Raw genomic sequence first — 57,671 nt, forward strand, 5'->3', positions numbered from 1 at the left:
AGCATATTTGTTCTTGGCATTTCTGAGCCTCCAATTTACAATTATATAATTATCATAATATATGTGCTTTTTTCAACCACCTTTATTAACATGGTGAAAATGGATTGAGAAATAACATGTGTGGCGGCACGCACCTGTAAGCGCTGCCACACCATAAGAGAAGATTCCGAATTCGACACAGCCCGCGACCTTGAACTGATCCGCTGCGACAGGCCGGTAAAGTAGATACGATTCTGTGAAAGAGTCCAATTAACACCTCAACTCATTACCGTCCTTAAAATATGGGCCGGCAAAAAAAACATCTGTGTTTGTGACTTTAGGCACTCACTATTAAATAGCGTTGGTTTATCTTTAAAATCATAACACTGAAATATAAATGATGTTAAGGATTTACTAAGAAGGATTAGACCAATGAAAAGAGATGAGATGCTAAAAAATCAGAATACATTGTGCAGTAAGGACTCCGGGAATCTTGATGTTATTCACTGTCCTAATTGTTGTTTCGAACATATCTGCAGCCGTCCACATGCTTTAATGTGTGACAGGCCTCAGCATATCTTTGAAGATACAAAAGAACTGATTGAGTTTCCCTTTGTAGCTCTGCATCAAACATTATAAAGCGATTCCACAACAGCCTCGCCAGCACTAGGAAAACAAATCATTTTTTACCAACGGATTTCAGGATTATATATTTTTGTGAAGTGAAAATTCGTTCGAATTTATTATCTGATAGGCTGTTGATAGTATTTTCAGGATTGACTCCTGTCCATTTTGAAAGCACACCTCCCGGCTCATATATAACATAGTCCGGATGTTCTTCATTAAAATATTTTTTTATCCCTTCTTCTCTTTTTTTGTAAGTTTTCCTGGATGTAAGTATTACGTTATAAGGCTCTGCATAAACTCTGGCAAGCAGATCAGTGTCAATTTCAGCGAGAATTGCAATGTTTGAGTTCCACCAGTTGAATGAGTCAATAAAGACTTTCTCCTGATTGGTTTTCATTGACTTAAACTGAGTGCTGATTTCAGTTACATAGGATGGTGTGGTCGGAAAAAACTCATCTTTTGCAGAAAGGTAAAAGTAGGAATATGTTGCAAACATTGAAACTACGAAAATACAGATTGTTGCTATAGATGCTGAGCGCGGTATTTTTTTCAGGAAAGCTCTAATGCTTTGGATACAGAATGGGATTAAAAGTATTGCAACCAAAAGACAATATCTTGGTTTTGGGAATGCATTTGTCCCGACTATCACAGTGGATATTAGAAACAGCAGTTCAACTGATATAAGCAAGATAAGTTTGCGGTTTACGTTTTTTGCAAATGACATTACTAAGCCAATAAAAGCGAATACGGCTGCCAAAGGGGTTATAGTTTTTACGATCATGTAGGGATATATGAGGAGCTTTCCCAGTATAGTAAATCCTTCCTGTGCGTGAACATTGATGTTTATGTTTGCCAGAGGGATAAAGACTCCGGTTCCAATGTAATTCCCTGTAATCCAGAAAACAGGGAAGGATAACGAAATCACAGTAAAGAGAAAAGTATTAAGAGATATTTTTTTTGAAGCAATGAAGAATATCAAAAATGGTATTAGAATCCATGCTTCGAATCTTGTCATCTCCGCTGCAAGCAGAAAGGTTGAACTTAGAATTACTGGTTTTGTTTCCCCATGGGCAAGATTTAAGTTCTTAAAAAAATAGAAAATTGATGAAATTACAAGAAAGAGAAAAGTCGCATCATTCATAGTCTGTGTGCTGTAGAGAATGTGATGGTAGAGGAATGATAGAAAAATTGAACTGTAAATTGCAGTTTTTTTATCAAAGAGAATGCAAACAAGTGAGTAGAATGGGAATATTGTTAAGGAACCAATAACAAGACTTAAAATCCTTGTTGAAATCATTGGAGAATCAAAAAGATAAATTATAAGCGATATAAGGTAATGGAAGAATGGGAATGAAAAACCATAGGTAATAAATGAAGGATGTTTTAGCCATTCAAGTGAAACTATTATCTTGCCAGCCGGATCTCCGCATGTATTGTCTGTTAATAAAAGAAAAATTGCCCTTATAAAAAAAGAAATTAAAAATATAAGATAAACTTTTCTGTCAATTTTCATTGAACATTCTGTATTATTAACACTTAGCAATATTAATTCCCTGAAAAATGGTCTGCTCTGTTTTACCTGCTAATGGAGCAGACCCTACAGTTTATGGCTCTATTTTGTCTTCATCACGAATACGCCGTCCCAGTCGTCGGGAGGAGGGGATTGCATGTAAGCTGTACAGCGCTCTATATAAACCGATGACGGACCATCATCACTGAATTGTTTTTTTATTTCTTTGAATTTATTTGCTGCTTCCTGCCACTGCCTGTTTCTGTATAAATTGATTCCTTCCTCAAACATCTTGGCCTTAGTAATAAGTTTTGAATCGTCGTCGCTTTCTCCCATAAGTTCGTAGATTTTTACAGGTTTCAATTTTCCTTTTACTCTCACAAGGTCTATTTCCCTTGTGATGAGCTTATCTGGAAGCTCGCTCTTTGTAAACTCACTTATTATAATGTTTGTCCCGTATGTTTTGTTAAGTCCTTCAAGGCGCGATGCAAGATTTACCGCGTCACCCATGACCGTATAGTCGAATCGCCTGTCTGAGCCCATGTTGCCGACAACGACATCCCCTGTGTTTATCCCTATGCCGATGTTGACAGGAGGCTTTCCTTCGGCGTCCCATTTTACCCTGAGCTTATGGAGTTTCTCAATCATTCCAAGCGCTGAAAGGCTGGATTTAAGGGCATGGTCTTTCATTTCAACAGGCGCCCCCCAGAAAGCCATAATTGCGTCTCCTATGAATTTATCCAGTGTCCCGCTGTTCACCTCTGTTATTACATCCGTCATTTCACTGAAGTATTCATTGAGAAGCTGGACAAGTTGTGCAGGAGTAAGAGATTCTGAGAGAGTGGTAAATCCTCTTATGTCTGAAAATAATATGGAGAGCGTTTTTTCTTCGCCCCCCAGTTTAAGCTTAGAGGGGTCTTTTGTGATGGCATTTACAACAGACGGGCTTAAATACTGCTGGAAAGCTCCCTTGATTTTTCTCTTCTCACGTTCTTCTGTGAGAAAGCGGTAAGAGGTGATGGAGATATAAAGAACGAATACGGTGAGCATTGGGAACACCATATTTACCCAGAGGCTTTGTGAAATAAAAAGAATTATCCCTGTTGCAATCACAAGCGCCAGCATTGCCGCCGCAAAAAAAGTGCTTTTCATTGGCGCCATCTTTGGAAGGACAAAAGAAAGCATTGTCCCTATTATCAATACTGCAAAGATATCGTAGATGAAAGAAAGCTTCGGATGATAAAGGAACCTCTGGTCTATGAAATTTTTTACAAGCGTTGCCTGTTTTTCAACACCGAACATAATACCGTAGGGAGTGACCCACTTGTCTCCTAATCCGGTTGCTGCGTAACCAATCAGAACTGCCCTGCCTTTAAGAAGGGAAGGGGATATCTTTCCTTCAAGGATATCTGAGCATGAGTAATAGCGGAATGTATTCTGTGGTCCGTAATAATTTATAAGATAACTTCCCCTCTCATCTGTTGGGATTAAAAATTTCCCGGTTTCAATGCCGTTGCCAAAATTTATTTTTATATTTTCAAAAGGAATATTCATATAGAGCCGGGCAACTTCAAATGAAAGAGGCGGATAATATGAATCGCCATATTTTTCAATCATCCACTCTTTCCTTACCACACCATCTATGTCAGTGCTCACAGCTTCTGCATTACCTGCTGATGCCGTTGCGTCTAAAAATATATTGAGCGGAATTAAAGCCTGCCCGGCAGTTATGGGTTTTAGTTCTTCTTTTAGCCCTGCCAAATCGCTTTCAAGGAAATAGGCAAATCTTTTTAGGTTCTCCAAAAGGTCATCAGAGGGTTTGCGTTGGTTTTCGCTACGTTGCGAATCTTGCGCACTCATTGACAATGCTATCACGGTGTTTCCCGCATTTCTGAAACTCTCTGCGAGAATCACGTCACTGTCAAAAGCTTTTATGGCGTTTTCAATTTCACCTTTCAGTGCCGTGAGGTTATCTCCGTTTTTGTCTTTCTCAATTTTATTTAGAACATCACTTAGGACTGCTTTTTCAGAGGAAACCTGAGACTCGCTGAAGATTATATCAAGTCCTATTGTCTTTGCCCCTCCCTTGCTCAATATATCTACGACCTTTGCAACTTGCTTTCTGTCCCAGGGCCATCGTCCCACTTGTTCAATCGATCTGTCATCTATAGCTACTATTACTACATTGTCTCCGGGATTTTGTATACCGCTTAAGAGAAAGCGATAGTCAAGGCTCATAAGTTCCAGTTTTTCGAGAACTGAAATCTCTCCCTTGGGACCATGGAAGGCAAGAAGGATGATAAATATAAGGGCAGTGCTTATAATGCCTATTTTTTTTGCTGACATGACTCAATCATATTTCGACTTGCACTGCATTGTCAAACAGGACGTGAGAGAGGTGCTATTTCACGGTGACCCTTTTAGATGTCACTGCGATGTTATTTCCTTCGTTATACTCGTTCACTGAATTGTCTGCGTCCCAGAAAACCTTCAGATAATATTTCCCTTTTGCTAAAGATTTTGGGACTTTCCAGTTATAAGTAACAGTTTTTTGTGTATCAGTTGCGAGGCCTGATAATACTTTTTCTTTAATCAATATGTCTCCGTCAAAAGAGCCGCTGTTATTGGACGAATAATAAAGCCTCACTGTAAAAGCAGAGGCATCCTGACCACCGATGTTCTTTCCCTGTGTTGATAACTTGAATGTTTTCCCTTTTTTTAAGGCAAGAGGATATCTTATGTTTTTTACACGGATGTCCGGAGCCGAGCTGTCGAGTTTGACGTATGATCCGCTGAAGGTTATGTTTCCTTCAGGTTCAAGTGTCTTCCCCTCGGAAGGGGGCTTTTTATATCCTTCGACCTGTCCGTAGGTAATGGTGTAATTACCTGAAGGGGCATCCTGCTGCGACCATAGCTCACCGGAGCCTTCATAATCAGCGGGGCCTGTAATGCTGAAAGTAGATGTTATGATATTCGTTGTAACTGTAATGACTCCTATAGTGTCTTTCTCAATAAATGTTGCTGTACAGGTTGTATCAGAGTCCATTGTCACTGATATGATTTCGTCTTCGCCAGTTACATCTCCGCTCCAGCCTGCAAACTTTGAGTCTGCTTCAGGCGTTGCCGTAAGAGTAATAACGACCGTCTGCGTGTAAACATGCGAACAGGTTTCACCGCAGGTTATCACTGAATCAGAGCTTGTGACGGTTCCGCTTCCTGCACCTTCTGTAGAAATGGTAAGAGTTACCGGATCAGGATCTACGGTTGTCTGTACTGTGGCTGTGTTGTTTGAAATATCAGGATCAGATTCTGCTGAGAATGCTGTTACAGTGTTAAGGAGTTTTCCTTTTTCAGTTGTTGAAATAGTAATTGTAATTGCTGCTTCTTCACCGCTTTCAAGCGTTGCAAGGTCGCATGTCACATTTACTCCATCAGCGCTGCATGTACCTTTATCAGAGCTTACGGTTCCGAGTGTGATCGTGACCGGAAGGTTATCGGTGAAGCTTACTTCTGTTGCTGGGTCAGGGCCAATGTTGGCGACAGAGACAGTATATGTTAGTACATCATCAATCATTACTGAGCTAGCAGATGCGTCAATCTCAGTTATAAGGTCTGCAACAAGGAGACCATAAGGCACGCGCTCGAACTTCTGTATCCTGTGGTTGTATGTATCTGCTACATAAGTATTCTTGGCAGAATCAACAGTGACTCCGTAAGGATAGTAAAGCTCCCCGTCGCCAAATCCATAACTTCCAACTGTAGCTGTAGAGATAGAATTACCGTTCTTATCAAATTTCTGGATGCGGTGGTTCGAAGTGTCTGCGACATAAATATAACCCGATGCATCAACTGAGAGTCCTATAGGAGAGCTGAATTTCCCGGTGCTTGTTCCATTACTTCCCCATTTGCCAAGATAAGTTCCTGATGAATTGAATTTTTCTATCCGGTTATTGCCTGTGTCTGCTACATAGATATTACCTGATGAGTCAATTGCAATTCCCTGAGGATAAGAAAATTGGCTGTTGCCTGTTCCCGCGCTTCCAATTTTTGAAAGATAAGTACCACTGGAGTCAAATTTCTGGACTCGGTGATTGTATGTATCTGCTACATAAATATTCCCAGAGCTGTCTGCTGCAAGTGCTCCGGGATAGCTCAACTGTCCGTTCTCAGAGCCGTATGTCCCGAACTTTATAAGAAAGGTACCGGCTGAATCAAATTTTTCTATACGATGGTTGTTTGTGTCAGCCACATAAATATTGCCGCTAGAGTCGACTGCTATACCCTGTGGCTGTGTGAACTCACCGTCGCCTGACCCGGAACTGCCAAACTTTGAATCAAAGACTCCGGCTGATGTAAATTTCTCTACACGATTGTTCCGTGTATCAGCGACGTATATATTCCCGTTGCCATCGGTAGTTATTCCTTTTGGCTCCTGAAACTGCCCGTCATCTTCTCCTGTTGCTGCCCATTTTGCAGTGAGAATTCCGTTTGAATCGAATTTTTGAATTTTATGGCTCCATGTAAATGCTGAGGTTGAACCGCCGGAAGCCACATAGATGTTCCCTGTGCCTGCAACTGCCACAGCATTGGTGTTTATGAACTCGCCATCACCTGAGCCATTTGTTCCGAACTTGGAAATAAAAACTCCGCTTGAGTCAAATTTCTGAATACGGCTGTTGTCTGTGTCAGCTACATAAACATTATTGGAGGAGTCCACTGATATGGATTGAGGAGAATCAAACTGGCTGTCCCCTGTGCCACTTGTTCCCCATTGGCTTGCATAATTGCCGACTGAATCAAGTTTCTGAATCCTGTTATTGCCTGTGTCAGCTATGTAACTGTTTCCTGAGGAATCAACTGCAATTGCCTGAGGTTTGTTGAACTGTCCATCACCTGAACCTGAAGTTCCAGTCTTTCCCAAAAATGTTCCTGATGAAGTGAACTGCTGGATGCGGTTGTTGTCTGTGTCAGCCACATAAACATACCCCGATGTATCTACTGCCACCCCCTGAGGGTTGTTAAATTGCCCATCTCCTGTTCCGGCGGTTCCCCATTTCTTAATGAAGTTGCCGTTGGAATCGAATTTCTGGATACGGTTATTCCCTGTGTCTGCTATATAGACATACCCTGATGAATCAACCGCCGCTGCGGAGGGGAGCTTGAACTGTCCGTCGCTTGTGCCATAGGAACCCCATGAGGTAATGAAATTCCCGTCTGAATCAAACCTGATTATAGTGCTTCCATCCCTGTCAACGACAAAGACGTTCTCTGATGAGTCCGTAGCAATACCCTGAACATAGCTGAAATACCAGAACTGTGAAGGCCATCTTAGAACGAACTGATAATACTCGCTGGCTTCAAGAGGAGTGATGTTTAGAAGAATAAATAGAAAGAAAAATATAAAATAAAAGAACTTTTTTATAGAGCTTTGCATGTCAGTATGTCATTAAATTAAATATAATGTATTCAATGAACTTCTTTATATTACCTATAAATTTAAAAATCCAATAATTCAACAGATATTGTGTCGCAACTTACGGCAAATGCAATTTAAAATTAATAACCTATAACATCTTGACATAAAATAAAACACTCTGATAAATTGAATAAAAATAACCTAATAAAATGTATTCTTTATAATTTCCCTTTCGGAGGCATGATAATGATGTTATGGCATAAGGTGCATAAAGCAATGCGGTCTGAATTGTTTTGTTTTTGTTTGATGTTATTAACCGGAATCCTGATCCTTCCAAGCCTGTCATTCGCTGCTAATGAATCTGAAATTGAATTCTCAAAGGGTCTGCTTGCATTTGATGAGAGCGATTTTGCAAAAGCGGCAATTCATATTGAAAAGGGGCTTGAAGGGGATCCGAAGAATATGGACATGCTGGTAAAGCTTGGCGAGACTTATATTGCGCTTAAAGAATATGAAGAAGCTGCTGATGCGTTGAAAAAAGCCCTTGCCATTTCACCGGAAAAGCCTGAGATCCTTTATCATCTTGGTGTTGCTCATTTAAACCTCGGCGAGTACAAAGAAGCTTCAGAGGAACTGGAAGCGGCAGGAAAGGCACTCCCTGATAACGGGAAAATAGTTTATTATAAAGGCGTAATACAGTTCAGGCAGGAGAATTTCAAAGAAGCGATACCAACATTTGAGAAATCAATCGAGCTTGATAAATCGCTGGAAATGTCTTCGAAGTATTATATTGGAGCTTCTTATTTCAAACTTCAGAAGTATGTTGATTCAAAGCCATATTTTCAGTTTGTCATCGATAAAAGTCCGGGCACAAAGCTTGCCGAGACTTCAGCCAAATTTATCGATGCCGCAGATGAAAGAGAAAAGGCGAAGAAGCCCTGGTCTCTCTTTGGAAATGTAAGCTGGGAATATGATAACAATGTTACCCTCCAGCCATCGGATTCTATATCAGGAGTGAAGATATCTGGGAAGGGGGATTGGAGAGGTGTCTTCTACCTTGGGGGCGAATATAAGGTAGTTAATACTGATGAATTTCAGGTGTCAGGACGTTATTCATTCTATCAGTCTATTTACAGGCAGTTGCGTCATTATAACATAACCGGCAACCAGGTTGCGGCAAACTTCTCATATAAACCCGTACAACCTTTAAGGCTCAACCTTCTTTACAGCTTTAATCACTATGACCTTGAATGGACAAGATACCTTGATTCGCACTCTATTATTCCGGGATTCACTTTTACTTTTTCAAAGAATTCCATTATCCAGGGTTATTTCAGATATCAGAACAAGGATTATTTACAAGATCAGGGGAATATCTCATTCAACCGCGATGCCCAGAATTTTGCATGGGGTTTGTCTCAATATCTCTTTTTCATGGATAACAATGGTTATATAAACCTCTCGTATTCAATGGATAAGGACAATGCGCGCGGAAGCGACTGGGATTACAATGGTAACACTATCGGCGCATCATTCCTCGTACCTCTCCCATATAAAATGAAAGGTGAAGGAAGTTTTCAATACGAGAGAAAGATCTATGAACACATAAACTCGATATTTAATCAGAGAAGGCGTGACAAAGAATATGACTGGTCAGTGGGTCTTATAAAGGAATTGAATAAGAATTTCAGCGTATCAGTAAAATTCAACAAAATACGGGATGACTCTTCGCTGGAGCTCTATGACTATGACAGGGAAATAACTTCTTTTAATTTCACTGCACGCTTTTAAATTGTTTAATAGAGATTACTCCATAAATTAATTAACTGGGAGTTATATAATGAAAACGAAAATAAAAATAACAACATATCAAATTGTCATACTATTACTGATCACGGTGTTTAACGGTGTGTATTTTGCTGCCGCTGCGGATGCGCCTGCATCACCTGTTGCCCCTGTAATAGTTGGAACAGCGATTTCCGTACAGGGGACTGTCACAGTAAAGCATATTGGTAAGGAACAGCCTGATACCCTGAAAGCGAGAAGCAGGGTCTATGAGAAAGATGTTATCGAGACAAGCGCAGGCTCCAAGGCAAAGATACTCTTTCAGGATGAAAGTCTGATGAACATATCAGAGAATTCCCGCGTCGAGGTGGTAGAGCAGACAAAGGATGCACAAACTAAGACAAACAAATCCGTATATCAGCTTGTCACCGGAAAGATAAGGGTTCTTGCAGGAAAGATAAGCGGTGAGAAATCAGAATATGAGGTAAAGACTCCGACAGCACTTGCAGCTGTCCGCGGAACACAGTTTTTCGTGTGGGTTGAGACTCCGAAAATATCTAAGGTGTTTGTAGTAGAGGGGGAAGTTGAAGTTGAAAACATAGAGATCCCGGGCGTGAAAGTTTCTGTTTCAGAGAATTTCTGGACCCTTGTCGAAGCAGGTGCAGCGCCATTGCAGCCGTCTCCGGTAAGCCTTGAAGATTTAAACAAACTATTCAGAGATACAAACATTTCAGCAGACAATACGATAAGCCAGCGCGCAAGGAGTGCTTTCAGGGGAGCAGGGGGCGAAGCTGAAGGCGGCGAAACAGCAGGAACAGGAGAGCAGGGAGGGGGAGGGACAGAAGGTCAGGTTGACATAGTTGGTACAGGAACCGGAGATACTGATTCTACTTCGGGAACTGATTTGCCACCTAACGATACAACACCGCCATCAGATACAAATGGAGGAGGAACAACGGGAGACACAGGCGTTACAAATACTCCGGGTGGAGAAGGCACCGGTGGGACTGATGTTACGAATGATGTGTTGAAAAACACCCTCACGACTCCAGGTGAAGGGAGCACAGGCGGGCAATCAGGGCCGATCATACCGCCGCAGGACGATAACAAGGGAAAAATAATTATAAAATTTTAAGCCTACAATATAGCATAGCGGAGACAATTAATATGGTCAGGCATAATAAAATTTCAGATTTAATATTTACGGTATGCGCTGTTTTCTTTTTACTGGTTCTTTCAGGTTCTGCCTTTTACCATGCTGCTGCGGAGAACAGGAAGGATGGTCCACGTGTTTTAGTCACACCTGGTGATTCTTCAATCGGTGCAGGAAAAAGCAGGCATTTCTCTCTTAAATCTGCTGAGAGCAGTGTAAATGTAAATAAAATTTCGAAAAATGGAAAGTGGACTGTAAACGGCATTGAAGGGGGTAAGAAATCACTCGGGAAAATAAATAAAAAAGGTGTTTATAAAGCTCCTAAAAAAAATACAGGCGTAGAGAAAGTAACAATAGGATTTAACGGAAGTTCAGATAGCAATGTCACAGTTATTCCTGCAATCATAAAGCTTAAAGATAATAAACCAGGAAATGGAAGGCTTAACCTCAGGGTAAAGTGGAAAAAGAACGGCAGTAGTAAGGCTCAGGAGAAGGCACCTGCTGAGATAAAATCAGTAAAAGGAATAGCAACAAAAGAAGATGATCCTGACAAAGGGAAAGAATTTTCATCAAATCCAGCGATTGTAAACTTAAGCGAATCAAGAGAGCTTGCATTTAATGTACCAATTGGCTCTTACACGGTTTTTCTACAGGCTTTTGATGAAGAAAACGGTAAAGGTAACGTGATTTACGAAGGCACAAGGACCGGTGTTGAAGCAGTTGAAACAGGAGCGGGACAACCTGAGCCTAAACCTATAACGATATTCCTCATTGAAAAGGATACTACTCCTTCTATTGATATAAGTCCGGTGACAGCGACAGTGCATATTTCCGGCACGCTGCAGTTTTCTTCTCTTGTTGGCGGCGTTGTAACTGACACAGGAAATCCTGTCCGCTGGCTGATATGTCCTGACTCCTACTCAAAACTGAATGATTTTTTAGAATCCAGTGAAATGATCCAGTCAAAATACATGAAAAAATGGAAAAAACTTTATGGCTCTATAGATGACAATGGTCTTTATAGTGCATCAGGCATGTCTTCCAAGAAATTTAATGTGATTGGTCTTTTAAAGTCTTCCGTAGATGACGGGGTTTCGGGTAATATATATGATACTGCACTTGTGACAGTAATTCCCCAGATTTCAGTAAGTGTTTTACCTAATTCTGCTTATGTAAGTCTTGGTGAAACAAAACAATTCACAGCAGAAGTTAGCAATGTGATAAGCAACAGCACAGTTGCCTGGTCTGTTATTGGAGGAAACTCAAACGGAACGATAGATTCCAGCGGGCTTTATACTGCGCCGTCAGAAATGCCGGCAAACAGCAGCGTAATGGTCAGGGCAACGAGTGAAGAAGATAACAGTGTTTACGGAGAAGCAACTGTTACGCTGGAATCTCCGAGCTATACGATATCACTTGTTGCTCCTGATATACCTAATGGTTCAATCTATAATCTGCTTGCAATATCAACGACTACTGCTGTTTCAGAAGTTACGGCTGCCGTTGCAGCAGACACCTATGAAGCTGTTTTTATCCCACAGATATCAGAAGGGTGGGACCCGGTTACTGGAACAATATTAAATGTGAAAGGGAATATTTTAATCGCAGATATTCCTGACGGACTGCCTTTTGGTGAATGCAATGTAACTCTTAAAAACAAGTTGAACAGCGGAAGCTCCAACACTCTGAAGATAACAATATTGCCTCCTTTTGATCAAACGCTTGCTGTTACTGGAATCGGTGAAGATTCAGGTTATTATTCTTCTGGAATCTGCACAGATAAACTTTACGACAGCAACGGTGATTTTTATGTTTCATTAGGTGCTTATGGAGATGGCAGTACAACAATGGGAAAAATAATAAAAATAAACCCATCGGGAGAGCAGTCTCTTGTTACTGACAATGTCGGTTATGTTAGAGGGATTGACATGGACAGCAACGGAGATATTTTTGCAGGCGAAACATATTATGATTTAGATACAACTACATACTATGACAGACTCATACGTGTACCGTCAGGTTCAGATACGCCTCTCAGGGATTTTACTTCAACAGATTTCTTATATGATATGTATGGAGTTGCCGTAGGACCTGATGGTAATATTTATGCGACAAATGATGTGTCAAACGAATCTATTTACCAATATCCTCCTTCAGGCGGTGAGGGGACAATATATACCACGCCAGGAGACGAAACAATTGGACTCGCTTTTAACAGCGAAGGCTATCTGTTCATGGCTGAGGATGATGATTCCAGGATTTTCAGGGCACCTCCGGGCGGTGGAGAAAGCGAAACTTTCATAGACTCCAGTTTTTATGCAAGCAGTCTGGAAATAGATTATCAGGATAATATATTGATAGGAACCTATGGTAACTATGTTGTGATCTATGATAGGGCGGGTAATAATCTCGGCGATTGGTTTAAATTAAACTTAGATGAAATTATAGGTGTAAAGACAGACCTTAACAATAATCTTTATATCCTTGACATAAATAATAAAGCCTTCAGATTTACGGCTCCTCAGCTTCCGGATTTTAAGCCCACCATAGGAGGATTTGAAATTAAGGATGTGTACTATGACGGCAATGTTTATGCGACTATTGCAATAAATGCATACTATATACCCTGTGAATGCACATGGACTGCAAATATTGACGGGACAGAATACGAATTGTCACAAGTGGCTGACAATACACTTCAGGGCACAGTACCTTTAAGCATTCTTCTTAAATCAGGGAAGATATCTGTTTACATCTTTAGCGGTGACAACTCATCAAATACTATAAACTTCCCAATACCCAAAGAGATTTTCATACTGCCGGATAAAGTCTTTTTGAATCCCGGGGAAACTAATTCTTTTACCGCTTATTATACAGGCACAGACAGCGGGGCTGTAAACTGGAGTGTTGAGGGAGGTGCCGGCTTAGGTTCAATAGATTCAACCGGACTTTATACAGCACCATTAAGTATTCCTTCAGTTGGCAAGATAACTGTAACTGCAACATCTGTGTCAGAGCCGTCAATCTCAGGTACTGCTGAGGTTATTATGGCTAATATTTATGGCACTGTAACTGATAACCAGACGCAGGAACCGGTCGAAGGTGCAGGGGTTGTTATAAGCGGCACATTGTATAGCTTGGAGCCGTTTACATATACGACTAATACTGATATATCGGGGAATTATACAGCAGTAGTCCCTCCAGGTGAGTTTAGTGTTGAGATAAGCAAAATGGATTATCAGGATTATTTTGATTCGGCTTTTATAGGTTCCTCGACAGATTCTGTGCAGATTAATGTCGAGCTTTCATCTGATGCATCAACGGTTCCTGTCGGAAGCGTTTCAGGAAAAGTCTTAACATCTGTAGGCGAGCCAATCGATGGGGCAGTTGTGACAATAGACGGAGGAACTCAGACAAACGGTGTGTTTGCAGCCACCAGTTCAGGCTCTGATGGCTTCTATGAAATAAAGTCAATTCCAATAAATGGCACAGATGGAAATCCGATTGCAGGGTTTACTGTGTCAGCAATAAAGGATGGCTTTGACAAGTATTCATCTACAGGTATCCAGCTTATTACAAACACCAATACAGCCAATGTTGATTTATACCTTACGGTATCTTCAGGCGAAACTGTTTATTTCAGCGATGATTTTGAGACTGATAAAGGATGGAACGTCAGCAATGATGTAATTACAGATACAGTTCGGTGGCAAAGGATTCAAAACCCGGAGGTAATTACAAATACCGCCTATCCATTATATGTAACACTTCCGCCCGACGATATCTCAGGAGGGGCTTTGCCGTCACCGCACTCGAGTGAGTGGTGCCTGTGGTTTGGCGACCCGGCTTATGGCAATTTTATGGGAACACCTTCTTCTTTAAACACATCAAAGAACGGCGGGACTTCAGAGATAACTCATTTAGGTTCTATTACCTCTTCTTCAACATCACTTATAAATATTCCATCTAATGCGATATCTCCAAAGCTTAGATTCTGGGCATGGTGGGAGGTTGAAGGGGAAAATCCTAATGGATTTGATGTGATGGATATTTATATTCTTAGCAGCGAAGTTGAAACACAGATTCTCAGTCTTAACCCGCTTGTAGACCCGGTTGTTCAAGACAGAATTGACAAACCATATACTTCTGCAGGTTTTTTCAGGGTTCCAATTTGGGTGCCTTATGAGATAGATCTCTCTCCCTCCTATATAGGACAAAACATACAGATTATTTTCAGGTTCAACACAGCTGATGAATCATATAACGGCTTCAGGGGATGGCTGATTGATGATGTGAAGGTTGTTGATACAGGGATAGAATAAGCGTCTGACCATGCATGGCGTCAGCATAGGGCATTACAGCGATTTTAAAGGGATTACAGGATGCACGGTTTTTCTTTTTAAAGATGGTGCATCCTGCTCTGCAAGTATAACAGGCGGTGCCGCAGGCACAAAAGAGTTCTCGCCACTTTCACCTTCCCATATCGTAGAAAAGATAAATGCCATCTGCATTGCCGGCGGGAGCGCTTACGGGCTGGATGCCTCCTCAGGTGTTATGCGGTATCTCGAAGAGAAAAAAAAAGGATTTCCTGCCGGAAAGTCATTGGTTCCAATAGTTCCTTCAGCGATTCTTTTTGATCTCCATGTCGGAGACCAGTCTGCAAGGCCTGATGCAGAGGCAGGTTACATTGCTTGCCGGAATGCGAATGAAGGTGAAGCTCAAACTGGAAGTATCGGTGCTGGCACAGGGGCAACGGTTGGTAAGCTTTTCGGGATTTCCAGAGCAATGAAAGGTGGAGTTGGTTTTTCAAGAAAAAAAATATGCGGTGATGTTAATGTAGAGACATATGTTTTTGTAAATGCCTTTGGTGATGTTTTGGCTTCCGACCGCAGAGCAATCCTTGCCGGATGTCTTGATAAAAATAAAAAAGGTTTTGTGCGTACGTCGGATATAATGTTGAAAAAAGATATCGGGACCGGATTTACATCAAACACAACTATTGCAGTAATACTGACTGATGCGCATCTTAACAAGGTTGAATGCAGGATTGTATCGAGCCTTGCTCATAACGGGATGGCAAGGGCTATTGATCCGGTTGGAACGGTGTATGATGGTGACGTGATTTTCACTGCCTCTGTCGGAGAAAAAAAGGTTGACGTCAATGTCGCCGGCATTGCAGCGGCTGAAGTTTTAGAGGATGCCATAAGGGATGCTGTCATTAAATCTAAGAGTCTTGGAGGAGTTTCGGCGGCATGTGACATTGAGTGGAATAAGACAAATCTTAATCTTTAAAATCAAATATCTTTTTCAGTAATTCTTTCATCTCGCGCAGGGCTTTTCCGCGGTGGCTTATGCGGTTTTTAACATCCTTGTCAATCTCTGCAAAAGTTTTATCCAGTTCAGGGATGTAAAAAACAGGGTCATAGCCAAAGCCGTTATCTCCTCTGATTTCTTGAGCTATCACTCCTTCGCATGTTGCTTCAATTGTCATTGTTTTCTTACCTGGGATGGAAAGAGCAATCATGCATCTGAACTTTGCTGTGCGTTTTGCCTGCGGTATACCTTGAAGTTGCCGGAGAAGAAGTTTATTCCTGTCAGTATCTGAGATTTCTTCTCCGCCGAATCTGGCAGACAGAGGCCCGGGGCATCCGTCTAAAAAGTCCACCTCAAGGCCTGAGTCATCTGCAATGGCAGGCAGGTTAAATGCAGATGATACCGCTTCCGCTTTATGACAGGCGTTTTTAAAGTAATCATTTCCTTCTTCAGGAAGAGCAAAATCTGGCATATCCTTGAGAGATAAAACTTCAATAGAAAGGTCTTTAAGAAGGGCCTTTATCTCCCTTAACTTTCCTTCATTTTTTGTGGCTATCAGAAGTTTGTTGATTTTTTCCATAACGCCTGTAAGTTATCACATTTCACAAAGAAAGAATATTTTTCGTTTTCATTTTACTCATTTTCGCAGCTGAGCTATAATCACTCTACATTCAAATGGAGGCATGGAAATGAAAGATGATAAGGGCGGAGGACAAAAGCAGATTCAGCTTAATATCAGATGTGATGAGGAAACATCCAAGGGGCTCTATTCTAACCTTGCAAAGATATCTCACACTTTCGATGAATTCTCTCTGGATTTTATTTATGTGAATCCTGATCCTCCTTTTGGCAGACTTCAGTCAAGGATAATCCTTTCACCGTCTCATGCAAAAAGAGTTCTCGAGGCTTTGACCCAGCAGGTCGAGAAATATGAAAGGAGCTTCGGGGAGATTAAACTGCCTCCCGCCACACCGGATAATTTTGGTTATGTCCAGTGACACTGCATTATTATTTTAAATGATATGTATAATTACTCTGAAGAAGAACTTGAAAGGTACAGCCGGCAGATAATCCTTCCTGAAATAGGTGGCAAGGGACAGGAGAAACTTCTGTCATCAAAGGTGCTTATCGTCGGCACGGGGGGACTCGGTTCATCCTGCGCGCTATATCTTGCAGCGAGCGGCATAGGAACCATTGGGATAGTTGACTGCGACAAGGTTGACCTCAGTAACCTGCAAAGGCAGATAATCCACAGCATGGATACACTGGGTAAGGAGAAGGTCTATTCTGCCTCTGGAAGACTTTCTGCAATAAATCCCGGTATAAAAATAGAGACATACAATACAAGGGTAACTTCAATAAATATTCTGGAAATAATGGATGGGTATGATGTTGTCGTTGACGGCAGTGATAATTTCCCTACAAAATTTTTAATCAATGATGCCTGTGTGATGAAGGGAAAACCACTCAGCATGGCTGGTATTCTTCGTTTCATGGGACAGGTATTCACAATAATACCGGGAAAGACGCCATGTTACCGGTGCATATTTGAGCATCCGCCTGAACCTGGTATGGTGCCTACATGCCGTGAAGCGGGAGTCATTGGCGCAATAGCCGGGCTTGTAGGTATAATACAGGGGACAGAGGTTATAAAACTTCTCCTGGGTCTTGGTTCTACAATCAATGGCATAATGATAATTGATACTTTGTCCATGACTCTCAGGAATATAGAAATCGGGAGAAAGAAAGATTGTCTGGTCTGCGGTGATTCGCCGGTCATAAAAGAACTTATAGATTACCCTCTTACGTGTGAAGCGAAAAAAGAGAGTTGATACTTTTTGAAAATGTAACAAAAAAATATGGCGACACCTACGCGATTAAAGGGCTTTCTTTTGAGGTGGAAAAAGGAGAGGTCTTTGGATTTATAGGACCTAACGGAGCCGGGAAAACAACTACGATAAAGATAATGGCAGGCATAGCAAGGCCTACCTTTGGCAAAGTATTGGTCAGCGGGAATGACATTTCAGTTGATCCGGTAGCTGTAAAAAAGAACATTGGGCTTATCCCAGAGCATCCGTACATATATGAGAAACTTACAGGCAGGGAAGTCCTCTGGTTTGTTGGAAAGATGTTTGGCATGGATAACAGGGAAATAAAACTACGTTGCGATGAGATTCTATCCTATTTCAATCTATCCACTAAAGCTGATGATGTTGTTGGGAACTATTCCCATGGGATGAAGCAGAAACTTGTTATTGCCTCCTCTCTTATTCATTCTCCTGAACTTTTAATCATTGATGAACCAATGGTGGGACTTGATCCAAAGAGCGCAAGGCAGATAAAGAATATCATCAGAACAATGGCTGATGGAGGTGGTACAGTTTTTATGTCAACGCACACACTTGAACTTGCTGAATCAATATGTGACAGGATAGCTGTGATAAACCGGGGCGAAATAATTGCTACAGGAACCATGAATGAACTTCAGGAGCTTTCAGGGAGCACCGGAGAAAGGCTTGAGGAAATATATCTTACTCTTACAGAAGAGTCTTCAGATGACAAAATAGAAAGCTGATATGAGCTTTATTCGAAACCTTTATTATATCTTTCATCTTAAGGCTTCTGCCTTCAGGAACGGGATAGTGAATCTGGGAGTCAAGGATATCCCGCATATCATTGTTTTCTCTTTAATCACTTTGCTTTTTATCCTTTTTGACTACCTCTTTTTTCTGAAAGTTGTGAACTATATTTTTAACCTTAACGAGGGGATCGGCAATGTCATTATTGTAGAATTATTCAGAATAATATTTGTCTCTTTTTTTACAATGGTGCTCTTTTCATCTCTTATCCTTTCAGTCTCAAACCTCTATATTTCATCAGACCTTCCATATCTTGTGTCGCTGCCTGTTAAGGGGATAAGCATTGCCTCTGTTAAGACATTTCAATCAATCTTCCAGGCCGCATGGATGCCTGTTATATTTACCATTCCGGTATTTGTCGCTATGGGGAGGGTCTATGGCCTTGAACCAATGTTTTATGTTTTTTCCATGATATTTCTTGTATCACTTCTTGCTATTGCCGGAGGACTGGGCTGTGCGCTGACGCAGCTGCTTGTCAGGCTTTTAAAACCGGAAAGGGTATATCAGGCGGCATGTATCGCAGGTGCGATCATTATAGTCTTAATGCTGTTTTTTTTGAGAGCTATTGAACCTGAAAGGCTTGTAGGTAACGTACCGGATGAAATGGCAGCATCATTCCTTGAAAAGATTAAAGTCCCTGATTATTCTTTTCTGCCTACAACATGGGGGGCGCTGATAATAAAAGAGATGATGAATGGAAGTTATTCCCCGGCAATGAATTTTATATTTCTCTCATTAGCGGCGGGAATTGTTTCAATCGCTTTTTCGTTAATCCTGTCACTTTTTTTCTATGAGGATTCTCTTTATTTGTCTTTGGATGGTTTAAGAAGAATGAAGAAAAAATCAGGAAGTTCATCGGAAAGATATATTTACAAGGGGGAGCGTTTAAAGAATTTCATTGTTATGTGGGAGAAAGATACAAAGATTTTCCTTCGCGACCCATCTCAATGGACACAGATGCTTCTGCTTGGCGCACTTATGGTCATATATCTTTTCAATATCTATAAACTTCCGCTTGATAATTATTATCTGAAAAACCTTGTAGCATTCATCAACATGGGAATGGCGGGTTTTGTACTTTCCGCGCTTTGTACAAGGTTTGTTTATCCGTCCATCAGCATGGAAGGGTACAGTCTTTGGATGATCCGCTCTATGCCTGTTGCATCAGGAAAATATATATTATCCAAATACATTTTCTATCTTTTGCCGCTCCTTTTATTTACAGAAGCATTAACTTTTGCTTCTAACAGGCTGTTAAGCGTGAGCAGTTTCATGATGGTTTTGTCGCTTGTAACTATAGCAGTCATAACTGCGACTATGGTTGCCTTATCTGTCGGGTTCGGTGCTGTTTATCCGGTTTTTAAGTTTGAAAATATTGCCCAGGTCTCAGCCTCTTATGGCGGCATAATCTTTATGATTGTCTCTTTAAGCTATGTAGGTATTGTTATAACCATTGAGGCATTCCCGGTTTATGCTTACTTCCAGAGAGAGATGTTTCTTAGGGAAGTGGGAGGTGTTGGAATATACGTTGCATACGGTTCAGCATTTCTTCTTAGTCTGATCATTGCAGTGTTATCTCTTTTAAAAGCCGTAAGAGCCTTTTCTGCCCAGGAAGTATGAAGAAGGTCGAAAAGATGTACAATGAGAATCATGATAAGTCTGAAGCAGTGAGACGCTTTGTTTATCTTTTATCCAGTCAAATTACATCTGATAAAATAAAAAAAGAGGAGGCATATCTTCTGGATTGCTTACCTGAAGAAGATACATTAGCAGATTGCCTGATAAAGCATAAGATGGCTCCGCTAGTTTTAAAAAACATAAAAGATAGTCGGCTCGAGGGTAAAGTAAACGGGAAGGTTTATGACCTAATAAAGGATCTGGCATACAGGTTAGCCGCAAAAAACATTATGTCTATCGAGAGATTCCGGAGTATTGCCTCTTCCTTAAAAAATACTGGCATTGATTTTATCCCCCTTAAAGGACTTTCTCTTTGTTCACGGGTTTACAAGGATGACGGGCTTCGTCCAATGGACGATATAGACATACTGATAAAAGAAGAGGATTTGCAAAAAACCAAGGATATACTATTCACATGCGGACTTGAACCTGAAAGAACAGAGTACCAGTCAGTGATCCATGCTGCTCTTGAGGCGTATTCATCCAAGGAATGGATTGAAAGTGCAGGCGAGAGAACTGATGAGGTTCATTTCAGGGATTTCAATAATGGTTTCATGATTGACCTCCACTGGAACCTGATGGTCATTGGAAGCTCAAGGCAGTTTGACATGAAAAAGATATGGAGCAGGGGAGTAGAAGGAAATGTAAGCGGTATACCGTGCCGCTTCCTTTCGCCGGAAGATGAATTACTGCATCTCATTTTCCATCTTATTGAGAAGCATCTGGTGAAAGGGAATGCCGGGGTAAGGCTTATCTGGTTTGTTGACATCGTTCATTTCCTGACAGTTTTTCAAGATAAGCTTGACTGGAGCTATATAGAAAGGGAGATAGAACTTTTTAAGCCAGATAAGGAATTTTATAGAGTCATCAATTTCCTCTACAGGAATTATCATGTTTTCTTTCCTGATAAAATTATTTCTCATAAGGATTCGTCAATGACGGAGATTACCCCTGATGACATTATGGCTTCATTTATTGAGTCAATTATTGAGTCAATGACGAGCGGACAAAGCAAAAATGATAATACAGGAGGATCACATCTGTTTCCGCAGATTAATGAATTAAAGGGGTTTCAAAATAAGATTAAATACATCTTTTATACTTTATTTCCGGTTCCTGCATATATGAGGGCAAGGTACGGGTCTAACAGAGGCTTTAGTCTTTTAAAAAGTTACATAAAAAGATTGAAATTAATTTAGCAAAATATCTTATTCAATCTTAGGTGTTCCTGAAAAAAAGAGATTTGAAAATCAATAATGAGTAAGGCTTCCGTCTCTCTTTGCTTTTTTTACGGCATACTTGAATATGACTATGCTCAGGGGGAGCATGAAAACAGAGAAAAGAAGAAGTGCAATGAGATTCGGTGCCAATTGGGATAGAGAATATCCCTGTATGAGAGCCATCCTCATTCCTTCAAGTGAATATGTTATCGGGAGAAGGTAAGAAAAATTTCTTAACCAGTCGGGAAGAACACTTATCGGGTAATAGACGCCTCCGAGGAACCATGAAACACTGCCGAATATCCATGTGAATGGATCCCCCTTTTTCAGTATCATAATGAAGCTTGCTGAGATAATCCCGATGCTTGAAAAAGCAACGATTGTAAGGATAAGGATTAACAACGCCCCGAAATAATTTGCATTCCCAATCTGCATACCAAAAAACAGTGAGCCCAGAAGTATGTAAAGAACCACTCTCACGGAAGTAATTATAAAACTGTAAAGAGATGAATAGATTATTATTGCAGGGACTTCTGTTTGCGTCACAAGCAGTGCTTCAAGAGTGCCGCTGACCTGAGCGCCGGAGATGATTGCTGAAAAGGAGCTTAGGGAGATACCGAGATAGTTTGAAAAGGCAATACCAATCAGAACAAAGGAAAAATAATTTCCGCCATATGGCGCGAGGTATGGCGTTGCTGCTGCACCGAGAAGTTTGGAAAGGAAATAGAATAATATTATTGTGAAAACAATGCCTATAAACTGTGTAATGAAAGCAAACTTGTAACTTGCAGACTCTATAAAATCTTTTTTAATAAATGCCAGCGGCTTATAAATTGATACTGGAATCATGATATTCTGTCAGCCTCGCAAAAATTTCTTCAAGACTCGGTTCAAGACAATGGAAAGAATGGATTATTATGGCATTCTTTATGAGTTCGCTTAAGGCGAAGTCTGCTTTTTCATGGTCTGTAGTCAAAGTAATTGCCGTTCCATGAGATGATTTGTCATCTTCTGATATTACATTTGATGGTCCGACAATAATTCTTATTTTGTCAATTACGTTTTGAGAAACCGCAACTTTTGTCTTTATCAAGAACTGGAGCCTTGAGCTGTAAGAAGATTTGATTTCACGAATGTTCCCGATTGTCTTTATATTTCCGCCTCCGATAATCGCTAAGCGATCGCAAATATCTTCCGCTTCATTGAGATTGTGTGTGCAGAAAATAACAGTTTTCCGGGCATTCAAAACTATTTCATTTCTGATGAAGTTTCTTAGATGTCTGGCTGCATTCGGGTCAAGGCTTTTGGTGGGCTCATCAAGGAATATTATGTCAGGCCCTGCAAGAAGCCCCCGCGCGATGGCAAGTTTCTGTCTCATCCCTGTCGAATATTCTTTGCATGCTCTGTCAGCTGCGTCTGTTAGTTCAAGCATGTCAAGGAGCTTCTCTATCTGCCGGCGTGCAACATCTTTTGGCATATTGTTCATGACTGCAAAAAACTCGAGATTCTGTCTCCCAGTAAGTCTCCAGAAACAGGAACGCTCTTCACCTATTACATAACCAATGGACCGTCTTACTTTATCTCCGTCCTGTTCCGCATCAAAACCATTTATTATGGCTTTCCCTGAATCCGGAAGTACCAGGGTGCTTAATATTTTTATTATTGTAGTTTTCCCAGCGCCATTTGGTCCAAGAAGCCCGAAAATCTCTCCTCTGTTGACAGTGAATGATATGTCTTTAATCGCAGGGATAAGCTCTTTTTTTAAAGGATGGAGTAGAAGATCCCTATAATTTTTTGTCAGCGGATAACTTTTGGTAAGTCTTATAACTTCTACTGCTGGTGGCAAATTTTGGTAACACTCCTGTTTTTTCTTTTTCATAACATAACGCCTGTTTACTTTGCAATATCCAAAAAATATTTATGAATTTTGCTTGACAGGTAAGGATAATTGATAAAAATACAACCATAACTTTTAAGGTTCAATAATAGGGAGAATTGTATGAAAAGAATTTCTGTTTTAATGTCTTTGATGTTGTTGGTTGCTGTGATTTTTGTTGGATGCAGTTCGACATCCATGTCGCCCTCTCAAAAATATCTAAATGAACTGAATTCAGCCTATATGAGTCAGGACAAAGCAAAAATCGAACAGGCAACCAATAGCCTGTCAGGCTTGATTGTCGCAGGTAAGAGCAGTGAACTTGATTATTATAATGCAGCGCTGGCACAGTATAAGCTGGCAGATTATCTTGACCTGCAAGCAGCAGGCGGAGTTGACAAAAGCGGACCGGCAGAGAAGGCTGATGATATGGCCAGAGATTATCTTAAAAAAGCAATAGAATTAAGGCCTGACTTTTATGATGCATACAGCCTGAAGTACAAAGTTCTCCTGAAAAAATTCGGGTATGTAGGTTTCCCGCGTTTAATGCAGTATGTTGGAGAGATAAGCCAGGATCTTGAAAAAATAAAAGAGCTTAAACCAAATGATGCTAATACAAAATTGATTGAAGGCATAGCATCGGCAAACAATTTTCCTCAGCCTGAGCCGGAGGAAACAATTGCTATATTTAACGAAGCATTGAAGCTTGACCCGAAAATGGCAGATGCTTATTACCAGATAGCAGTGGTACAGCTTAAAAATAATAAAAAAGATGAAGCAGTAACAAGTCTTAAAAAGGCTTTGGAATTAAACCCTAATTGTTTCTGGGCAAAGAAAAAGTTAGCAGAACTTGAAGGCAAATAACATTTAATTAGCAGTTTCAGGGGGGAAGAATAAATATCTTCCCCCTTTTTTATTTTGCTATGCATATGGATATATTGGAAATACTGAAAACTCACGCTGAAACAAAGGGGAATAGAGTATTCCTGAAGCATGAGGGAGTGGAATATAGTTTTAAAAGGACTTTTGAGAACGTTCTTAAAGTTGCAGTCTATCTTAAACAGGAAGGAATATGCGCAGAAGATAGAGTTGCAATCATATTACCTAATTCTCCTGAATTTGTTTTTTTCTACTATGGTTGTGCCATTGCAGGGGTTGTTTCTATACCTATAGATACCCGGTACAGGAAGAAAGAGATAGAAATAATCCTGAATAGTTGCAAACCTAAAATTATCGTTGCTTTAAAAAGTTATCATGGTACGGATTACACCCATCTGCTTGGTAAGATAATAGCAGGTATCGGCTCAGGGATAAGAACCATATTTCTCGATGAACTCGATATCATCGATAAAAATGTCAGTAGTAAATCATTCCAGTCTTTTATTTCTTTAAGCAAAGACAATATTCCAATGACTATAATGTATACCTCTGGAAGTACCGGAGAGCCTAAAGGCGCTGTACTGACACAGATGAACCTAATAACTAATGCCGCAGCTGTGAATGAACGTCTTTCTATCTCAGAAAAGGATGTGTTCCTGCTTATGGTTCCTTTTTCTCATGCCTTTGGATCGAGCGTATTGCTTAATGAAGCTCTCGTTGCCGGAGCATCGGTTGTCATAACGGACTTATTCGATCCGGAGCATGTTCTTTCAATTATAGCTACAGAGAAAATTACTTTGCTATATGCAGTTCCTACACAAGTTATTCAGCTTATTGAGGCTAAGAAGCGTTTGAATATTGAAGTTTCATCGCTGAGAACCGGATATATCTCAGGAGCTGCTTGTACGCCTGAGTTAATGAAACAGATAAAATCTGAGTTTAACTGTGATGCCTGCATTGCTTATGGCATGACTGAGGCCTCATGCATATCAATTTCTGACTGGAAAGACAGCTGTGATATTAGAGAGAATTCAGCCGGAAGGCCGGTGAGGGGAATGGAATTAAAAATCGTAGATGACAGGGGATGCGATGTTCATCCCGGGCAACCGGGAGAAATTCTTATCAGAGGGACAAGTCTTATGAATGAATATTTTTCCGGTAATGCATTGGGGGATAGATGGTTTGATACGGGAGATATAGGAACTAAGGATACGAATGGATCTCTGATGATCCTTGGCAGAAAAAAAGAAACTATAATAAGAGGTGGTTTCAATATTTATCCTGCAGAAATAGAGCGTCATCTTCTTTTACATGAAAAGATAAAGTTTGCAGCAGTGGTTGGTGTTCCTGACACATTTTATGGTGAAAAAACTGCTGCATGCATCATTCCATGCGATGGCGAAATAATATTAGACGATGATATCCGGGCATTTTGCAAAAAGCATCTGGCATCATACAAGGTGCCTGACTACATAATAACCTATGAATCAATGCCATTTACAGTTAGCCGGAAGATAAGAAAAGATATACTTAAAATAGATGTTGAAAAAAAAATCAAATGATGGTCAACAAAGGAATTGACATTGAACAGAAATGAGAGAAAATGTAGAAAACTTCAAGGAGGCTTTGTGATGATAAGAGGAAAGAGAAGGGCATTATTCTATAATTCATTATGTCTATTTATTGTTGCAGTGATATGTGTGGGAGTTACAGGAGGATGCTCTAAAAATGAAGGTCCCAAGCAAGGTTCGTTAATGATAGCTACCAAGAAAAGCGATGGGCAACCAGTAGATTGTAGAATTGTGGCTTATGCTCAGGACAACCACTTAAAGGCAGTTAATGAAGGAGTATCCGGACTTGAAATGTATCTCCCGGAAGGCAAATATGATATCAAAATAGATTGGCGCGGAAACCTGAAATGGCTCGAGGGTATCGACATATCTGAAGCTAAGAAATTTACGGATACCGTTATTTTCCCAGCGGGAAAAATAAAAGTGAAGTCAGTTAACAATGACGGTTCAGTGGCAGATGCATCTATTCTTATAGTGCCAGCGCGCGACAGACAAAATGGTATTGAAGCAGTTGCAGATAACGATGGAAAAATAACAGAGTTTTACATAAATGGACAGAAGATTGCCCTTGGTAATACCCTCGAAGAAATTGACAAGGTTTTAAAGCCTGAGATGCTTAGAACAGATGTGGTATCGGAGAAAGAGGGTTCAAAAACATATGAAACAAGATACTATAAAGTTTTTGGAGCGAACTTAGACCTTTCGTTTTTGAAGGATGGGGAAGGTCCATTAGCTCTTCAAAAAATAAACTACACCGAAAAAGTTGCTGCAGGTATTGCTGGAGAAGCGATTGAAGTTTCTCCCGGGTTGTATGATATGAAGGTTGAACATCAGGGAGTAGCAAAATGGAGTAACAAAATTAAGATAGCTGACAAGGAAACCAGAGAAGAGGAAGTAGTTTTTGATCAAGGTTGGATTGTTGTCAATGCAACGAACTACTCATCTGATAAAGGAACAGTACCTGTACAGATTTATTTTAAAGGTGACAGTTCCAATGCAATCAAGAATGGAAAGCTTGGAGAGAAAATTCCCCTTGTTCCCGGTACTTATGATGTAATGGTAGAATATAAGAGCAAATATATTTGGATACGTGAGATAAACTTAAAGGTTAAAGAAACTGTCCAGAAGACAATAAAACTGCCTGAAGGCTGATTAATAATGGAAAATTATGAGAAGGTTTTTAAAGACTTCTTAAAGATAAGAAAGTTAAAGTATACAAGAGAGAGAGAAACAATAATAAAAGCTATTTTCAGCACACATGACCATTTTGATGCTGAAGATCTTGAATGGCGATTGAGAAAAAATAAGCAAAAGATTTCAAAGGCAACAATATATAGAACACTTGATATACTTATAAAAAGCAAGCTCATAACTGAACATGAGATAGGCACAGATAGAAGGATTTTTGAACATATTCATGGACACCGGCATCATGACCATTTAGTTTGTCTCTCGTGTGGAATATTTATTGAATTTGATGATGAAAGAATAGAGAAAATGCAGGATGAAGTATGCAAAAAATTGCATTTTTATCCTGATAGACATAGCTTAAAAATATTCGGTTTGTGCAGAAAATGTAAAACAAAAATAAATGATTCAGATAAGAATTAGACAGTTATGATCCTTTAAGGATGTGATTATTTGTTTTCCCTCAAGCAAATATGTGTTTCGGATACTCTGACTATCTTCTCCGTGATTTTATCCTTAGTTTCTCAATGTATGATTATTAGTGAAATCTAAAAAAGATATATGGATAATGTATTATTGACTTATGGGAAAAATATTTTTATGAGTTCAATATAACAACCGATAGTTCAACATAAATATTAATGGAAAAATCGGAGCACTGTAATGATAGGAAATAATAAGGTATTGCCAGAATCTGAAGAGGAAGATGGCCTGTCAAGTATTATAAAATATAAAATACTTGTTATTGATGATGAAGAGATAATGCGAAGTATGCTAAATGATGTCCTTTGTGATGAAGGATATGATGTAGATGTGGCTTCAAACGGATTTGAAGGGATAAACAAGATAAAGTCTAAATACTATGATTTGATAATTACAGATATAATAATGCCTGAACTTGACGGTATGGAAGTACTTAAAAAGGCAAAAGAAATATCACCTCAGTCAGATGTTCTTGTTATGACAGGATATGCTTCTGTTGAGACAGCTGTAAAATCAATGCGATTAGGTGCAGCCGACTACATTGTTAAACCCTTTAACATCGATCAGATACAGATAGTTATTTCAAGAACAATTGAAAAAAGAAATCTTCAGAAAAAAGCTAATGAAGGAGAATTTTATAAAGAGCTCTCGCAAATAGATGGTTTAACAGAGGTATACAATCACCGTTTTTTCCACCAGTTGCTTGAGGCTGAAATTAACAGATCAAAAAGATACAACCGTCCGGTTTCAGTTTCTATGCTCGATATAGATAATTTCAAGGAATATAATGATGTTAATGGGCATCCTGCTGGTGATATTTTATTGAAACAGCTTGCGTGGGTATTAACACGTTCATGCAGAGATTGTGATTATGTTTCACGCTATGGTGGAGATGAATTTGCGATAATATTTCCTGAAACTGATGAAAGAGAAGCTGCTGTAATAATAAAAAGGCTTAAACAAATAGTTGAGGAAAGCCACTTCGATAAACAGGAAGAGTTAAGTGCAAAAAAACTTACAGTCAGCATAGGGTTAGCTTCTTTCCCGGGTAGTGCAAGCAATAAAAATGAACTTGTAGAATGCGCGGATAAAGCGCTTTATACAGCTAAGCGCAATGGCAGAAACCTTCTTGTTCTGGCGTCAGATAATATCAAGGATTAATCATTGGTAACCTCAATAAAAATACTTGTTGTAGACGATTCAGAGATAATGCGTAATTTTCTCAAGGATTCGTTATCTGATTCCAATTATGAAGTTGATACAGCTGAAGATGGATTAGAAGCTCTGGATAAGCTGAAATCTCAGATATATGATATTCTTCTCACTGATCTTAAAATGCCAAGGATGGATGGAATCTCTCTTATACAAGAACTGGGGAAAACAGAAAATTGCCAAATGTCAGTGGTAGTTATGACATCACATGGAACTCTCGATTCGGCAAGGCAAGCACTTCAGGAAGGTGTTTCTAATTATATTCTTAAGCCTTTTGATTATAAGGATCTGCTAAAAATAATAAACAACACTATAGAAAGAAAACGGATTAAAGAGGAAAAAATAAAAATTAATCTTTTTTCAGAGTTATTTTCAATCAATGAAAAGATAAATTTAAATACTGAAGAAAAAAATATTCTCACTATGGTATTTCAAGCGGCCGTAACTTCCACTCCAGTAGATCGTTGTTTTGCCATAATTCAGGATGTATATAAGGAAAACGAATTTAGTGCTGTCTCAAGTGACGACAAAACAGAAGATACAGTAAATTTAAATCTAGTCAAATTTCTGAGGGATTTCAGGTCTAATAGTACAAAGTTGAGACCGGTTGTTTTAAAAAAAGAATATAAGCTTACTGAGGACTCAACAAACAATTATTATGTTTCTTCTACTAAGTCATATATTGGACATGATGAAGGAATTAATGTTGTAATATTTGCACCTCTAAAAGCTGCAGGTCGCTATAGAGGAGAGATAGTTTTCATAAAGAACTCTCAGAGCTTACCTTTAATGAGTGAAGCTGACATCCAGTTTTTAAGCTTTCTATCCATACAGGCATCAATGTCGATAGAAAATTCACGCCTTTTTGCTGATTTAAATGAGGCATATTTGAGCGCAATAAATTCGCTTATTTTAGGCATGGAGGCAAAAGATACATATACTTCAGGCCATAGCGACAGGGTAACAAGGATAAGCATTTTCCTTGGCAAAAAACTTGGTCTTTCTGAAAAAGAGCTTAATATTATAGCTAACGGAGCAAAGCTTCATGATATAGGGAAAATAGGGATTCCTGAAGCAATCCTGAATAAGCCGGGACCACTCAGTAGTGAGGAGTTTGAAATAATAAGAAAACATGTGGTTATTGGTTTCGACATGATAAAGCCTATAAAAGCTCTCAAAGATATAAGGGGTATTGTAAGAAGTCACCATGAAAGAGAAGATGGAAAAGGCTATCCTGATGGTTTGCTCGGCAAAAATATTCCAATGGTCGTTAAAGTTGTAATAGCTGCCGATGCATATGATGCAATGCATTCCAAGAGAGTTTACCGGGATGAATTACCTGTTCAGAAAATAGTGAGTGAATTTATTTCTCAGCGCGGACGGCAGTTCGATCCTTTAATCAGTGATATTATGGTTAAGTTGATTAACAGTCATGCCATGGAAGAAATACTTAAAGATAGCTCAACTACTCTTATTCGATTACCAGCAGCATAGAATTATTGTCGACTGTATCTCCTTCTCTAACACCAACTGCTGTGACTTTCCCAGATTTCGGAGCACATATCTCATTTTCCATTTTCATTGCTTCAATTATTATTATCCCCTGATTTTCCTTAACTTCATCATTAAGAGCAACAAGTACTTTTTTTACCTTACCGCACATTGAGGCTTTGATTTCCTGTTTGCCGGCAACTATGTGGTTTTTTGTCTCACGAAGTTTTGCTTTTTTCTTCTCATTTACCACTTCTATTACATAATACTCCCCGTTTATGTATATTGAACAACTCCCGTTCTTTGCCTCAAGGTCAATTTCATAAGTTCGTTCGTTTAGAAGCATCGAATAAAGGGAATGCTCTGTATTGACCATGTCCACTACATACTCTTTATCATCTAATTTTATGATAAACTTTGAATCATCAAGCTGTCTGACGTCAACAGAATGTTCAATATCTTTATAGACCGCTATATAGCCCATCTGTTTTCACCTATCTTCCTTTCCACGGATTAAATGAGCTTTCATGTTTTACATCTACATTGTTCTTGGATTTCTTATTATCTTCCATGTATGCCCAGAGCGCTGCTGATAAAATAGCTTGCGTAGAATATTCATTATTCCTATCTGCGGAGTTCTCTCTTTCAAATTTAGTATCTATGAAGCTGGTGTCAAAGTCTCCTGCAATGAAATGTTTGTTTTTCATTACCTGCTCATGAAATGGAATCGTTGTTTTGATTCCCTTTATATAATATTCTTTTAATGCCCTTCTCATCTTCTCTATAGCTTCAGTTCTGTCGCGTCCCCAGCTTACGAGTTTAGATATCATAGGGTCATAATAGATAGGAACATCGTATCCCTCAAAAACTCCGGAATCATCCCTTATCCCTGGTCCTCCCGGCGTTCTTATATTTAAAATTTTTCCTGGTGATGGCATGAACCTATTGTCAGGATCCTCCGCATAAATTCTGCATTCAATGGCATGTCCGTTCACCTTTATATCGTTTTGCGTGATGCTGAGTTTTTCTCCTGCGGCTATTTTTATCATTTCTTTTACGATATCAATGCCGGTTACCATCTCAGTTACCGGATGTTCGACCTGAAGCCTTGTGTTCATCTCCAGAAAATAGAATTCTTTGTTTTTATCGACGAGAAACTCTACTGTTCCTGCACTGTAATATCCTGCTGCCTTTGCAGCCTTTATTGCGGCTTTACCCATTTTTACTCTCATTTCAGGAGAAACTATAGGTGAAGGACTTTCTTCAATTACTTTTTGATGTCTTCTTTGTATTGAGCATTCTCTTTCATTAAGGTGAATCGTGTTGCCATACTTGTCTGCAAGAATCTGTACTTCGATATGGCGAGGATTCTCGACGAATTTTTCAATATATATGGCACTATCTCCAAAAGCTGTGGCAGCTTCTGAACGCGTAGCTCTTATGGAAGATTTCATATCCTCCGGATTTTTTACAAGCCGCATTCCTTTTCCGCCACCACCTGCGCTTGCCTTCAGCATAACAGGGTATCCTATCTCAAGAGCGATCTTTTCCAGTTCATTGTCATCCGAAATGTCCTCTTTGGCTCCAGGTGTTATGGGAACTCCTGCCTTGGACATAAGATTCCGTGCCAGAGTTTTTATTCCCATGTTTTTTATGGCTTCACATGACGGGCCAATAAACACGATTCCATTTTCTTCACAGGTTTTGGCAAATTGTGAGTTTTCTGCTAAAAAGCCGTATCCGGGATGAATTGCATCTGCGCCGCTTCTTTTTGCAACATCGATGATTTTATCAATATTGAGGTAGCTCTCACGCGGGGAAGGTTGGCCTATATTGAAAGCTTCAGATGCATAGCGCACATGTAGCGCATTTCTGTCAGCATCTGAGAAAACTGCGACAGTATCTATTTCCATTTCCCTGCAAGCCCTTATTATCCTGACTGCGATTTCACCTCTGTTGGCTATAAGGATTTTCTTAAACATTTTCTGAATTACTCCAATTGTTAAAACGGTAAGTTGCTGTGTTTTTTGGGCGGCATTTCATCTACCTTGTTTTCAAGCATGAGGAGGGCATTTATCAGTTTACTTCTGGTTTGTTTAGGTTCGATGATTTCATCAATATAACCGAGTTCTGCTGCAACATAAGGGTTTGCAAATCTTTTCTTATATTCATCAACAAGTTCTGTTTTTCTTTTTTCAGGGTCTTTAGCTTTTTCGATTTCCTTCCTAAAGATGATATTTACCGCACCGTCCGGTCCCATAACTGCAATCTCCGCGGTAGGATAGGCAAAGCTTATATCTCCATGAATGTGTTTACTTGACATAACATCATAGGCACCACCATAAGCTTTTCTCGTTATTACTGTAAGTTTTGGTACGGTCGCTTCGCAGTAAGCGTAAAGAAGTTTGGCGCCATGTTTTATTATACCTCCGTGCTCCTGGGAAATACCCGGCAAAAATCCTGGGACATCCTCAAAAGTTATTAATGGAATGTTAAAACAGTCGCAAAACCTTACGAATCTTCCAGCTTTTAATGAAGCATTGATGTCAAGTGTACCTGCAAGAACAGCAGGTTGGTTTGCAATTATTCCTACAGACCGTCCTCCGAGCCTTGCAAAACCTATTAGTATATTTTTTGCCCAGTGTTCCTGAACTTCAAAAAAGTGATTGTTGTCTACGACCGCTTTTATTAAATGTTTCATGTCGTAAGGCTTGGAAGAATTATCAGGTACTAATGTCTGGAGGCTTTCGTCTTCCCTGTTGGGATCATCTTCGCATGGGATTACAGCAGGGTCCTCTTTATAGTTCTGAGGTATATAGGATAAAAGTTCGCGGGCTGCAAGGAGTGCATCTTCATCATTTTCGCATGCAAAATGAGCTACTCCGCTTTTAGAATTATGCGCCATTGCTCCGCCTAAGTCGTCTTTTGTAACGTCTTCATGTGTTACAGTTTTTATTACATCGGGCCCGGTAATGAACATGTAGCTCGTATTTTTTGCCATTATGATAAAGTCTGTCAGGGCAGGGCTGTAGACCGCACCACCGGCACACGGTCCGAGGATGAGCGATATCTGAGGAATAACACCTGAGCATGTTACATTCCTCATGAAAATTTCTGCATAACCGCCAAGGCTCAGTACGCCTTCCTGGATCCTTGCACCTCCCGAATCATTGATTCCGATTACGGGACATCCAGTTTTTGCTGCCATGTCCTGAATCTTGGAAATCTTCCTCGCATAAGTTTCGCTGAGTGAGCCGCCAAATACTGTGAAATCCTGAGAAAATAGAAAAACCTGTCTTCCATCAATTTTCCCGTATCCGGTTATTACTCCGTCTCCATATATCTTTTGTTTATCCATTCCAAAGTCATGGCAGCGGTGCGTAACAAATTTGTCAAGTTCAACAAATGTTCCTTCATCCAGAAGAATATTTATACGTTCTCTTGCCGTCAATTTTCCGGCTTGGTGTTGTTTCTCTATCTTGTCTTTTCCGCCTCCGAGTTCGGCAAGGGCATTCTTATCTCTAAGCTCCTGAAGCAAAGTTTCTATTGACATTTAACCCCCCTCTGGACTTGTTAGATTAAGCTCCAAACATATTAATTTTATTATGTATTCCGCTGGTCCATGCTTATTAAGAAAGCTATGGACTGATATTATAAGAACCATATGTTGTCAAGTGCCATTTCTATGCCGTTGATGCAGGAATGTTAATGGAAAAATAGTGTTTGACTATTGGCAGAATCATACTTAATATTTTAAATTCTAATTCTTTGATAGGGATATGATAAGTTAGATTTAGTTTATAAAATAACAGTAGAAAAGGATATTTGATAAAGTGAAGAAAAATGGTGCATCAATAATAATAGAATCTCTCATCCAGAATGGAGTTAACACTGTTTTTGGTTATCCCGGTGGTGCAAATATTCCCATTTATGATGCACTTTACGGACATCAGGGGATAAGGCATATACTTACAAGGCATGAGCAGGGAGCAATCCACGCTGCAGACGGATTTGCGAGAGCCACAGGGAAATTAGGAGTAGTCTTTGCAACATCCGGTCCTGGTGCAACGAATCTGGTTACAGGTCTTGCCAATGCATATATGGATTCCGTGCCTTTGGTTGCCATAACAGGGCAGGTTCCTACTCATATGATAGGTAATGACAGTTTTCAGGAGGCTGATATATACGGTATTACTGTTCCAATAACAAAATATAATTATCTTGTTAAAGATGTATCAAAGATGGGACAGATCATGGCTGAAGCAATTCATATTGCTACTACCGGAAGACCCGGACCAGTACTCATTGACGTGCCTAAAGACATACAGGACATGTCAGCGGTTTATGGGAAATATGATGTGAGACTTCCAAGCTATAAGCCCAATGTTAAGGGTAATACGATGCAGATAAACGAAGCAATAAAGGCAATAGATACCGCTCGTCGGCCTGTAATATATGCCGGAGGCGGGATTATTACTTCATCTGCTGTTAAGGAACTTGTTTCCCTTTCAAGGAAAGGAAATATCCCTGTTGTCCTTACGCTTATGGCTCTTGGCTCCATGCCATCTGAGGAAGATCTTAATTTGGGAATGGTAGGTATGCATGGAACAAAATATGCAAACCTTGCTGTCAGGGAATGTGACCTTCTTATCGCTGTTGGAGCAAGGTTTGACGACCGTGTAACAGGGAATCCTGACAATTTTGCACAAGATGCAAAAATAATTCATATCGATATAGATCCTGCAGAAATAGGTAAGATTAAGCAGGTTGAAATTCCAATTGTAGGTGACGCGAAAACTGTCCTTGGCATAATTGCTGAAAAAGTCAAGTCACAACCTCGCAAAGAATGGGTTGAAAAAATTAAAAAATACAAGAAAGATTACCCGCTTAAGTATAAACATTCTGATAAGAAGGTCATAAAACCCCAGCAGGTAATTGAAGCTGTAAATGATGTTATTGACGGTGATGCCATATTTGTAACTGATGTCGGACAGCACCAGATGTGGGCAGCACAGTATCTAAAACTTAAGGAATCGCGTACATTCATTTCATCCGGAGGACTTGGCACAATGGGATTTGGATTTCCCGCTTCAATCGGAGCTGTCATAGGAAGACCGGACAAGACAGTTATAAACATTACCGGAGATGGCAGCTTTCAGATGACAATACAGGAAATGGCTACGGCTGCGCACTACAAACTTCCCATAAAGGTTGTTCTGATAAATAACGGGTTTTTAGGTATGGTCAGGCAGTGGCAGCAGCTTTTCTTGGGAAAGAGATATTCCTACACCGATTTAGGTGAAAGTCCGGATTTCGTAAAAATCGCTGAAGGGTATGGTGTGAAAGGGATAAAGATTGAAAAACCGGATGAGGTTAAACCAGCTATTGAAAAAGCGTTGAAACATGACGGGATGGTGCTGCTTGATTTCAGGGTTGAACGTGAGGAGAATGTAATGCCCATGATTCCGGCAGGCGGATCTATAGAAACAATTATGGAGTGATACTAATGGAAAGACGTACTTTATCGATTCTTGTCAGGAATCACCCGGGTGTTCTTTCTCATATTGCAGGTCTTTTTGCACGTCGTGCTTACAACATTGAAAGTATTGCTGCAGGTATTACTGAAAAACCTGATGTTACAAGAATAACCATAGTTGTCAAAGGGGACGAAAGGGTAATTGAACAGGTCGTAAAACAAGTTCGTAAACTTATAGACGTAATTAAAGTGGTGGAACTTGATTATGCTGATTCAGTTACACGCGAACTGGCTATAATAACTGTGAACTGCAGCAAAGAAACCCGCGGAGAGATAATAGAAATAAGCGATGTTTTCAATGGAACTATAGTGGATATGTCTGAGAAAACACTGACTGTACAGGTTGTCGGAAACGAGCGACAGATAAAGGGTATTATTAAACTTCTTTCATTTTTTGGAATAGAGGAGATGGCGAGGACAGGCCTTATCGCTCTTCCTTACAGAAGCACTAGGGATTGATTTAATGATTTGACAAAGATATACCCCTCTTATAGTATTTTATTAATGATGGAATAGTTTTGAAAGTGATAAGGAAATTTTAAAATTGGTACAGAAGAAAAGGAGAGATGAATGAAGGAACTAACTGAATTGATTGTTCAGAAACTCGTTGACAAGCCTGAAGCAGTGAGCGTTACAGAAACGAAAAGTGAAACTACGGTAATTCTTGAAATTGCTGTGGCAAAGGAAGAGATTGGTCTTGTAATAGGCAAGAAGGGTAAAATTATAAATTCTATCAGGAATATAATTAACGCTGTCGGTAGAAAAAACGGAAAGAAAGTTATTGTCGGTATTAAAGAATAATTAAGCTTTATTTTTAAAAAAATCAGATTGAGTGAGGTTTAGTTTTAATTAATGATGGAAGGAATGAGGGGACAAGGGATAATAACTTTTGTACGTCAGCTTCCGAGAAATCTTGTCCCGCTTCATTTGGAGATAATCCTTTTCGACTTATCTGAATAACTCCTACTGCCTTATCTTCGTGGATGAGAGGAACGGTAAGCATTTTTTGTATTGGTTTTGGTTTCTCTTCTGAAGTTTTTACCTGCTCATAAATGCTCAGATGTTTTATATTTATAACATCATTTTTTATGTCGCTTTTTTTAGTAAGCATAACCTTAGTAGAAAGGCTTTCCCTTTTTGAGAGCGGGAATGTGGCACCGCCTTTATAGAGTTTTTTTGGTGCAATGAATCGAAGAAACTTTTCATTGTTTGTAAGTATGATAATGGCGACCTCTGTTTGGTCAACCTCAAATAAATCAGCAAGGTATTCACAGGTTTTATCTACTATATTTTCAAATATGTCTTTTTGATGTTCATCCGTACATTGGGCTTCGAGTGAGATTATCAGCGATTTAAAATCTTCCATATTTGGGCTCCGGGGTTATTTAATTCTCAGGAAAGCTTTTCTTTAAGTTCTTCTATGTCTTTCGCAAGTTTTTTGTTTTGTTTCATTTCTTCTTCAATTTTTCTTATTGAATGAATAACTGTAGTATGGTCTTTCCCGCCAAACTTTCTGCCGATTTGTGGAAGTGAATCCTGTGTCAGTTTCTTGGAGAGATACATTGCAATCTGCCTTGGCGTAACCAGTTCTCTTCTTCTTATCTTTGATTTCAAGTCGATTACTTTTAGGCCATACTTATTTGCGACCTCCAACTGTATCTCTTCAGTAGAGAAAAATCTGACCTTTGATTTGATGTAATTCTTGAGTATCTCTTCAACAAGGTCAATAGTGATGCTGTTTTTAGAAATATGTGCAAACATATTTACTCTTTTTAAAGCGCCTTCTATTTCTCTTACGTTTGAACCCAGGTTTGCTGCCATATACATGGTGACTTCATCAGAAATCTTAATATCCCATAAATCTGCTTTTTTCTTTATTATGGCTGCTTTTGTCTCAATATCTGGTTCCTGTATATCAGCAATTAAGCCCCATTCAAATCTTGATTTAAGTCTTTCCTCAAGACTTGAAATATCCTTTGGAGACCTGTCACTGGTTACGACTATCTGTTTGTTTGAGTCATAAAGATCATTAAAGGTAAAGAAGAACTCTTCCATTGTTCTTACTTTACCTCCAATGAACTGGATATCATCAATGAGGAGAAGGTCAGCTTTCCTGTATCTTGATCTGAAGCTTTCCATTCTGCCGAAACGTATGGAATTAACGAGGTCATTTACAAAATTCTCAGATGACATATATATTATAATTGTGTTTCCGCTGTGTCTTAGCACATAGTTTCCTATTGCATGCAGGAGATGTGTTTTACCCAGACCGACTCCGCCATATATAAATAATGGATTATATCTCTTCCCGGGTTCTTCTGCTACAGCATGTGATGCTGCATTAGCTAACTGATTTGAACCTCCAACAACAAAGTTTTCAAATGTGTAATATGAATTGATTGGAATTTGTTTAGATTCATTATTTACAGGGGAAGGTTTCCGCACTTCAGCGGGAGTTCCATCGCCTCTGTTTTTTGTTATTATAAATTTTATACTTATGTCTGAGCCATTAGTTATTTCGCAGAGTGTATCCTTAATAAGCTCTAAATGGTTTTTCCGAAGCCACGTCTCGAAATAGGGATTTGGGATTTCTAGCTGTATTTCATTATCGTCCAAAGAATAATCAAAGAGCGAGGTAGGCTTAAACCATGTTTCAAATGACTTCTGGTTAACCTTTGCCGATATTAAATCAAGAGCCTGAGACCATATATCTGTCATAAAAAAATACCCGGATAAAAAATATTGGTATGTATTAAGATGCTACAGAGAAATCAAACGTAATAATAGAAAGTAAATATTTTTTTGCAACTGTTTTCTGAAAGAATTTATTCAGGTCAAATAATGCAGGAGTGCAAAACTAAGAATATTCAGGCCGATGAGAAAACCAAAATAGAGTATCAGGAAAAGAGGTTCCTCTATAAGCAGCGTCACTACCGTCTTTGCGCATTCTCTGAACCCCTTTACATTGGCATTAATTATTACGAGCCGTACATACTTAACAAAAAAGTATGTACATGCGCTGAAGATTGTAAGAAATATTAATGCTTCCATTAATGGATTAATTCCTTTATTTTATTTTTTAATTCTGTCAGGTCTGATGATTTGACAATGTATCCATCCGATGCCCATACTCCAAAATCCTGCTTATATTCATCGTAAGCTGTGCACATAATGACAGGCAACTGCCTGTTTATTTCTTTTATTTTTCGCAGTAACTCTACACCATTCATGTCCGGAAGCTTTATATCTACTGTAATGAGGTCAGGCGTCTGTTTTGAAAGGATTACCAATGCTTCTTCAGCTGTTTCCGCAGTTAACACGGTATATCCCTCGTCGGTGAGTTCTACTCTGAATAATGTTCTGATATTTTCTTCATCATCTACTACTAAAATTGTTTTCATAGCCTGTTACCTCCATTAAGTTCCTGGTTTTGGGTGAGAGTAACCTGCTTGCCATTTTGATTTAAAGGAAGATTAATCTCAAATATTATCCCCTCTCCAACCTTGTTTGTAATATCTATGTTTCCTCTGTGGTTTTCTACTATTTTCTTTGTAATTGCCAACCCTAATCCTATGCCGTAGTTTTTTGTTGTGAAAAAGGGACTGAAGATGTTGTCAAGCACCTGTGGCGGAATACCACCTCCTGTATCTGATATTTCAATTACGACAATATCTTCTTCAGGGGTAAAATGGGTTTTTATAGTGATTGCCCCATTTCTGTTTATTGCCTGAGCCGAGTTGGATAATACATTTATTATAGCTTGTTTCATTTGCAGAATATCAAACCTGAATGGCGGTATATCCTGGTCAAATTCAGTTATAATATCAATATGCTTTTCCTTAAACTCGGAACTGAACATTATTATTATGTCCTGCAGAAGGTCATTTATGTTGTTCTCCGTCATTTCAAGGGAAGATTCCCTGGAAAAGTTAAGTATGTCCTTCAGGATTTTTTCCAGCCTCTGAACTTCTTTTATGATTATATCAAGGTACGCAGATTCATCACCGGCACCGCTCATTATTGACTTAAGTCTCCTTGCAAAACCGCCAATCGAGACGAGAGGGTTCCGAATCTCATGAGCTACGGTTGCCGCCATTTCACCCAATGCAGCGAGTTTCTCAGATTCTATCAGTCGTTGCTGCATTTTTTTTAGTTCTTCATTTGTTTCTTCAAGGTAAGAATATAACCTTGTAGTTTCTATAGCGAGTCCTGCCTGATTTGCGAAGACACTCAGAAATCTTATTTCATCTTCAGTAATGGGTTTTCTATTGAATATGTTGTCGACAAGCAGGATTCCTATAACTTTATCCCTGGCAAGCAGCGGGACAGAGGCAAAGTTATCTGTCTGCATTTTTTCGAGAATTTCCTTATTCACAGTGCTGTCTCCAACTAATTCTGCAATATTAAAAGGTCTCTTCTCTTTCACTGTGCGTGCAAGAATACAGTTCGACTTTGATATATCGATCCTGATAGACCTTGCAATCCTGTTTACCTGTGATTGGGTGAGATTTGCCAGGTAATCTGCAGATGTCAGGGCTTCCTGCAGGGTAAAGTGTCTGGCAACCATTGAATTCCAAATCCTTCCTGCATCCTGCGCGCTGTCAGGTCCTACGCCCAGCATTCCCTGAAGGACATTTGTTCTTTCATTTAACATAAGAATGAAAGCCCTGTTGAATCCAAGTCCGTCCTGTATGGTTACTGCTGTCAGGACCATATAAAGCCGTCTTGTCAGGTTTGTTGTAAGGCGCATTGCATTCGATATTTCATGGAGTATTGTAAGTTCCCTCAGTTTCTTCTGATTGTCTTCAGCAAGCTTTTGCATATTGTGATAGGTATTCGTTTTTTCTACAGCAACAGCAGCCTGGCTTGCAAGGGTTGAAAGGAGTCTCATATCATTTTCAGTGAAATTTGAAAACTTTCCTTTAAAGACAGGGTATTTGTCAACGAGTCCAAGAGTCCCTATAACCTTGTCTTCAGCTTTAAGAGGAACACATAATACCGAAGTTATTGGTATGTCGCGCAACGGAGTTGGTATGTTGGCATTCCTGATATCGTTTATAAGTAGAGGAGTACCGCTTTCCACAACTCTGCCGGTTATGAATTCACCTGTTTTGACAGATGGGAAGCGCTTAACTACTTCATCTGCACCATAGTTTGCTTTTACTTCAAGAATATTATTCTGTGTATTAAGGATACGAAGCACGGAACCCTTAGACGGGATTAATTCAACGGATGTTTTCACGACTAAATCAAGCAGGTTTTGCAGGGATGTTTCTGAGTTGAGAACAGTCCCTATTTCATTAAGACTCTGAAGTTTAAGGAGGTTGTGTTTAGCGTTACGGATAATATCAGCTGTAGTTATTTTGTTTGCAATATAGGTTGAAGCAGTATCCAGATCTTTTAGAAAGGAATCATCCTTTTCTAAGGCAGTATTGCATCCCATGAGAATCATAACACTGCGTTTCTCTTCTATTTTTTGAGTCTTAAGTATCAGTGTTTTGATTCTTTTTAGTTCGTCTGGTATGTAAGTGAAAAAGTTTTCAAGTTCTTCCGGGTTGTTTATAATTGAAAAAGTCCCAGCTAAAGCTAATGGTTTATCTTCTGATATTCTGCAGGATAGATAAACTTCATTGTCTTCCTTTATTTCAGCACAATCACTGGCTTTCAGAATAAGACGTTCACCTAAATCATCAGCAAGAAAAACCGTATTGATAGGGAGTTGAAAGTATTTTTTCAGAGTAATGATTGACCTATGCAGAGTTGTGTCAAAATCAGGCACTGCATTGGTTATATCAAGTATATCTTTATAAAACTCTATCCAGTCGATCATTGTATGTCAATTAAATCAGCCTGTTCATATCTTGGTGTTTCCAGAATGCATTCTCTTAGAAAAGTTGCTGCTACTTCAGGAAGCACAGGGTTGATGTAGAATCCTGTGCCCCATTCGAATCCGGCGACTTTTGTGAGCTTGGGCATAATTTCTATGTGCCAGTGAAAAGATTCGCTTTCGCTGTCACCGAACGGCGAAGTATGCATTACAAAATTGTAAGAAGGATTTTTAAGAGTGATATCAAGTCTCATAAGTGCATGTTTCAATATTTCGGCCAGATCTGAAAGCTCTGTGTCGGTAATGCTCTCAAACGCAGCCATATGCCTTTTAGGAACAATGCATAATTCAAAAGGGAATCTTGGTGCAAATGGGACCATTGTCAGGAATGAGTCATTTTCCTCTATCATCCTGATACCTCTTTCCATTTCCTGCCTCGCGATATCGCAGAAAATACACCTTTCCTTGTAATCAAAATATTTCTGTGCTCCAAATTGTTCCTCGCGTACCAGCTTTGGAATAATGGGGAGAGCGATAAGCTGTGTGTGCGGATGTTCAAGTGATGCACCTGCAGATTCTCCATGGTTTTTAAAGATCATTGCATATTTAAATCTTTTGTCTTTTTTGAGATGCAGGACTCTTTCCCTGTAACATGAAACTAAGAGCCTTACTTTGTTGATAGGCAGGGTCGCAATACTAAGCTCATGATTTGGAGTCTCAATTATAACTTCGTGCGTTCCTATTCCGGCAATTTTGTCATATATGCCGTCTCCGGTTCTTATCAGCTTTCCCTCATCTAACAAAGCAGGAAACTTATTGTTTACTACCCTTGTGTGCCAGCCGGCAGTATTAGGCTTTGTTCCTTTTTCCCTGTATGCCATTATTTCAGGCGGTGTTTTATCCTCGTTACCGGAACAAAAAGGACAAAATCCTCCTTTTTTTGTATCCGCCGCCAAAGCAAAATCTGTAGGTCTTTTGCTTCGTTCCGTTGCTATTATTACCCATCTTCCAATGATTGGATCTTTTCTTAATTCAGGCATTGCTTTCTCCCTTTGAGAATCCTGCTCCCAGTTTCAATCCTCTGAGGTCGTCGGTTAAATGTGTTGTATCGTTAATTTTCATTACTCGTGCACTGTTTCCATTAAAAAATATTTCACATAAAGAACTATTCTCAGTTTTAAACCTCCAAAGACTGTTCATGTCCTGTCCAAGTACATAACAGAGAATAGTGTTTATAACTCCAGCATGCGTTACTAATGCGACTGTATTGTCACTCATTTGAAGTATTTTATCAAGCCATTCTATTATTCTGTTACGGAAATTTATTATTTTTTCTCCTCCCGGTATTTTAACGTTTGCAGGACATTGGACAAACATCTTGAAAAGCTCAGGATCCTGAGACATAAAAGTCTGAAACGATATTCCCTCCCATTCACCCATATTTATTTCCATAATATTATTATCTGTCACTATTTCCTTTCCGGAAGCTGTTGAGACTATCTCAGCCGTTTCTATAGTCCGTTTCAGAGGACTTGAATATAGTTTGTCGATTTTTAAATCCATAATCTTAGACGACAAACGTCTTACCTGTTCCCTGCCGCGTTCAGTAAGGTTTGAATCGAGCTGACCCTGAATCCGTCTCTCAAGATTTAAAACTGATTCACCATGTCTTATGAGAAATAATGTTTTCAATATATGCGAACCTTCCTTGCAAGTATTTTTTAATTACAAAAAGAATAATATCATTTATCGTCAAAAATGTAAAAACATGCGGCGTAAGATTGATATATTCCAATCTCTGTGTTAGGAGAGCCGCAACAAAGGGGTGCCCTAAAATGCTCAAGGAAATAATTGAAGACCTCAGGCAATTCGACGGAATCAGGCGGAAAAAGGACATTAAGATTGTCAGTGAGGTATTAAAAGGTGCGTTCTGGCCTGATGATGTTGTAATTGGATTAGGCGATGATGCAGGGGTGATAAAATCGAAGTCAGACGATGAATATCTTCTCCTTGCATGCGACGGGATTCATCCTTACCTTGTTAAAAATGAGCCCTATGCAGCGGGTAAAGCTTCGGTAATGGTGAACGTGAGCGACATATACGCAATGGGCGGAACCCCGATTGCCGCTGTGAACGTAATCTCATACAGGTCAGAAGATGTTTTGAGAAAAATAATTGAGGGAATGAAGAATGCGTCCCTTAAGTTTAGGGTTCCTATGATAGGAGGACATATTCATCCAGGGGCTGATGAGGATGCGGTATCAGTTGCCATACTGGGACGTGCGACAAAGTTTATAACAAGCTTTGGCGCAAATCCCGGTGATGATATTATCCTTGCAGTTGACCTTAATGGAAAACAGGGATGCAAGTCCGTTAGCAGCTGGGATTCTAATTCCGGCAAGGAGTCAGCGGTTGTGCTAAGTCAACTGGGTGTTATGAACCAGCTTGCTGAAAAAGGGATAGTTACCGCGGCTAAGGACGTGAGTATGGGCGGAATTGCAGGAACTATAGCAATGCTTTTAGAATCTTCTAAAAAAGGGGGGATTATATACCTTGATAGAATACCTGCTCCCCAGGATATGGAGTTCAATAAGTGGATAAAAAGTTTTTTAAGCTACGGTTTCATAATTTCCTGTTTACCATCTAACAGCGATAGAGTTATATCGATGTTCAATACAGTTGGAATTACAGCAACGACAATTGGAAACATAGATGACTCAAAACAGTTTGTTCTTAACTGGCATGGAGAAAAAGAACTACTTTTTGATTTTAATAAGGATTATATTGCCTGCCCATGACAGATAAATTAATTGCCTTTCTTCTTTCCAATGAGAATGTGCTTGGCTACAGCGTACTTTTAGCGAGCTCGGTAATAGAGTATGTTTTTCCTCCATTTCCAGGTGACACTGTAACACTTTTTGGGGCCTTTCTTATTGCAACAAGGGGATGGAACTTTACTGCAGTCCTTGCAAGCGTTACACTTGGAAGCATAACCGGTTCATGTATAGATTATTATCTTGGCAGGAAGATTGGCGGCGCTTTTGTTAAGGATAACGGCAAGACAATAGCAGCCGGTAGCTACGGGGTTTTGACAGTCGAGCGCTATAATTATGTGAAAGAAAAGTTCGACAAATACGGCGCTCTTATCATTGTGATGAACAGGTTCATGCCCGGTGTCAGGGCCTTTTTCTTCATTGTCGCAGGCATTACGGGAATGAGCATCTGGAGCGTCCAGGCATATAACCTAATAAGCGTAATCCTCTGGAATGTTCTTATAATATGGGCAGGGATGCTGATTGGTAATAATTGGGAAAGACTTTTAAGTCTATCTCAAGCCTATTCTACCATTCTTGGTATTTTGGTAGTCATTTTCATTGTTGTTTTTGTAGTGAAATACTTCCGTAAAAAAAATTGAATAACTGATAATCCCTTACACCTAATTTGTTTAGCCTGTTTATTTAATAAAATAGTTTTTAAAAAAGTTAGATTTTAACAGAGATTTTACATAATTGAGATTTCTCTTGATAATAGGTGAATTCTGATATAAAAATTTGCCTTTACCTCAAAAAAAATGGCGTAAAAATGAACAAAGAAAATATAAAAGATGATGTATCTAAATATCTCATGAATACATACAAGAGATATCCTTTATGTTTTACTCACGGCGATGGGGTATATCTTTATGATTTATCCGGGAAAAAATATCTTGATTGTATAAGCGGCATAGGGGTTAATGCTCTGGGTTACGGGAATAGACAGATTACAGAAAGGATGAAAACCTGGGGGAATAAACCTCTCCACACTTCGAACCTTTTCTGTATAGAAAGCCAGGTTGAATTGGCAAGAATACTGATTGAAGAAAGTTTCCCGGGGAAGGTGTTTTTTGCAAACAGCGGAGCTGAGGCAAATGAAGCTGCAATAAAACTTGCACGAAAGTATTCTCTCCAAAAATATGGGAGTGAAAACAGGTATGAGATAATAACAATGAAAAATTCTTTCCACGGAAGGACATTTGCCACCATGTCAGCAACAGGACAGGATAAAATAAAGGCAGGTTATTCTCCGCTTCTTCCGGGTTTCAGGCATGTAGACTTCAATGACGGAGAGGGTCTTCTATCTGCAATTGATAAAAACACCTGCGCCGTTATGGTTGAGCCTGTTCAGGGCGAGGGCGGGGTGGTAGTTGCAAACAATGATTACCTCAAAGAACTAAGGCAGATATGCAATGAATGGGGTATCCTTCTTATTTATGATGAAGTCCAGACAGGTATAGGCCGGACCGGAAAAATGTTTGCCTATTCGCATTTCGATATTGAGCCTGATATTATTGCACTCGCAAAGGGGCTTGGCGGAGGGTTGCCTCTTGGTGCCATTGTTGCAAAGGATGATGTGGCTGCCGCGTTTTCACCGGGTGATCATGCAAGCACTTTCGGTGGAAACCCGCTTTCATGTGCTCTGGGTGTTGAAGTTTTAAATCAGTTGAGAGGTGGCATCCTTGAAAACTGCAAGACAATGGGTGTCTATTTCAAGGAAAAACTCAATGGGCTTATGAGCAAGCACAAAGGGATAAAACAAGTAAGAGGTCTTGGCCTTATGCTTGGTGTTGAATTTCAGGATGAGGCGACGGAGATAGTAAATAAATGTTTAAATGACGGACTTCTGGTAAACTGCACCAAGGGGAATGTAATAAGATTTCTGCCTCCTCTTATTATTAAAGAAGAAGAAATAGAAGAAGCCATGATTATATTTGAGAATCATATATTCTCTTAATGGATATTAATCTTGTGGATGATTGTGTGAATGAAAATGGGAAAACGTGATTTACTTACCATAGCTAATCTTACAGCGGATGAGGTAAGACACCTGCTTGACAGGGCAAAGCTTCTTAAGCAATGGAGGCTGCAGGGGATAGCCCACAAGCCGCTTGATGGTAAAACATTAGGGATGATATTCCATAAGCCATCAACGAGGACAAGAGTGACTTTTGAAGTAGGCATGTATCAGCTTGGAGGTCTTGCACTTTTTTTAAGCGAAAAAGAAATACAGCTCGGCCGCGGTGAAACTGTTGCAGACACATCGCAGGTTTTATCCCGTTACCTTGACAGTGTTGTCATAAGGACTTACAAACAGTCCGACCTTGAGGAGTTTGCATCTAAGGCGACAATCCCGGTAATTAACGGACTTTCGGATTCCTTCCATCCATGCCAGGTCCTCTCAGACATGATGACCATCGAAGAATATTTTAGCGGTCTCGACGGGATAAAAATGACTTACGTCGGTGATTTCAACAATGTTACTAATTCGCTTATTCTCGGAGCGCTCATGATGGGGATATCACTTACGGTAGCGTGTCCGGAAGGATATGTCGTGTCTGACGAGCTAAAAGAGAAACTGGCTTTGGTTGAAAAGAATGCCAAAGGGACATACAAGGTAATGACAGACCCATTCGAAGCTGTTAAGGGAGCGGATATAATATATACCGATGTCTGGGTAAGCATGGGGCAGGAGGATCAACATGATGAGAAACTGAAATATTTTGCTCCATACCAGGTTAACAGCAAGCTTGTTGCGAGTGCCCCTGAAGGAGTAAAGATAATGCATTGTTTGCCAGCTCACAGGGATGAAGAGATAACTTCTGATGTCCTTGACAGCGCAAATTCCATAATATTTGACCAGGCTGAGAATCGTCTGCATCTGCAAAAAGCAGTGCTTGAATTCCTGATGGCAGAGACATTTTAATAATCAGATTTAAGGAGATATCAAGATGGGAAAGAAGATAGTCCTTGCTTATTCCGGTGGTCTCGACACATCCGTAATTTTAAGGTGGCTTAAAGAAAATTACATGTGCGATGTTATAGCGTTCATAGCCGATCTAGGACAAGGGGAGGAGCTTGAAGAAGCAAGGGAGAAGGCAATAAAAACCGGTGCAAGCAAAGTTTATGTTGAAGATCTAAAAGAAGAGTTCGTAAAGGATTTCGTTTTCCCCATGCTTAGAGGGAATGCAATATACGAGGGGAGCTATCTACTTGGTACATCAATTGCCCGTCCTCTTATTGCAAAGAAGCAAATAGAAATAGCTAAAAAAGAAAAAGCAGAATATGTTTCACATGGGGCTACAGGCAAAGGCAATGATCAGGTAAGATTTGAGCTTAGTTATTATGCCCTAAATCCGTCTATAAATGTTATCGCGCCGTGGCGTGAATGGGAGCTTGATTCGCGGGAAGCGCTGATAACATATGCAAAAAAATGGAATATCCCTGTTCCTGTTACAGCGGCTAAACCTTATTCTTCAGACCGGAATATCCTTCACATAAGCTTTGAGGGAGGAATATTAGAAGACCCCTGGAATGAGCCTCCTTCAAACATGTTTGCTCTTTCTGTTTCGCCTGAAAAAGCGCCTGATAAACCCAAATATATTGAGATAACATTCGAAAAAGGAAATCCGGTAGCCATTGATGGTAAAAAAATGAAATCTCATGAGCTTTTAAAGGAGTTAAACAAGATAGGCGGTGAGAACGGCATAGGAAGGGTTGACCTTGTTGAAAACAGGTGTGTAGGCATGAAATCCAGAGGTGTATATGAAACACCAGGAGGAACAATAATTTACGTTGCTCATCGAGCACTTGAATCAATAACGCTTGACCGTGAGGTAATGCATCTCAGAGATTCGCTGATACCGGATTATGCCAGGATGATATATTACGGATACTGGTTCAGTCCTGAACGCAGATTGATGCAGCAGATGATAGATGAGTCGCAGCAGCATGTCTCTGGTGTTGTGAGGCTTAAGCTGTACAAGGGAAACTGTATTGTATGCGGCAGAAAATCCCCCAACTCCCTCTACAGAGAAGAGATTGTTACCTTTGAAAAGGGGAAGGGTTACAGACAAGCGGATGCAACGGGATTTATAAACCTTAATTCGCTCAGGCTTAAAATCAACTCAAAAGTGCAGGGAAAGAAAAAAGGCTGAAGATGAAAAAACTTTGGGGCGGGAGGTTCGAGGCTGCTACTGACAGGATTGTCGATGAATTCACTGCATCGATAGACTTTGATAAGCGCCTTTACAGGCATGATATAGAAGGGAACATCGCCCACTGCAAAATGCTTCAAAAAGTTGGAATAATTTCAGCTTCCGAATGCAGAAAGATTACCTCCACGCTCAAAGAGATAGAAAACGAGATAGCATCAGGCAAGGCGAAGTTTACTCCTGAAGTTGAAGATATCCATATGTACATTGAAGGAAAACTTATCGAAAAAGCAGGAGAAACAGGGAAGAAACTCCATACAGGAAGAAGCCGCAACGACCAGGTTGCCCTTGATACAAGAATGTATCTTAAGGATGAGATAAAGGAGATATTTACTCTCCTTAAGCAATTCATCAGCGAGATTGCAGCAGCAGCTGAAAAACAGATCGATGTTGTAATGCCGGGCTATACGCATATGCAGCATGCGCAGTCTGTTCTACTTTCACATCACCTTCATGCTTATACGGAGATGCTGCTGCGCGATATCGGAAGGCTTAAACAATGTTATAAGAGCGCAGACGTAATGCCCCTTGGCGCTGGAGCGCTTGCAGGTTCAAGTTTTCCGCTTGACCGGGAATATGTTGCGAAGCTTTTGGGTTTTTCATCTGTTACGGCAAACAGCATGGATACAGTGAGTGATAGGGACTATCAACTGGAATTTATTTTCTTTTCTTCCCTGCTCTTTATGCATTTAAGCAGAATGTGTGAGGAATTAATACTCTGGAACGGGACAGAATTTTCCTTTGTTGAGCTTCCCGATGAATTTACCACAGGAAGCAGCATGATGCCGCAGAAGAAGAATCCGGATGTACTCGAACTTGTCCGCGGCAAGACCGGAAGAGTTTACGGAAGTCTTATATCTGTTCTTACGCTTCTTAAGGCACAACCTCTTACCTATAACAGAGATATGCAGGAGGACAAGGAAGCTCTCTTTGATACAGCAGATACAGTAAAGAAGTCTCTTTTAGTGCTTGGGAAATTCTTTGGTAAGATTAAGTTCAACCGTGCCAGACTCGAGTACGAGGCAGGAGAGGGGTTCATGGAAGCAACAGATTTGGCTGACTACCTTGTTATGAAGTTAGTTCCTTTCAGGCAGGCACATGAAGTTTCCGGAAAGATTGTCATCTATTGTTTGAATAAGAAAAAGAAACTGAGAGATCTTTCCATGAATGAACTTATGAGTTTTCATAAGGGATTTTGCGAAGACGTATTGGGAATACTTGATCCAAAAAGCTCTGTAAAAAGAAAAAAAACTTCCGGGAGTACATCTCCTGCGGAAGTTAAAAAGAACATTAAGCGTCTATATGGTATCCTCGGGAAACTCAAACTTTCCTGATTTGTGAAAAGTTTTTTAATTAATATATCCGGTTTGCTAATGAAAAAGATTTTGTTCCCCATATTGCTTGTTGCTGTGCTCACAATTCTGTCATGCGGCAAAAAAGCACCTCCTAAACTTTTCGATACAGGAAAGATTTCAAAAATGACTGTTAATAAAGCGGAGGTATCTGAAGGTAAAATAAGCTTTTCATGGGAGCCTGTTGTGGATGTCGTAGAGCCGGCTTATTATGACATTTACCGAAGTGCCGGGGATGAAAAATTCACTAAAATATCTACGCTTGATTCAGGCAAGAAGGATAGCGAGGGTTCCTATGTATTTAGTGAGACTTCGGGTATGAAAGAAGGAGAATGGTACCACTATATCGTGGCATCAATGGATAAGGATGGTAATATCATAAGGATAAGCGATACGATTGATATTTATTATTCCGTTGAACCGTCGCCACCTTCAGACGTTAAGGCTGTCCTGGTAAATAATTATGTACGTCTTATGTGGTTGTCGCCTACGACCAAGGTTGATGGTACACCTATTAAAGAAGTTACTGGTTATAATGTTTACAGGAAAAAAGAAGATCAAAAATATTTCAGACCTATTAATGCAACTCTTATAACCAAGAACAGCTTCATTGATATGTCCGTTCAAAAGGATAATACTTATTATTATATTGTCAGGGCGGTTGATAATTATATTCCTCCATGGCATGAAAGCCGCACGTCAGATGTAGCAGAGGCGGATTTTCCTGATCTCATACCTCCGGAACCGCCAGCCTTGAAGGTTATTGGAGCTGCCGGAAGAATAAGCCTGAGCTGGCAGAAGAGCAGTTCTGACGATGTGCTTGGATATAAAATATACAGAAGCACTTCAGCGGAGGGAGAGTACGAAAATCTCAATCAGGATATAGCCTCCAATGAATATTATGATGATATGAATGTTGAAATCGGGAAGGAATATTTCTATAAAATAAAGGCAGTTGACAATTCAAAGAGGAAAAATGAAAGTGCTTTTTCAAATATCGTATCGGATAAGGCTTTTTAGGGGAGATTTTGATAATGAATGAATTCAAGTACCGCAAAGGCAAACTTTATTGTGAAGATGTTCCTGTTGAGGAAATAGCAGAAAAGGTCGGAACACCATTTTATCTCTACAGCAAAGAAACAATCCTCAGACATTATAAGGCAATTGATGGGGCATTTAAAAAAATAAAGCATATTACCTGCTTTGCCATGAAAGCCAATTCGAATCTCTCCATTCTTTCGCTGCTTGCAGGGTGCGGGGCCGGAGCTGATATCGTGTCGGGCGGTGAACTTTACAGGGCAAGAAAGGCAGGAGTACCGGCAAATAAAATACTTTTTTCAGGGGTAGGAAAGTCAACTGGAGAAATTGAATATGCGCTTCGCTCAGGGATTCTGATGTTCAATATCGAGTCATCTGAAGAGGCTGAGGTCATAAATGATATAGCAGGAAGACTCAGGAAGAAAGCTCCGGTGTCTTTCAGGATAAATCCTGATGTTGATCCAAAAACTCATCCATATATTTCAACGGGTCTTAAGAAAAACAAGTTTGGGATAAACATCAATGATGCTGTTGCTGAATACAGGAAAGCGAAGATAATGAAGTGGCTTGATGTTGTAGGCATTCATTACCATATAGGATCACAGCTTACTTCGGTTTCACCATTTGTTGATTCATTGAAAAGGACAAAAGTCCTCCTTCAAAACCTGAGAAAAGAAGGAATAGATATAAGGTATTTTGACATGGGTGGAGGTCTTGGAATAACATATAAGGATGAAGAGCCGCCGCATCCGAAAAATTATGCTGCAGCATTGATGCCGTATCTTGCTGATCTTGGCTGCACCGTTCTTCTGGAGCCAGGAAGGGTGATAGTCGGTAATGCCGGTATACTGGTTACAAAGGTTATGTTTACAAAGACAAATGGTATAAAGAATTTTGTAATAGTAGATGCAGGAATGAATGACCTTGTAAGGCCAAGTCTTTACGGCGCGTATCAGGAAATAGTTCCTGTGAAAAAGGTTAAATCTGAAAAGATTGAGGCTGATGTTGTAGGTCCGATATGCGAGTCAGGAGATTTTCTTGCAAAGGACAGGATGATAGCTCCGGCCAAAAGAGGAGATCTGCTGGCTGTAATGAGTGCAGGTGCTTATGGTTTCACCATGAGTTCAAATTATAATTCAAGGCCGCGTGTCGCTGAGGTTTTGGTAGATAAGAAGAAGGTTTCAGTGGTTAGAAAGAGAGAGAACTATGGTGACCTTGTAAGGGGAGAGAAGGTTTCAGATTAACAACCTAGTGATATAGCAGGTTAGAAATTATGACAGACAGAATAAAATTTACAAAGATGACAGGAAGCGGGAATGATTTCATATTGATAGATATTATGAGCCAGAAACTTCCTGCGAACGATCTTTCAGCTTTTACGAGAAAGATCTGCCACAGATCTCTTTCTCTTGGAGCAGATGGCGCAATTTTCTTAGAACACTCAGACAAGGCTGATTTTAAGTGGCGCTTTTATAATTCTGACGGAAGTGAAGCTGAAATGTGCGGTAACGGCAGCAGGTGTGCGGCAAGGTTTGCGTTTATTAATAAGATTGCAGGCTCCCGTGTGACCTTTGAAACAAAAGCAGGCATAATAAAGGCTGAAGTAAATGGCTCTGAAGTAAAGACAGAGCTTACAAAGCCAAAAAATTTGAAGAAGGATATACATGTCAATGTTTTTGGAAATGATATGTCTGTCCAGTTTATTAATACTGGTGTTCCACATGCTGTGATATTCATTGATGATATTGAGAAATGTGAGGTTGAAAAAATAGGACGCGAAATCAGATTCCACCAGGAATTTAAACCGGCGGGGACAAACGTAAATTTTGTAAAACCTATTGATGGAAATATGATAAGAGTGAGGACTTATGAAAGAGGAGTTGAAGGGGAAACACTGGCTTGCGGAACCGGCTCTGTTGCTTCTTCGATATTTCACAGTATAAATACAGGTGCAAGTTCGCCAATTTCAGTTAAAACACAGGGTGGCGAGATACTTAAAGTTTTTGTTGTAAGAAATGGTGATAGCATAAGCAATGTTTCCCTTCAGGGGATGACTCGCATAATTTGTGATGGAGAACTTGACAGGGAATCTTGGGAGTATTTATGAAAGGAGAGAGGAAAATGTTTACAGGTAGTCTTGTCGCAATAGTTACTCCTTTTAAAGATGACGGGTTTGACAGGAAAGCTTATGCGGGTCTGATAGAATTCCATGCAAAGAATGGTACGAACGGCATTGTTCCATGCGGGACTACCGGGGAATCTGCCACTCTTACCCCTGAGGAGCACAAAGAGGTAATAGAGTTTACTATAGATAAGGTTTCAGGAAGGATGCCTGTGGTAGCCGGCACAGGTTCCAACTCGACTAAAGAGGCGATACACCTTACAAAACATGCTGAAAAAAACGGTGCGGATGCTGCACTTCTTATAGCTCCATATTATAATAGACCAACTCAGGATGGTTTATATGCCCACTTCAAGGCTATAGCTGATGAGGTTTCAATCCCACTCATTTTATATAATATCCCGTCACGTACCGGGGTGAATATGGAACCATCAACAATAGCAAGACTTGCAGAACATAAGAATATTGTCGGGATAAAAGAAGCATCAGGTTCGCTGGGACAGATGCAGGATATAATTGCGTTATGTCCTGATGATTTTATTCTGCTTTCTGGTGACGACGGATTGTTGTTGCCTGTACTTTCCATTGGAGGGAAGGGTGTTATCTCTGTCGTTGCCAATATAGTTCCTGCAATGGTTATTGATCTCATAAAGACATATGAAAAAGGTGACATGAAGAGAGCACTGAAATTAAACTATGGACTTCTCTCTCTTACGAAATCCATGTTCCTTGAAACAAATCCTGTACCGGTAAAAACAGCACTTTCCATGATGGGGATGATGAAGAATGAAATAAGGCTTCCGCTCGCTCCTATGAGAAAAGAAAATATTACTAAATTAGCGGCATGTCTCAGGCAAGCTAAATTAATTAAGAAATAAAGGTGGTAAATAAAATGATAAGAGTAGTAGTTGCAGGTGCACTTGGCAGGATGGGTCAGAGGATCATAGAGGCAATAAGGGATACTGGTGGTGTGACCCTTGTTGGCGGGACTGAATTACCTGAGCACAGAAAATGTGGTGTGGAAATAGAATTTGAAAAAGACGGAGTGAAGAGCGCAGTAAAAATAACAGGGAAGATAGAAGATGTACTGGATAAATCTGATGTTGTAATAGATTTCACGCGGCCGCTTGCAACCATGCAGACCCTTAAAATCGCCCAGGAGCTGGGGAAAGCAGTTGTCATAGGTACAACGGGTTTTGATGAAAGGCAAAAAAAGACAATTGAAGAGGCAGGTAAAAATATTCCAATTGTAATCTCTCCGAATATGAGCATTGGTGTTAATCTTCTTTTTGAGCTTACAGCAAAAGCAGCACGAATATTGCGGGATGAGTATGATGTTGAAATATATGAGGCTCACCACCGTAATAAGGTTGATGCCCCGAGCGGTACAGCCATGCGTTTGGCAGAGATACTAGCAGATGAGCTTGGGCGTGATCTCAGGGAGTCAGGAATTTACGGCAGAAAAGGAATCGTAGGCGAAAGGACACGGGAAGAAATAGGTATCCACAGCATAAGAGGTGGGGATATCGTAGGGGATCATACAGTTCTCTTTGCAGGAATGGGTGAAAGGGTAGAGCTTATTCATCGAGCACATACCAGAGATACATTTGCAAGAGGTGCTGTTCGCGCCGCAATCTTTGTTGCTGGGAAAGAACCTGGAGTCTACTCCATGAGAGATGTACTGGGGTTCTGACGGATAGTTTGTCAAATCATTCTATATTTAAATATTGCCTCTTTTCTGATATCTATTGTCCGGGTCTTCTCAATGTGTTATATCTTTATTGCTTTTTATATACAGTAATAAATTATTCTCGGGGATAACGGGGGTGAACGGGGAAACTATTCTATTCATAATATTCATTGTGTTCATGTCAGTGCAAAGATTGATTGAAACTTTTTCTAAAAGAGAAAAGACTGAAGGTTCAATCTATTATTCATGGACATTCAGAGCGCTTCAGATAACACACATGATGATAGTTGCAGGATGTATTGTAGAATTTTTTGTTCTCAGGAGAGAGATTAATATAGTAATAACTGTGGTAGGTTTCTCTCTTTATCTGGTCGGAATCGCCGGAAGAAATATTTCTATATCCCAATTGGGCAGGTATCATAGTGTACATATAGAGTTGAGAGAACCCCATCCGCTTATTAAGAAAGGCCTATACCGATTTACAAGGCATCCATATTATTTCTCAGTTATATGCGAGATGCTCGGATTCCCACTTGTTGGCAATACGTATTTTACTCTCATCGCTGTAATAGTAATTTATTTACCTCTTATGATAATGCGAATTGTTCTTGAAGAAAAAGTTATGCATGAAAAATTTGGAGTTGATTATATTGTGTGGTAAAATAGAAATGATTGATTTAGGCAATAAAATGCAATTAAATAAGAATCCATCATGGAGGAGAGTTGTTGAAGAAAAGGGCAGTTATTACGGGTTTAGGAATTGTTTCGGCCATTGGTATAGGGAAGGATGATTTCTGGAAGTCGTTAAAGAACGGGGTTTCCGGAATTGATGTAATAAAAAGTTTTGATGCCTCGACATTTCCCTGCAAATTAGCAGCGGAAGCTAATGACTTTAATCCTGAAGATTATATGTCTAGTCAGGATTCAAGGAGAATTGACCGCTTTGCGCAGTTTGGTATTGCCGCTGCTAAAATGGCTGTAGCAGATGCCGGAATTAATCTTGAACATGAAGACAAGAACCGGATAGGTGTGATTGTCGGTACTTCTGTTGGAGCACTTGCTATAGGTGAGAGACAGCATGCCATATTTATGGAAAAGGGATACAAGCGTATCAATCCTTTTTTTGCGACATCCATAATACCAAGCTCATGTACCAGCCAGATCATGATAAACCTCGGACTTACAGGACCATGTTATACAATAACTACAGCCTGTGCCTCATCAACTTCAGCTGTTGGAGAAGCATTGGAATTAATACGTTCAGGAAGGACTGATATAGTTATTGCCGGGGGTTCAGAAACACCAATAACCCCATTTGCTTTAGGAACTTTTGCCAATGTTAATCTACTAAGCACAGGAACTGGAGATCCAAAAAAAGTTTACAAACCTTTTGATGCTAAAAGAGATGGCATTATCTTTGGTGAAGGATCAGGATTATTTGTGATAGAAGAATATGAAAGGGCTAAAAAAAGGGGGGCAAGGATTTATTCTGAACTGACTGGATATGGATATTCTTCAGATGCATATCATGTAATGACACCTCTGCCTGATTCAGCACAGGCTGAAAGAGCGCTCGGAATGGCTCTGAATGATGCAGGAATTACAGCAGAGAAAATAGATTACATTAACCCGCATGCAAGCGGGACAATCTTTAATGACAGAGCCGAATCATTGGCCATTAAAAAAATATTTGGGGAACTTTCGAACAAAATTATTGTTAGTGCCACAAAACCATATGTTGGTCATGCAATGGGAGGATGCGGTGGGATCGAAATTGCTGCGTGTCTTCTTATGATGCAAAATGATTTTATACACCCGACTCTTAACCTTACAGAACCTGATTGCGAATGCGATCTTTGTTTTGCTTCTCCGTTAGGAGAAAATAAGAAGTTAAACTATATTTTGAAAATCTCTTTTGGTTTTGGTGGGTATAATGCTGCCTGTATTTTTAAAAAGATATAAACTCAGGCAATGAACATCTATTCTTTAGGCTTCCTCTTCGGGACAGCTTTTACTCTTTCCTCTGGATTTTTTGTCTATAGAAAAAATAGACGCAGTATAACCAACATTACCTGGCTTTTACTCTGCATCAGCGTATCTATCTGGCAATTCGGCAGATTTTATATGTCTATTGCTGAAACGGCAGAAGGTGCTTTGCAATGGTGCAGAATCCTTTATGTAGGCGCCATATTTATACCTATTTTCAGCATACATTTTATATTGGCTTTCATAAATAAACTTGAAAAGAGAAAGGCTATACTTGTTGGAGCATATGTTACCGGATTTATAGAGCTGATTTTAAGTTTTACTCCTTATTTTATAACGGGTGTTGAGGTACGAACAGATTTAGGTTTTTACGAAATTCCTGGAAAGATTTATATAGCCCATTTTGTTGCTTTTATGGCTGCTGCATTGCTCATAATTTATGATCTTTTTTCGGAATTTCTTTCAACGCAGATGGCAATAAGAAAAAACCAGATAAAGTTTCTTTTTATTGCCTCTTTCTTTGGTTATTTAAGCGGACTGACATCTTTTTTCCCGCTGGTATGGAAAAATATTCCGCTCATTGCATCTCCTTTTACAGCCATATATGTTTTCATTGTAAGCTATGCCATAATAAAGTACAGCCTCCTTGATATAACCGTAGTTATAAAAAGAAGTATTATTTACTCGATAATTATTCTGATTCTCGTTGTTCCATGTTATATAATTGTGATCTGGACTCAGAAGATTGTATTTGGGGAAGTAAGTCTACCGTTCAGCTTTATAGTGCTTGCACTTTTTATGTTAGTTGGTTTGATTTTTCCGCGTGCGAAAGTTGGTACTGAAAAAACACTAGAACAGATTCTCTTTAAGCGTGAGAAATCTATTGAGGAGACTATACATAATCTCAGTAATGCCATGGCTAATATGCTTGATATGGCACCGTTGATTAATATTATGGTTGAAACAATAGTAAAAAAACTTGATATTGAGCGCGCACTTGTACTTCTTCTTGATGAGGAAAGAAAAGAATTTAGGATTACAGCATCATGTGGGACTGGTGAGGAACCCGCTGAA

Annotated in this window: 50 protein-coding genes (2 of these 50 cut by a window edge); 32 read left to right on the forward strand and 18 right to left on the reverse strand. The window is 39.8% G+C overall.

All coding sequences use genetic code 11. The features are described 5' to 3' along the window. The 5 genes from HZA77_14865 to HZA77_14885 form a co-directional block, all read right to left on the reverse strand. On the reverse strand, positions 1–20 hold the 5' end (the start) of the coding sequence (locus HZA77_14865) for a hypothetical protein (GenBank protein ID MBI5376712.1). It extends 205 nt beyond the left edge of the window; only the first 20 of its 225 coding nucleotides appear in the window; it begins with the start codon at positions 18–20; the stop codon falls past the left edge of the window. 52 nt (positions 21–72) lie between these two features. Then, positions 73–249 (reverse strand): hypothetical protein, encoded by a 177-nt coding sequence (locus HZA77_14870; protein MBI5376713.1) that lies wholly within the window; start codon positions 247–249, stop codon positions 73–75. A 409-nt stretch (positions 250–658) separates the two neighbouring features. Next, positions 659–2,119 carry a glycosyltransferase family 39 protein gene (locus tag HZA77_14875; protein ID MBI5376714.1) on the reverse strand — a complete coding sequence of 487 codons (1,461 nt, stop codon included), beginning with the start codon at positions 2,117–2,119 and terminating at the stop codon, positions 659–661. Between the two features lie 99 nt (positions 2,120–2,218). Further along, positions 2,219–4,462 carry an adenylate/guanylate cyclase domain-containing protein gene (locus HZA77_14880; GenBank protein ID MBI5376715.1) on the reverse strand — a complete coding sequence of 748 codons (2,244 nt, stop codon included), beginning with the start codon at positions 4,460–4,462 and terminating at the stop codon, positions 2,219–2,221. Positions 4,463–4,517: 55 nt separating this feature from the next. Further along, complete coding sequence (locus HZA77_14885) at positions 4,518–7,550, reverse strand: SMP-30/gluconolactonase/LRE family protein (GenBank protein ID MBI5376716.1); 3,033 nt, start codon at positions 7,548–7,550, stop codon at positions 4,518–4,520. A 228-nt stretch (positions 7,551–7,778) separates the two neighbouring features. Between HZA77_14885 and HZA77_14890 the strand changes: the two genes are divergently transcribed. The 4 genes from HZA77_14890 to HZA77_14905 are packed head-to-tail and all read left to right on the forward strand — an operon-like array spanning position 7,779 to position 15,762. Then, positions 7,779–9,323 carry a tetratricopeptide repeat protein gene (locus tag HZA77_14890; GenBank protein MBI5376717.1) on the forward strand — a complete coding sequence of 515 codons (1,545 nt, stop codon included), beginning with the start codon at positions 7,779–7,781 and terminating at the stop codon, positions 9,321–9,323. A 49-nt stretch (positions 9,324–9,372) separates the two neighbouring features. Beyond that, positions 9,373–10,452, forward strand: coding sequence for a FecR domain-containing protein (locus HZA77_14895; protein MBI5376718.1), 1,080 nt, complete (start codon positions 9,373–9,375; stop codon positions 10,450–10,452). 32 nt (positions 10,453–10,484) lie between these two features. Further along, positions 10,485–14,792 carry a carboxypeptidase regulatory-like domain-containing protein gene (locus HZA77_14900; GenBank protein MBI5376719.1) on the forward strand — a complete coding sequence of 1,436 codons (4,308 nt, stop codon included), beginning with the start codon at positions 10,485–10,487 and terminating at the stop codon, positions 14,790–14,792. 10 nt (positions 14,793–14,802) lie between these two features. Further along, positions 14,803–15,762 carry a P1 family peptidase gene (locus HZA77_14905; protein ID MBI5376720.1) on the forward strand — a complete coding sequence of 320 codons (960 nt, stop codon included), beginning with the start codon at positions 14,803–14,805 and terminating at the stop codon, positions 15,760–15,762. Here HZA77_14905 and HZA77_14910 read toward each other — a convergent pair. Continuing rightward, positions 15,752–16,363, reverse strand: a complete 612-nt coding sequence (locus HZA77_14910) for an XTP/dITP diphosphatase (GenBank protein ID MBI5376721.1) — start codon at positions 16,361–16,363, stop codon at positions 15,752–15,754. The genes HZA77_14905 and HZA77_14910 overlap by 11 nt on opposite strands. Positions 16,364–16,472: 109 nt before the next feature. Here HZA77_14910 and HZA77_14915 point away from each other — a divergent pair, with 109 nt between their 5' ends. The 5 genes from HZA77_14915 to HZA77_14935 are packed head-to-tail and all read left to right on the forward strand — an operon-like array spanning position 16,473 to position 21,298. After that, a complete protein-coding gene (locus HZA77_14915; protein MBI5376722.1) occupies positions 16,473–16,781 on the forward strand; it encodes a DUF3467 domain-containing protein in 309 nt (102 codons plus the stop codon). A gap of 24 nt (positions 16,782–16,805) precedes the next feature. Further along, positions 16,806–17,615 carry a molybdopterin-synthase adenylyltransferase MoeB gene (gene moeB / locus HZA77_14920; GenBank protein ID MBI5376723.1) on the forward strand — a complete coding sequence of 270 codons (810 nt, stop codon included), beginning with the start codon at positions 16,806–16,808 and terminating at the stop codon, positions 17,613–17,615. Beyond that, on the forward strand, positions 17,612–18,358 hold the full coding sequence (locus HZA77_14925; GenBank protein MBI5376724.1) for an ABC transporter ATP-binding protein: 747 nt from the start codon (positions 17,612–17,614) through the stop codon (positions 18,356–18,358). Before moeB ends, HZA77_14925 begins: the two co-directional genes overlap by 4 nt. Before the next feature lies 1 nt (position 18,359). After that, positions 18,360–20,042 carry a hypothetical protein gene (locus tag HZA77_14930; protein ID MBI5376725.1) on the forward strand — a complete coding sequence of 561 codons (1,683 nt, stop codon included), beginning with the start codon at positions 18,360–18,362 and terminating at the stop codon, positions 20,040–20,042. Next, complete coding sequence (locus HZA77_14935) at positions 20,039–21,298, forward strand: nucleotidyltransferase family protein (GenBank protein MBI5376726.1); 1,260 nt, start codon at positions 20,039–20,041, stop codon at positions 21,296–21,298. Before HZA77_14930 ends, HZA77_14935 begins: the two co-directional genes overlap by 4 nt. 51 nt (positions 21,299–21,349) lie before the next feature. Here HZA77_14935 and HZA77_14940 read toward each other — a convergent pair whose 3' ends face one another. Together HZA77_14940 and HZA77_14945 are read right to left on the reverse strand one after the other, a co-directional pair. Continuing rightward, positions 21,350–22,168 (reverse strand): ABC transporter permease, encoded by an 819-nt coding sequence (locus tag HZA77_14940; protein ID MBI5376727.1) that lies wholly within the window; start codon positions 22,166–22,168, stop codon positions 21,350–21,352. Then, positions 22,146–23,198 carry an ABC transporter ATP-binding protein gene (locus tag HZA77_14945; GenBank protein ID MBI5376728.1) on the reverse strand — a complete coding sequence of 351 codons (1,053 nt, stop codon included), beginning with the start codon at positions 23,196–23,198 and terminating at the stop codon, positions 22,146–22,148. The genes HZA77_14940 and HZA77_14945 overlap by 23 nt, the downstream gene beginning before the upstream one ends. Before the next feature lie 120 nt (positions 23,199–23,318). On the opposite strand from HZA77_14945, the gene HZA77_14950 reads away from it, so the two are divergent. From HZA77_14950 to HZA77_14975, 6 genes are all read left to right on the forward strand, one after another. Further along, complete coding sequence (locus HZA77_14950; protein ID MBI5376729.1) at positions 23,319–24,059, forward strand: tetratricopeptide repeat protein; 741 nt, start codon at positions 23,319–23,321, stop codon at positions 24,057–24,059. Positions 24,060–24,133: 74 nt separating this feature from the next. Beyond that, a complete protein-coding gene (locus HZA77_14955) occupies positions 24,134–25,636 on the forward strand; it encodes an acyl--CoA ligase (GenBank protein MBI5376730.1) in 1,503 nt (500 codons plus the stop codon). A gap of 69 nt (positions 25,637–25,705) precedes the next feature. Continuing rightward, positions 25,706–26,797 (forward strand): hypothetical protein, encoded by a 1,092-nt coding sequence (locus tag HZA77_14960; protein ID MBI5376731.1) that lies wholly within the window; start codon positions 25,706–25,708, stop codon positions 26,795–26,797. A 6-nt stretch (positions 26,798–26,803) separates the two neighbouring features. Further along, on the forward strand, positions 26,804–27,256 hold the full coding sequence (locus HZA77_14965) for a transcriptional repressor (GenBank protein MBI5376732.1): 453 nt from the start codon (positions 26,804–26,806) through the stop codon (positions 27,254–27,256). 240 nt (positions 27,257–27,496) lie between these two features. Then, on the forward strand, positions 27,497–28,477 hold the full coding sequence (locus HZA77_14970; protein ID MBI5376733.1) for a diguanylate cyclase: 981 nt from the start codon (positions 27,497–27,499) through the stop codon (positions 28,475–28,477). A gap of 3 nt (positions 28,478–28,480) precedes the next feature. Then, positions 28,481–30,022, forward strand: coding sequence for a response regulator (locus HZA77_14975; GenBank protein ID MBI5376734.1), 1,542 nt, complete (start codon positions 28,481–28,483; stop codon positions 30,020–30,022). Here the strand turns inward: HZA77_14975 and HZA77_14980 are convergent. The 3 genes from HZA77_14980 to HZA77_14990 are packed head-to-tail and all read right to left on the reverse strand — an operon-like array spanning position 30,000 to position 33,572. Then, positions 30,000–30,503: an acetyl-CoA carboxylase biotin carboxyl carrier protein subunit gene (locus HZA77_14980; protein ID MBI5376735.1), complete on the reverse strand. Its 504-nt coding sequence runs from the start codon at positions 30,501–30,503 to the stop codon at positions 30,000–30,002. The two genes, HZA77_14975 and HZA77_14980, sit on opposite strands and share 23 nt — an antisense overlap. A 10-nt stretch (positions 30,504–30,513) precedes the next feature. After that, complete coding sequence (locus HZA77_14985) at positions 30,514–32,001, reverse strand: acetyl-CoA carboxylase biotin carboxylase subunit (GenBank protein ID MBI5376736.1); 1,488 nt, start codon at positions 31,999–32,001, stop codon at positions 30,514–30,516. A 20-nt stretch (positions 32,002–32,021) separates the two neighbouring features. Then, positions 32,022–33,572: an acyl-CoA carboxylase subunit beta gene (locus HZA77_14990; protein MBI5376737.1), complete on the reverse strand. Its 1,551-nt coding sequence runs from the start codon at positions 33,570–33,572 to the stop codon at positions 32,022–32,024. Between the two features lie 280 nt (positions 33,573–33,852). Between HZA77_14990 and ilvB the strand changes: the two genes are divergently transcribed. The 3 genes from ilvB (at position 33,853) to HZA77_15005 (ending at position 36,356) form a co-directional block, all read left to right on the forward strand. Next, entirely contained in the window at positions 33,853–35,520 is a 1,668-nt protein-coding gene (gene ilvB, locus HZA77_14995; GenBank protein ID MBI5376738.1) for a biosynthetic-type acetolactate synthase large subunit, read from the forward strand. 5 nt (positions 35,521–35,525) lie between these two features. Continuing rightward, entirely contained in the window at positions 35,526–36,014 is a 489-nt protein-coding gene (gene ilvN, locus HZA77_15000) for an acetolactate synthase small subunit (protein MBI5376739.1), read from the forward strand. A 111-nt stretch (positions 36,015–36,125) separates the two neighbouring features. After that, the gene (locus HZA77_15005) at positions 36,126–36,356 is read left to right on the forward strand and encodes a KH domain-containing protein (protein MBI5376740.1); all 231 of its coding nucleotides are present in this window, start codon (positions 36,126–36,128) and stop codon (positions 36,354–36,356) included. A gap of 22 nt (positions 36,357–36,378) precedes the next feature. On the opposite strand, the gene HZA77_15010 is transcribed toward HZA77_15005, so the two are convergent. From HZA77_15010 to HZA77_15040, 7 genes are all read right to left on the reverse strand, one after another. Beyond that, the gene (locus HZA77_15010; GenBank protein MBI5376741.1) at positions 36,379–36,921 is read right to left on the reverse strand and encodes a GAF domain-containing protein; all 543 of its coding nucleotides are present in this window, start codon (positions 36,919–36,921) and stop codon (positions 36,379–36,381) included. Between the two features lie 26 nt (positions 36,922–36,947). Continuing rightward, positions 36,948–38,273 (reverse strand): chromosomal replication initiator protein DnaA, encoded by a 1,326-nt coding sequence (gene dnaA / locus HZA77_15015; protein MBI5376742.1) that lies wholly within the window; start codon positions 38,271–38,273, stop codon positions 36,948–36,950. A 111-nt stretch (positions 38,274–38,384) separates the two neighbouring features. After that, entirely contained in the window at positions 38,385–38,606 is a 222-nt protein-coding gene (locus tag HZA77_15020; GenBank protein MBI5376743.1) for a hypothetical protein, read from the reverse strand. Next, positions 38,606–38,956, reverse strand: a complete 351-nt coding sequence (locus HZA77_15025) for a response regulator (protein MBI5376744.1) — start codon at positions 38,954–38,956, stop codon at positions 38,606–38,608. Before HZA77_15025 ends, HZA77_15020 begins: the two co-directional genes overlap by 1 nt. Continuing rightward, positions 38,953–41,385: a GAF domain-containing protein gene (locus tag HZA77_15030; protein ID MBI5376745.1), complete on the reverse strand. Its 2,433-nt coding sequence runs from the start codon at positions 41,383–41,385 to the stop codon at positions 38,953–38,955. The genes HZA77_15025 and HZA77_15030 overlap by 4 nt, the downstream gene beginning before the upstream one ends. Continuing rightward, complete coding sequence (gene galT / locus HZA77_15035; GenBank protein ID MBI5376746.1) at positions 41,382–42,422, reverse strand: galactose-1-phosphate uridylyltransferase; 1,041 nt, start codon at positions 42,420–42,422, stop codon at positions 41,382–41,384. Before galT ends, HZA77_15030 begins: the two co-directional genes overlap by 4 nt. Beyond that, positions 42,415–43,074 (reverse strand): histidine phosphatase family protein, encoded by a 660-nt coding sequence (locus HZA77_15040; GenBank protein ID MBI5376747.1) that lies wholly within the window; start codon positions 43,072–43,074, stop codon positions 42,415–42,417. The genes galT and HZA77_15040 overlap by 8 nt, the downstream gene beginning before the upstream one ends. Positions 43,075–43,217: 143 nt before the next feature. Between HZA77_15040 and HZA77_15045 the strand changes: the two genes are divergently transcribed. The 14 genes from HZA77_15045 to HZA77_15110 form a co-directional block, all read left to right on the forward strand. Beyond that, positions 43,218–44,180, forward strand: coding sequence for a hypothetical protein (locus HZA77_15045; GenBank protein ID MBI5376748.1), 963 nt, complete (start codon positions 43,218–43,220; stop codon positions 44,178–44,180). Beyond that, entirely contained in the window at positions 44,177–44,797 is a 621-nt protein-coding gene (locus HZA77_15050; GenBank protein ID MBI5376749.1) for a DedA family protein, read from the forward strand. The genes HZA77_15045 and HZA77_15050 overlap by 4 nt, the downstream gene beginning before the upstream one ends. A gap of 167 nt (positions 44,798–44,964) precedes the next feature. After that, positions 44,965–46,152, forward strand: a complete 1,188-nt coding sequence (locus tag HZA77_15055) for an aspartate aminotransferase family protein (protein ID MBI5376750.1) — start codon at positions 44,965–44,967, stop codon at positions 46,150–46,152. 30 nt (positions 46,153–46,182) lie between these two features. Beyond that, positions 46,183–47,121 (forward strand): ornithine carbamoyltransferase, encoded by a 939-nt coding sequence (gene argF / locus HZA77_15060; GenBank protein MBI5376751.1) that lies wholly within the window; start codon positions 46,183–46,185, stop codon positions 47,119–47,121. A 25-nt stretch (positions 47,122–47,146) separates the two neighbouring features. Next, positions 47,147–48,352 (forward strand): argininosuccinate synthase, encoded by a 1,206-nt coding sequence (locus tag HZA77_15065; GenBank protein MBI5376752.1) that lies wholly within the window; start codon positions 47,147–47,149, stop codon positions 48,350–48,352. Further along, on the forward strand, positions 48,349–49,743 hold the full coding sequence (argH, locus tag HZA77_15070; GenBank protein ID MBI5376753.1) for an argininosuccinate lyase: 1,395 nt from the start codon (positions 48,349–48,351) through the stop codon (positions 49,741–49,743). Before HZA77_15065 ends, argH begins: the two co-directional genes overlap by 4 nt. Before the next feature lie 39 nt (positions 49,744–49,782). After that, the gene (locus tag HZA77_15075) at positions 49,783–50,781 is read left to right on the forward strand and encodes a hypothetical protein (GenBank protein ID MBI5376754.1); all 999 of its coding nucleotides are present in this window, start codon (positions 49,783–49,785) and stop codon (positions 50,779–50,781) included. Positions 50,782–50,795: 14 nt separating this feature from the next. Further along, the gene (lysA, locus tag HZA77_15080; GenBank protein MBI5376755.1) at positions 50,796–52,043 is read left to right on the forward strand and encodes a diaminopimelate decarboxylase; all 1,248 of its coding nucleotides are present in this window, start codon (positions 50,796–50,798) and stop codon (positions 52,041–52,043) included. 29 nt (positions 52,044–52,072) lie between these two features. Then, positions 52,073–52,906, forward strand: a complete 834-nt coding sequence (locus HZA77_15085) for a diaminopimelate epimerase (GenBank protein ID MBI5376756.1) — start codon at positions 52,073–52,075, stop codon at positions 52,904–52,906. Between the two features lie 14 nt (positions 52,907–52,920). Beyond that, positions 52,921–53,799, forward strand: a complete 879-nt coding sequence (locus HZA77_15090; GenBank protein ID MBI5376757.1) for a 4-hydroxy-tetrahydrodipicolinate synthase — start codon at positions 52,921–52,923, stop codon at positions 53,797–53,799. A 14-nt stretch (positions 53,800–53,813) separates the two neighbouring features. Continuing rightward, complete coding sequence (locus tag HZA77_15095; protein ID MBI5376758.1) at positions 53,814–54,614, forward strand: 4-hydroxy-tetrahydrodipicolinate reductase; 801 nt, start codon at positions 53,814–53,816, stop codon at positions 54,612–54,614. Positions 54,615–54,747: 133 nt separating this feature from the next. Next, on the forward strand, positions 54,748–55,272 hold the full coding sequence (locus tag HZA77_15100) for a DUF1295 domain-containing protein (GenBank protein MBI5376759.1): 525 nt from the start codon (positions 54,748–54,750) through the stop codon (positions 55,270–55,272). A gap of 65 nt (positions 55,273–55,337) precedes the next feature. Then, a complete protein-coding gene (locus tag HZA77_15105) occupies positions 55,338–56,573 on the forward strand; it encodes a beta-ketoacyl-[acyl-carrier-protein] synthase family protein (GenBank protein ID MBI5376760.1) in 1,236 nt (411 codons plus the stop codon). A 9-nt stretch (positions 56,574–56,582) separates the two neighbouring features. Further along, positions 56,583–57,671, forward strand: partial view of a GAF domain-containing protein gene (locus HZA77_15110; GenBank protein ID MBI5376761.1) — the 5' portion only. 1,065 nt of this gene lie beyond the right edge of the window; the window shows 1,089 of its 2,154 coding nt (coding positions 1–1,089); the start codon lies at positions 56,583–56,585; its stop codon lies off the right edge, out of view.

Source organism: Candidatus Schekmanbacteria bacterium, assembly GCA_016219965.1.
Classification (GTDB): Bacteria; Schekmanbacteria; GWA2-38-11; order GWA2-38-11; family J061; genus JACRJM01.

What these genes read in the sequence shown, in the direction of transcription:
- HZA77_15005 (MBI5376740.1), top strand. Translation starts at nt 36,126, where the DNA reads ATGAAGGAACTAACTGAATTGATTGTTCAGAAACTCGTTGACAAGCCT.
- HZA77_15055 (MBI5376750.1), top strand. Translation starts at nt 44,965, where the DNA reads ATGAACAAAGAAAATATAAAAGATGATGTATCTAAATATCTCATGAAT.
- galT (MBI5376746.1), bottom strand. Translation starts at nt 42,422, where the DNA reads ATGCCTGAATTAAGAAAAGATCCAATCATTGGAAGATGGGTAATAATA.
- ilvN (MBI5376739.1), top strand. Translation starts at nt 35,526, where the DNA reads ATGGAAAGACGTACTTTATCGATTCTTGTCAGGAATCACCCGGGTGTT.
- HZA77_15075 (MBI5376754.1), top strand. Translation starts at nt 49,783, where the DNA reads ATGAAAAAGATTTTGTTCCCCATATTGCTTGTTGCTGTGCTCACAATT.
- HZA77_14915 (MBI5376722.1), top strand. Translation starts at nt 16,473, where the DNA reads ATGAAAGATGATAAGGGCGGAGGACAAAAGCAGATTCAGCTTAATATC.
- HZA77_14875 (MBI5376714.1), bottom strand. Translation starts at nt 2,119, where the DNA reads ATGAAAATTGACAGAAAAGTTTATCTTATATTTTTAATTTCTTTTTTT.
- HZA77_14880 (MBI5376715.1), bottom strand. Translation starts at nt 4,462, where the DNA reads ATGTCAGCAAAAAAAATAGGCATTATAAGCACTGCCCTTATATTTATC.
- HZA77_15095 (MBI5376758.1), top strand. Translation starts at nt 53,814, where the DNA reads ATGATAAGAGTAGTAGTTGCAGGTGCACTTGGCAGGATGGGTCAGAGG.
- argF (MBI5376751.1), top strand. Translation starts at nt 46,183, where the DNA reads ATGAAAATGGGAAAACGTGATTTACTTACCATAGCTAATCTTACAGCG.
- HZA77_14895 (MBI5376718.1), top strand. Translation starts at nt 9,373, where the DNA reads ATGAAAACGAAAATAAAAATAACAACATATCAAATTGTCATACTATTA.
- HZA77_14930 (MBI5376725.1), top strand. Translation starts at nt 18,360, where the DNA reads ATGAGCTTTATTCGAAACCTTTATTATATCTTTCATCTTAAGGCTTCT.
- dnaA (MBI5376742.1), bottom strand. Translation starts at nt 38,273, where the DNA reads ATGACAGATATATGGTCTCAGGCTCTTGATTTAATATCGGCAAAGGTT.
- moeB (MBI5376723.1), top strand. Translation starts at nt 16,806, where the DNA reads ATGTATAATTACTCTGAAGAAGAACTTGAAAGGTACAGCCGGCAGATA.
- HZA77_15020 (MBI5376743.1), bottom strand. Translation starts at nt 38,606, where the DNA reads ATGGAAGCATTAATATTTCTTACAATCTTCAGCGCATGTACATACTTT.
- HZA77_14910 (MBI5376721.1), bottom strand. Translation starts at nt 16,363, where the DNA reads ATGGAAAAAATCAACAAACTTCTGATAGCCACAAAAAATGAAGGAAAG.
- HZA77_15010 (MBI5376741.1), bottom strand. Translation starts at nt 36,921, where the DNA reads ATGGAAGATTTTAAATCGCTGATAATCTCACTCGAAGCCCAATGTACG.
- HZA77_15025 (MBI5376744.1), bottom strand. Translation starts at nt 38,956, where the DNA reads ATGAAAACAATTTTAGTAGTAGATGATGAAGAAAATATCAGAACATTA.
- HZA77_14990 (MBI5376737.1), bottom strand. Translation starts at nt 33,572, where the DNA reads ATGTCAATAGAAACTTTGCTTCAGGAGCTTAGAGATAAGAATGCCCTT.
- HZA77_14960 (MBI5376731.1), top strand. Translation starts at nt 25,706, where the DNA reads ATGATAAGAGGAAAGAGAAGGGCATTATTCTATAATTCATTATGTCTA.
- HZA77_15065 (MBI5376752.1), top strand. Translation starts at nt 47,147, where the DNA reads ATGGGAAAGAAGATAGTCCTTGCTTATTCCGGTGGTCTCGACACATCC.
- HZA77_14890 (MBI5376717.1), top strand. Translation starts at nt 7,779, where the DNA reads ATGATGTTATGGCATAAGGTGCATAAAGCAATGCGGTCTGAATTGTTT.
- HZA77_14950 (MBI5376729.1), top strand. Translation starts at nt 23,319, where the DNA reads ATGAAAAGAATTTCTGTTTTAATGTCTTTGATGTTGTTGGTTGCTGTG.
- HZA77_14885 (MBI5376716.1), bottom strand. Translation starts at nt 7,550, where the DNA reads ATGCAAAGCTCTATAAAAAAGTTCTTTTATTTTATATTTTTCTTTCTA.
- HZA77_15090 (MBI5376757.1), top strand. Translation starts at nt 52,921, where the DNA reads ATGTTTACAGGTAGTCTTGTCGCAATAGTTACTCCTTTTAAAGATGAC.
- HZA77_15050 (MBI5376749.1), top strand. Translation starts at nt 44,177, where the DNA reads ATGACAGATAAATTAATTGCCTTTCTTCTTTCCAATGAGAATGTGCTT.
- HZA77_14985 (MBI5376736.1), bottom strand. Translation starts at nt 32,001, where the DNA reads ATGTTTAAGAAAATCCTTATAGCCAACAGAGGTGAAATCGCAGTCAGG.
- HZA77_14965 (MBI5376732.1), top strand. Translation starts at nt 26,804, where the DNA reads ATGGAAAATTATGAGAAGGTTTTTAAAGACTTCTTAAAGATAAGAAAG.
- HZA77_14970 (MBI5376733.1), top strand. Translation starts at nt 27,497, where the DNA reads ATGATAGGAAATAATAAGGTATTGCCAGAATCTGAAGAGGAAGATGGC.
- HZA77_14935 (MBI5376726.1), top strand. Translation starts at nt 20,039, where the DNA reads ATGAAGAAGGTCGAAAAGATGTACAATGAGAATCATGATAAGTCTGAA.
- HZA77_14900 (MBI5376719.1), top strand. Translation starts at nt 10,485, where the DNA reads ATGGTCAGGCATAATAAAATTTCAGATTTAATATTTACGGTATGCGCT.
- HZA77_14940 (MBI5376727.1), bottom strand. Translation starts at nt 22,168, where the DNA reads ATGATTCCAGTATCAATTTATAAGCCGCTGGCATTTATTAAAAAAGAT.
- HZA77_15030 (MBI5376745.1), bottom strand. Translation starts at nt 41,385, where the DNA reads ATGATCGACTGGATAGAGTTTTATAAAGATATACTTGATATAACCAAT.
- HZA77_15045 (MBI5376748.1), top strand. Translation starts at nt 43,218, where the DNA reads ATGCTCAAGGAAATAATTGAAGACCTCAGGCAATTCGACGGAATCAGG.
- HZA77_14905 (MBI5376720.1), top strand. Translation starts at nt 14,803, where the DNA reads ATGCATGGCGTCAGCATAGGGCATTACAGCGATTTTAAAGGGATTACA.
- HZA77_15085 (MBI5376756.1), top strand. Translation starts at nt 52,073, where the DNA reads ATGACAGACAGAATAAAATTTACAAAGATGACAGGAAGCGGGAATGAT.
- HZA77_14945 (MBI5376728.1), bottom strand. Translation starts at nt 23,198, where the DNA reads ATGAAAAAGAAAAAACAGGAGTGTTACCAAAATTTGCCACCAGCAGTA.
- lysA (MBI5376755.1), top strand. Translation starts at nt 50,796, where the DNA reads ATGAATGAATTCAAGTACCGCAAAGGCAAACTTTATTGTGAAGATGTT.
- HZA77_14980 (MBI5376735.1), bottom strand. Translation starts at nt 30,503, where the DNA reads ATGGGCTATATAGCGGTCTATAAAGATATTGAACATTCTGTTGACGTC.